Source organism: Pantoea sp. SO10, from assembly GCF_005281435.1.
Lineage (GTDB): Bacteria > Pseudomonadota > Gammaproteobacteria > Enterobacterales > Enterobacteriaceae > Pantoea > Pantoea leporis.
This window is the reverse complement of sequence record NZ_CP040095.1, coordinates 1,494,297-1,551,967: the sequence shown is the minus strand read 5'-3', so window position 1 is coordinate 1,551,967 and position 57,671 is coordinate 1,494,297. Positions and strand designations below refer to the sequence as shown.

Here is a 57,671-nt window from a genome sequence, read left to right as displayed (position 1 = left end):
GATCGGCCGTTTGATAGACGTACTCAACTTTCAGCAGATCTTTGTTGTTCTTCACATCGTGCCAGCGTTCTAATACTACCTGGCCGCCAATCGGCGTTTTCTCATCGTTGCCCGGCAGTTCATAAGGCTTAACCTGCAACGCGCTGAGTAAGGAGGCGATGTTGGAATCATGACCGACCATCAGCGTCACTTTTGGCGCGTTGGCTTTGTCCTGATCGACTAACTGGCTGCGGATGTAATCCACCAGCGGTGCGGCCACTTCGCGCGCCACTTCAGGAGAGGCGAACAGCGCATCCTGATAACCGTTTTTGATCGACGCCAGCTCTTTCCACTGTTCAGGCGTTTTGATCTGGCCCCAGGCAACCTGATCGGCCGGGAAACCTTCGTAATATTGCAGCGTAAACGCATCCACCAGCGAGTTGCCGATTTTCAGCGGACCGCTTACGTTCGGCTCTTTACCGTTATCCGCGCTGAAAGTGTTATCGCCGCTGCTCAAATCACACTGCTTTTTGCCGTTACAGGCCGGGGCAGATTTGTAATCGACGATTTTTTCCAGCTGCTGGAAGGCAGGCTTCAGTGCCAGCTTTTCATTGGCGGCGGTCATAGCAGCCAGGGCTTTCTTGTTGAATTCATCGCTGCCGTCGGTGACGACCGGATTGAAGATCGGATCCATGGTGCCCATCGCATCCTGATGCGTGACCGCGATATCACAGCCAGGGAAGGCGCCAGTGATAAAGTACTGCGCGGTCGCCACGGTGCGCTGCAGGCTGTTGGCGTAAACAAAGATGTTGCTGCTATCCGGGCAAGTCCCGTTCTGGACTAAGCCCTGCTGTGCCAGCCACTGACGGGTATAATTCCCCATGTAGACTTCCAGCACGCCACCTTTGGTGGTGAGCTCACCGCCCGCGACATCCCACTGCGGCCAGCTCTTTTTGGTGGATTGTTCCAGTACGCTGCCGTTGTTGGCGAGCGGCGCACGCAGGTTATGACGGCTTAACATCAGCACCTGCTGGAGTTGCATATCTCCATCCGCAGCATAGGCGGACATGCCCATCGGGAGCGCAGCGATGACTGACAACGCGTAAAGACTCAGTTTCTTGATCATTGTGCCTATTCCATAATTCATCAGTGAAACACTCTGGCTTTCAAACGATTAGCCCGCCAAAGAGCGAATTACCACACAGTGTAACTCAGCTTGCATCGGAAAATCGCCAGATGTTTGCAAAAAACCGTGCATGGAATATAGCAGTTAACGCGCGTGGCGTCGGGGAACGGCAGCAGATGGAAAAGCAACGCGATGTTTTTCGGAATTTATGAACGCAGAAAAGCAAAAAGCCCGCATTTCTGCGGGCTTCTTTAATATGGCGGAGGAACAGAGATTCGAACTCTGGGATGGTTTCCCATCGACGGTTTTCAAGACCGTTGCCTTAAGCCACTCGGCCATCCCTCCGGGGATTTTTTTGTTGCGTCACTCTGCAAGAGTGAATGGCGGAGGAGGAGAGATTCGAACTCTCGGATGGTTTCCCATCGACGGTTTTCAAGACCGTTGCCTTAAGCCACTCGGCCACCCCTCCGCAATGAGGCGCACTATAAACATCCCCCATAACGATGTAAAGCCTGCAATGAATCGTTCGGCTGAAAAACAGCCAAATTCTATTTTTTCGGCGTCAATTTCGCCATTCTGCTCAGCGAAACAGCAATTTATCGCGTAAAGATGGGTAAAACGCCTTTTCTGTCTTTCAGGCGCTGCGTATCCTCGTGCCATATTTGGTGTTTCTCTCTTTAAGGAGCGCATGATGGAAAGAATTTTTAGCTCGTCGCAGCAATCGTTAGTCAGCACCCACAAGGTGCTGCGCAATACTTATCTGTTACTTGGCTTTACGCTGGCCTTCTCGGCCGTCACCGCCACACTCAGCACCGTGTTTGCCTTGCCTTCACCGGGCCTGATTCTGATGCTGGTCGGCTTTTATGGCTTGATGTTTCTGACGCATAAACTGGCTAACAGCCCGGCAGGTATTCTGGCGGCCTTCGCTTTCACCGGCTTCCTCGGTTACTGCCTTGGGCCAATCCTGAGCTCGTTCCTCACTGCAGGCATGGGTGATGTGATCGCTATGGCACTGGGCGGTACCGCGCTGGTGTTCTTCGGTTGCTCGGCCTACGTATTGACCACGCGCCGCGATATGTCATTCCTGAGTGGCATGATGATGGCCGGCTTTGTCGTGCTGCTGGTGGCGGTGGTTGCTAATATCTTCCTGCAACTGCCTGCGCTGCATCTGGCGATTAGCGCCCTGTTCATCCTGTTCTCTGCCGGTGCCATCCTGTGGGAAACCAGCAACATCATCCACGGTGGTGAAACCAACTACATTCGCGCCACCGTAAGCCTGTATGTTTCGCTGTATAACATTTTTGTTAGCCTGTTGAGCCTGCTGGGCTTCGCTAACCGCGATTAAGCTGCCGCAAGAGTTATCAAACCCCGCTTCGGCGGGGTTTTTGCTTTTTATGGCCGCGCGAATTTACAATGTGTCGATTAACGCCATGAGGAATGACTGTGAATTTTGCTGGTAAAGAGATTGCCACCGATGCGGAAGGCTATCTAAAAAATAGCGCTGACTGGAGCGAGCCGCTGGCCGCTGCCATCGCGGAGCAAGAAGCGATCGTGATGAGTGACGCGCACTGGGAAGTGGTGCACTTTGTGCGCAACTTTTACCAGGAATTTAATACGTCGCCGGCGGTGCGCATGCTGGTGAAAGCCATGGCGCAAAAATATGGCGAGGAAAAAGGCAACAGCCGCTATCTGTTCCGCCTGTTCCCGGAAGGCCCGGCGAAGCAGGCGACCAAAATTGCCGGATTGCCAAAACCGGCGAAATGCTTGTAATCAGCCGGTGGTGAATCGGGTCGGCATTTCCCTGGGCTGATGCGGCTCCACCAGAACTTTATCCACCCGCGCGCTGCGCGGCCCACCCGCTTTGAGCCAACTGATCAATGCATCGACCTGCTGCGCCTCACCGGACGCCAGCACTTCAACGCTGCCGTCCGCCAGATTGTGCGCATAACCGTTAAGATTCAATTCTCTGGCCTGCGCTTGGGTGTGGTAGCGAAACCCCACGCCCTGCACGATGCCGTGCACCCAAATTTTACAGCATGTGGTAACCATTGCGTTCTCCCATCACCTTGCGTTGCAATTTGCCGCCATCCGCCGGAAAATGGCGCCTCATTTTTTCAGGTAAGCATAGCAAACTATGACCGTTCGATTGATTCTCACAAAGGGACGTGAAAAATCCCTGCTCCGCCGCCATCCGTGGGTGTTCTCTGGTGCCGTTGCACGTATGGAAGGTAAAGCCCAGTCTGGTGAAACCATTGATATCTGTGACTGCAATGGCAAATGGCTGGCTCGCGCCGCGTATTCTCCGCAATCACAAATTCGCGCACGCGTCTGGAGTTGGCAACAGGATGAGTCAATCGACATCACCTTCTTCGTGCGCCGCTTTGAGCAAGCCCAGCTGTGGCGTGACTGGCTGGCGAAACGTGATGGGCTGGACAGCTATCGCCTGATTGCCGGTGAGTCTGATGGCATGCCGGGCGTAACCATCGATCGCTTCGGCAACTTCCTGGTGATGCAGCTGTTATCTGCGGGTGCTGAGTATCAGCGTCCGGCCATCGTCTCCGCCTTACAGCAGTGTTTCCCGGATTGCGCTATTTACGATCGCTCAGACGTGGCGGTGCGTAAAAAAGAGGGATTGGAGCTGGCGCAAGGGCCGGTTTCGGGTGAACTGCCGCCACCGCTGCTGCCGATTACTGAACACGGCATGAAGCTGCTGGTGGATATTCAGGGCGGTCATAAAACCGGCTATTACCTTGATCAGCGTGACAGCCGTTTTGCCACGCGTGGCTACTCAGATAATGCACGCGTGCTGAACTGCTTCTCTTACACCGGTGGTTTTGCGGTTTCTGCCTTGATGGGCGGCTGTCGTGAAGTGATTAGCGTTGATACTTCGCAAGACGCACTCGACGTGGCGAAACAGAACGTTGAACTCAATGGTCTGGATGTGTCGCGTGCCCAGTTTGTGCGTGACGATGTGTTCAAACTGCTGCGTCGTTATCGCGACAGCGGCGAAAAGTTCGACCTGATCGTCATGGATCCGCCGAAATTCGTTGAAAATAAAAATCAGTTGATGGGCGCGTGTCGCGGCTATAAAGATATCAATATGCTGGCCATTCAGCTGTTGAATCCCGGTGGCGTATTGCTGACCTTCTCCTGTTCTGGCCTGATGCCAACCGATTTGTTTCAGAAAATCATCGCTGATGCCGCCGTTGATGCCGGTCGTGATGTACAATTTATAGAGCAGTTCCGTCAGGCAGCCGACCATCCAGTGATCGCCAGCTATCCTGAAGGGCTTTATCTGAAAGGTTTTGCCTGCCGCGTGCTGTGACTTGAAAACGCTGTCCCTGCCTCCATATTGGTTACAGGGCAGTCTTTTGGGAGGTCACAATGATTACGACTAAATTTGGAATTGGACAGCAGGTCCGACATCGTCTCTCCGGGGTGCTCGGCGTTATCGTGGATGTCGATCCGGAGTTTTCGCTTGATGAGCCAGAAGTTGATGATGTCGCTGCCAGCGAAACGCTGCGCGCCGCGCCCTGGTATCATGTGGTGATGGAAGATGAAGAAGGCGATCAGGTGCATACCTATGTCGCTGAAGTTCAGCTGGCGGGGGAAACCTCCTTCGAACATCCCGAACAGCCTTCAATGGATGAGCTGGCCGCGTCAATTCGGCAACAGCTGCAGGCACCCAGCCTGAGACATTAATCAAACGGCGACTCCGGTCGCCGTTTCTGTTTTAGTGCCTAATCCCCAGCCGAGGAATTTCAATTTTTGGACAGCGATCCATTATCACGGTCATACCCGCGTCTTGCGCCAGCACCGCCGCCTGCTCATTAATCACGCCCAGCTGTAACCACAGCGTATCCGCTCCAATGGCGATCGCTTCCTGCGCAACGCCCCAGGCCGCTTCGACATTGCGAAACACATCCACCATATCCACTTTTCCAGGTACATCCGCCAGCGTGGCATAGGCGGTTTGGCCAAGAAGTTGCTGTCCCGCCAATTTAGGACTCACCGGAATCACCTCGTATCCCTGCTCAAGCAAATATTTCATCACGCCATAGCTCGGGCGATCGGGGCGGTCACTGGCGCCCACTAACGCGATACGTTTAGTTTTAGTCAGCACATCGCGAATCGTTTGATCATTCATCTTTTTTCTCCTGGTTCATTCGCTTAAGTGTAGATGGCATTGCGCATCAGGCTGCAACTGTTGGTCACCAGAACTTTGCGCAGCAGCACGAATAAATATGTAAAAATGTAAATTTACTGCCATAATGTAATACTTTGCTACACATAATCGATTTACCCCCTTCTGCCGGGAGTTGAAATGAAGCTGTCTTTAACTGCTACGGGTTTACTGCTGTTGCTCGTATCAGCCTCATGCCAGGCCATCACTCTCAAGCTCGATCCCGAGATCGAACTGCTGGTGCTGGACGGGCGTAAAATTTCTGGTTCGCTGTTGAAAGGCGCAGGCAGCCTTGAGCTGGATCGTGGGCAGCATCAGTTTCTGTTTCGTGTGGAAAAACCGGGCACTGACGCCGCGCACTTTCAATCCGTGCCGATGATTGTCACTTTCAGCGCCAATGCTCATTCGGTGGCAATTCGCTTGCCTGCGCTCACTAATCGTCGTGAACGTACCACCTTCGACAAAACCCTCAACTTTCAACTGATTGATGAACGCGGCATAGAAATCACCAGCCTGCGCGACCATTTGCCGAAGCCAGGTGATAACGATTTCGAAAAGGCGATGGTGAATTATAATCGTGATGCCCACGCCGCTTCGGTTCCGCGTTTTGCCTTACATTCGCTGAACGCCAGCGAGGCGCAGTTGAATCTGGATTACGCCTGGCAGGATGTTAGCGATCTTCCCTCTTTACATGGCTGGTTCAAGCGTTTTGATGCCGCCACACGTCTGCGTTTTATTAGCTGGATGAAAACCTTACGCGCAAGTTGATAGTGATGAAACGCCAGGGGTAAACTCCTGCATTAACACATAATGCATGAGAAGAAACAGGAAGCCCTATGGAGCAGACCGTTCGTACCCTTCAGGTTCAGAAACATATCGCCCTCGTTGCACACGATCACTGTAAAGCCTCGCTGCTGGAGTGGGTGCAAACCAACCAAAGCACGCTGCAACAGCATGTGTTGTACGCTACCGGCACCACCGGCAATCTGATTAATCGTCATACCGGATTGGATGTTAACGCCATGCTAAGCGGCCCGATGGGCGGCGATCAGCAAGTGGGTGCGTTGATTTCGGAAGGTAAAATTGATGTGCTGATTTTCTTCTGGGATCCGCTGAATGCGGTGCCGCACGATCCAGATGTCAAAGCGCTGCTGCGCCTCGCCACGGTGTGGAATATCCCGGTGGCCAATAACCGCACCACCGCAGATTTTATTATCCAGTCACCGAAGTTTGCCCAACAGATTGAGATTCAGATTCCAGACTATCAGCGTTATCTCGCCGAACGCCTGAAACCCTAATCATCAGGCCTTACGGCTTTGTGGCACACCTAATTCGCGCAGGTGCTCGACAAATACCGAAGGCCGATCTTTATCGAACATCAGCCACACCTGCTGGCGCGCACGCGTCATCGCCACATACGCCAGCCGTCGCTCCTCCGCATCCGGGAAATCTTCCGGCTGCGGCAGCAAACCCTCTTCCATGATGGATTCCCGCGCTTGTGCCGGGAAACCGTCGCGTCCCTGATGCAGCCCCAATACAATAACAAAATCCGCCTGTTGTCCTTTGCTGGCATGGATCGTCATGAAATCCAGCTTTAACTTTGGCCAGCGCGTTTTAGCTTTATCGAGGATTGCTGGCCGCAAATGGTGGTAACGCGCCAGCAGCAGTACGCGCTCTTCGGGTTTGGCATAACCGCTCAGCTTATCGAACAGCGCTTCCAGTTGATCCTGCGGCAGCAAAGTCACCGATTTTTTATTGCCTTTGCTCAAGCTGTTCAGCGGCTTGCGCAGCTGATGCGGGTTCTGTTGTACAAAGCGATTGGCTATCTCACCAATACGATCGTTAAAGCGATAGGAGGTATCCAGCACGCAGCGATCGCCATCGCCGAAATAGTGATGGAACGCGGTGGTCAAACTCATTTCGGCACCGCTAAAGCGATAGATTGCCTGCCAGTCATCGCCCACCGCGTACAGGCTGGTTCGCTTGTTTTGCTGACGCAGCGCCGTCAGCAGTGCGGCTCGCTGCGGTGAGATGTCCTGAAACTCATCGACCAGAATATGCTTCCACGGGCTGATAAAACGCCCTTTCTCCAGAATGGCAATCGCCTGATGAATCAGCCCGGAGAAATCGACCGCGCCCTCCTCTTTCAGCGCGCTTTTCCATGCCTTTAACAGTGGCGCCATCAGTTTGACACGCTTGCTGAAATTATCGCGCTTCGCTTCTGCCACATCCGCGATCATTGCCGCCTGCGCGCCGCCGTGCATGCGCATCAAGCCCAGCCAGCGCTCCATGCGCGATGCGATGCGCTGCGCCAGTTTGTCATCTTGCCAAAAGGGACCTTCGGGAATCTCCCACTCCAGCTCATCCTGCAACCACTGACGCCAGCCGCTGGCCTGCGCTTTTTTGCTGTTGCACTGCTCGCGCCAGGTCTCTATCAGCAACTGTCGCCGCGCCTTGCTGTCGCTTTCCAGCTTGCTAATCACCGGTTGTTTGTTACTGCCTTCGCGGATGATATGCAGCGCCAACGCATGGAAGGTACGCGCCTGAATCGCGCTTTCACCAAGGCGCGTTTGAATACGGTCATTCATCTCTTCTGCCGCCTGACGACCAAACGCCAGCAACAGAATTTGATCCGCTTGCGCCAGCTTGCGTTTCAGTAGCCAACCGGCGCGCGCCACCAGCACCGAGGTTTTGCCACTGCCCGCCCCCGCCAGCACCAGCAGCGCGTCTTCGCCATTCACTACAGCTTCGCATTGCGATGGATTGAGCGGCGTGGTTTCAACCGTGGAAAAGAATTCGTGATAGTCGCTGAGGATCTTACTGGTCCATTGGCGATTGCGTTGGCGGATCGCCGCTTCACCCTGCTCCAGCCATTGCTGGCAGAATTCCCAGCGCTCACGACAGTTATCAAACTCGGCAATACGCGCGAGAGGCAACGGCAAGGCAGAAAACTGGCGTGTAATGCTCTCTTTTACCGCGCTCAGCTCACTGCGTTTCAACCAGCGATCCTGTTGGGTGAAGGCGAGGATTTCCTGCTCCAGCGCGACCAACACCTCCGCGCTCACCTCGCTCATCTCCTGGCTCCACTGCTGCCAGGCGTGCTGCAAGTAGTGGAAAAAGCGCTGCGTTTCCTGCCATTCGGTACCATGCAGGCGCACCACTTTCTCATCTGGCAGCAGAAACTCCAGTTCGCCCCATACCATGCCGCGTTTACAGGCAATGTTGAGCAACTGGTTAAACGGGATCAGATATTCATGGCGATCGCCACTGACTTCCACGCCGGCGGCCAGCAAGCGCACCCGATTATAGGGATGCTGTGCCAGACGTTTACCCATTGATGTTGCTTTCAGTTCCATGTCCGCACCGTCATGTGGAATTCGATATCGCGCAGTTTACCTGTCAGACTCTTGGCGCTCCAGCCTTAAAACAGGCTAAACTTGGCGCCACATATTGCGGATTACAAAAGGAAAAACACGTTTATGCGTACCGTACTTAATATTCTTAATTTCATTCTCGGCGGCTTTTTCACCACCCTCAGCTGGCTGTTTGCCACCCTGATGAGCATCGTGCTGATTTTTACGCTGCCGTTGACGCGCTCCTGCTGGGAAATCACCAAACTGTCTCTGCTGCCCTTTGGCAACGAAGCGGTGCATGTCGATGTGCTGCGCCCCGACAGTAAAAGCCATGTGATGAATACCGGCGGTACCTTCCTTAACATTTTCTGGCTGATACTGTTTGGCTGGTGGCTATGTCTGGCGCATATCTCGGCGGGTATCGTGCAGTGTCTGACCATCATCGGCATTCCTGTTGGCATCGCCAACTTCAAAATTGCCGCGATTGCGCTGTGGCCGGTTGGCCGTCGCGTGGTCTCCGTTGAAGAAGCGCAGGCTGCGCGTGAAGCCAATGCGCGTCGCCGCTACTGAGGCCGTTCAATGATTCATGACGCCTTTCCAGGCTGGCGACGTTATCTGTTTAACAGCAGCCTACGCTATTTGCTGCGCATCTTCTTTGCCTTAACCGGATGCGCGGCGGTACCGTGGTGGCTGCACCAAATCGAGTGGACCATTCCGCTGACGCTGGGCGTGGTCGCCGCGGCGCTGGCGGATCTCGACGATCGCTGGATTGGGCGTGTACGCAATCTTTTGATCACCCTGGTGTGTTTCTGTATTGCTTCGGTGTCGGTGGAACTGCTGTTCCCCCATCCGTGGGCGTTTGCTCTGGGTCTGGCGCTTTCCAGCTGGGGCTTTATTTTGCTCGGTGCGCTGGGACAGCGTTATGCCACCATCGCCTTTGGTGCGCTGCTGATTGCGGTTTATACCATGCTGGGCATCGGCTTGTTCCCGCAGTGGTGGATGCAGCCAGCGCTGCTGTTGATCGGTGCCCTTTGGTACAACTTGCTGACCTTTGTTGGTCATTTGATGTTTCCGGTGCGCCCGGTGCAGGAACAGCTGGCAGGCAGTTTTTCCCAGCTGGCGCGCTATCTTGAAGCCAAAGCAAACCTGTTTGATCCCGATGGCGGCGATCAGGATGACGCTACGCTGGTTGCCACGGCGATGGTCAACAGCCAGTTGGTGGCCCAGCTCAATCTCACTAAAAGCACTATTCAAAGTCGTTTGCGTGGCGACCGCGGTTCACGCAGCACGCGTCGCAGCCTGCACTACTATTTTGTCGCGCAGGATATCCATGAACGCGCCAGCTCCTCGCATCTGCAATATCATTTGCTGCGTGATAACTGGCGTTACAACGAAGTGCTGTTCCGTTTCCAGCGCCTGATGAACATGCAAGCGCGCGCGTGTCGGCAACTGGCGGAGACCATTTTGCTGCGTCAGCCGTGGCATCACGACAGCCATTTTGAACGCACCTTTGAACGGCTGGAAACCGCGCTGCAACGCCTTCAGCAGAACGAGCCGCAGGATCCACACATTCACGCACTGTTCTGGCTGCTGCGTAATCTGCGTGCCATTGATGCGCAACTGGCATCGATTGAGTCAGAGCAGATGCTGGCCGAACCGTCCCCGCAGAGCGATCACCATCTGTCACGGGAAGGGCTCAGCGGCTGGGCGGATATCCGCTTACGCCTGAGTCGCCATCTCAGCCCACAATCGGCCCTGTTCCGCCATGCAGTGCGTATGTCGCTAGTGCTGTGTGTTGGCTACGCCTTTATTCAAATCACCGGCGTCGATCGCGGTTACTGGATCTTGCTGACCAGCCTGTTCGTCTGCCAGCCCAATTACAACGCCACCCGACGACGCCTCGCCTTGCGTATTGGCGGTACCTTAGCCGGCATCGCCATCGGCCTGCCGGTCTTGTGGCTGGTGCCCTCGATTGAAGGTCAGCTGGTGCTGATCGTGCTGAGCGGCGTGCTGTTCTTCGCATTCCGCCAGATTCAATATGCGCAAGCCACGTTGTTTATCACCTTGCTGGTTCTGCTGTGCTTCAATTTGCTCGGCGAAGGCTTTGAAGTGGCGCTACCGCGCGTGGTGGATACCTTGCTTGGCTGTGGCCTGGCATGGCTAGCCGTGGCATTTGTCTGGCCCGACTGGCGTTTTCGCAAAATCACCGCCGTTGCCGATCGAACGTTGGATGCCAACTGCCGCTATCTGGATGCGATTATGGAGCAATACCATCAAGGCAAGGACAATAGCCTGGCTTATCGCGTGGCACGTCGCGATGCGCATAACGCCGATGCTGAGCTAGCGTCAGTGGTGTCAAACATCAGTGGTGAACTTAAGCTACAACAACCGCTACGTGAGAATGCGTTTCGACTGCTGTGTCTGAACCACTCCTTCCTCAGCTATATCTCGGCGCTGGGAGCGCATCGCGAACAGCTGGCAGATAGTACCTTGCTGACCTTACTGGATGACGCGGTCTGCTTCATAGAAGATGTGCTGCAGATCGATCAGGTTACGGATACGCAAGCCACAGAGATGCAGCAGGCGCTAATGCAGCGCATGAGCGAGATGAAAAACAGCCCGGATACACGCGCACCATTAGTGATTCAGCAATTAGGATTGTTGGTCGCGCTGCTGCCCGAAATTGCCCGTCTACGCCGCACCCTCGTCAACGATTAAGGCTGCTGATGCTCCGCCGCCGCATGCTGGCGGAGCATTTTTAAATACCAGGCATAGAGCTCTTGCCGGATGGCGCTGGGTAACGCCGCCTCATGATGTCCTGATATTGCACCTTCCAGCGCCAGCAGCGTTTTCAACCCAATGTGCTTATTCACCGCGCGTAGTTTCAGCCAGCTTTGTCGCGATCCTGTTTCACACAGCAACCGCACCGAACTGATCCCCACCTTATGCAGCATCAGCTCCAGTCGCAGGCTTAAATTCGGCAGATCTTTCAATCGCAGCGAGACAAGTCTGGTAGCCGCTTCCTCCTGTGCGGCGCGCAATGAGCTAGCCGATAACTGCAATAATTGTTCGGGGTTTTGCCATAACTGTGTATCTACTTTGAAGTAGCTTAAGGTCACCGGCACGCCACGCTTGCGGTAAATCAGCGGTTCGAGTGAACGCTGTGCGTTATAGACGTGAAGCGCCTCGCTGGCTCGGAGATAAAGCGCATCTTCATTAATATAAGCAAAAATCACCTTCTCAATAGTCAGCGCATACCCCCCAAATTGCGTACGCGATTCAATTTTACCTAATGCCGCCAACTGCGCTTTCGATTGCTCAACTACCGGGTTATATCTCTTCATAACGCCCCCTTCAATGGATTCCATGCGCGGGAAATTTCCTATAAAAGCTCGCAGATTCATCTGGTTAGAAGATAAAAAAAACGATTTAGCTGTTCAATGAATAAAAGCAGGAGTGCGGGATCTTGTGCAGAAATTGCGAGGCGTTTTCAGAAATTGAGGTTGATCTTTATCCAGGAAGTCATTACTGTACATCCATACAGTTCATTACTGAGTGATTAAATTATGCGTACTCATTTCTCTGGCCCTGCTGATCGTTCACATCGTTTCGCTTCACCTGGCTTAGCGCAACCTTCGCTGGGTGGAATCACTGAACTGCGCTCCAGCGAACAACCTGAAATGATGCAACTTATGCTGCTTCCGGTACTAAAACAGTTGAGCGAGCAATCGCGCTGGCAGCTGTGGCTCACTCCGGCTCATAAGCTAAATCGTAGCTGGATGCAGCAGTCGGGATTGCCGTTAGAAAAGAGTATGCATATCACCGAATCTGAGCGTTTTAACACCGTTGAAAGTATGGTGAAGGCATTACGTACAGGTAACTACAGCGTCGTGCTTGCCTGGATTCCGTACGAATTGAGTGATGAAGAGCGTTTAGAATTGGAACAAGCAGCGGCGGAAGGTGAAGCACTCGGTCTGATTTTGCGTCCACAGGGACGTCAATATGCTCATTCCAGACAACCTAATGCGTCAAAAATTCCCTCAGATTTGTTTCATTAAGTAAATCCAGGAATTTTCTCAGCATTTTTTTTGCAAAAGTTGCATCTAAGCTACTGATTCTTTTCCCGCCAGCTATGACAATGGCTTAGACGCTTTTTTGTTTTCTAATACCGAAGATTTAGCCATATGATTTGTTAAAATGTGTGTATAAATCGCTGTTTTTTTGCTGCCCGGCGTCACATCATACTTGTAAGTTTCCAATCTCGTTGTAGACTTTAGCTCGCCAGGGTGCTCAATAACCTCCGTTTTTTCGGTAGAGTCAAAAGCGAGCGTTTAGACCCGGCGAAGGATTAACACAAAGAGCAACCTTTTTGCTCATTGCCTATTTGGATGATAACGAGGCGCAAAAATGAAAAAGACAGCTATCGCAATTGCAGTGGCACTGGCTGGCTTCGCTACCGTAGCGCAGGCCGCACCTAAAGATAACACCTGGTACACCGGTGCTAAACTGGGCTGGTCTCAGTATCACGATACTGGTTACTACGGTAACGGTTATGAGAACAACAACGGTCCAACTCATGAATCTCAGCTGGGTGCTGGTGCATTCTTGGGTTATCAGGCGAACCCGTACCTGGGCTTCGAGCTGGGCTACGACTGGTTGGGCCGTATGCCTAACAAAGGCACCGTGACCAATGGCGCATTCAAAGCACAAGGCGTTCAGCTGGCTGCTAAACTGAGCTACCCAATCACCGAAGACTTCGATGTCTACACCCGTCTGGGTGGTATGGTATGGCGTGCTGACTCTACTCAGACCAACCCAACTACTGGCCGCATCAGCGACCACGACACCGGCGTTTCTCCGCTGGCTGCTGTTGGTGTTGAATATGCACTGACCAAAAACTGGGCAACTCGCCTGGACTACCAGTGGGTTAACAACATCGGTGACGCAGGTACCGTTGGTGCACGTCCAGACAACAGCATGCTGAGCGTGGGCGTTTCTTACCGTTTCGGTCAGGATGAAGATGCAGCGCCAGTTGTAGCTCCGGCTCCAGCTCCAGCGCCAGTTGTTGAAACCAAGCGTTTCACCCTGAAGTCTGACGTTCTGTTCACCTTCAACAAATCTACTTTGAAGCCAGAAGGTCAGCAGGCTCTTGATCAGCTGTACAGCCAGCTGAGCTCAATGGATCCGAAAGACGGCTCTGTTGTAGTACTGGGCTTCACCGATCGCATCGGTTCAGAGCAGTACAACCAGAAACTGTCTGAGAAGCGCGCGCAATCTGTAGTTGATTACCTGGTATCTAAAGGTATCCCTTCTAACAAGATCTCTGCACGCGGTATGGGCGAATCCAACCCAGTTACTGGCAACACCTGTGACAGCGTGAAAGGCCGCAATGCCCTGATCGACTGCCTGGCGCCAGACCGTCGCGTTGAAATCGACGTGAAAGGTATCAAAGACGTTGTAACTCAGCCACAGGCTTAAGTTATCACGCAGTAAAAAACCCCGCTAAGGCGGGGTTTTTTTATGGCTGAATGTAATGAGAACGAAAAGGATTCTACTCTTTTTCCGAGCCACCATTTCCGAGGATCGCCTGCAGATCTTGCTTCAGCGTAGACATCTGGCTGGCGTACTTCTCTTTGCGTTCAGCATCTTCAATTAACTGAACTATGGTTTCTGACAGCGTATTACTGCGACGCTGCGCCAATCCTGCCAGACGCTGCCACACCAGATATTCCAGATCGATCGATTTCTTACGCGTGTGCTGATGCTCAGCATTAAAGTGACGTTTACGACGTGCACGTATCGTCTGCTTGAGACGATTCTCCAAATCTGGATGAATGTGCTGGGCGATCCACTCGTTAACCTCAACCGGGCTGTTTTCCATCGACAACAACGTATCGACCGCAGCTTGCGCCGCACTAAGCTCAAGATGACGGGTGATCAGTTCACCCTCCCGATGCTTTTTCACCAGGTATTTCCACTTCCATCCACTTTCAAGATTTTCGAGTTGCTGGTATTTCATCGGAATCTCATCGTGATCACGTAACAAACTAAGAATAACAGCTTTTTTCCTGGATGCAGCAAGGAAAAACATGTTGCAGCCGTCACAATCCGGGCCGGAACTCCGCCGTGATTAACCAGGTTGATTCCTGTATAATCGCGCTTTTCCTAAATCAGACTAATGCGAATATTTTGACCAGCACTCAAATTACGTGGCAAGCCCTGCAGCCGGATAGCGACCGCTACCAATCCATTTTCTCGAACGTCTCACTGGAAGATTGCGATAGTCTTGCCGCGGTTCAGCCGCGTCTGCTGAATGCGCTGGCGCATTTGCATCATCAAACCCTGGGTTTTCCGCTGCTGCTGTTACGCAGTCAGGAAAACAGCGATTACCTGGCCTGCATCGCCGATGCGGCGCAACGTTTCCAGCCGGATGAGATTTCTCTTTACGGTGGCGACTATCATGTGATGGGCGATACCGTCAGTCTTCTACCGCCAACCGATATCAATCGCCCCTTCACCAGCCAGGGCGGCGTGCATTTCGCCGACTGGATTGAAGCTGAACAGTTGTTCGGTTGCGTACGTCAATATAAAGACCGTGTGCAGCCTGAACCGGGCTTACTGCATCGCGCCAATGGCGGTACGTTGATTCTTGCGGTCAACACTTTACTGGCACAGCCGCTGCTGTGGCTGCGTTTGCGTAAGTGTATTGAGCAAGGTCGCTTCGATTGGTACTCACAGGATGAGCGTCAACCATTGCCCGTCGCCATTCCCCCGCTACCGTTGCAACTGCGTCTGGTACTGTGTGGCGACCGTGATGCACTGGCCGCCTTCCAGGAAATGGACGTCGAAGTTCATGAGATGGCGCTGTATAGCGAATTCGAAGAGAGCTTACAAATTCTCGACGAAGATGACATGACGTCATGGTGCCAGTGGACGCTAACGCAAGCCGAACAAGCCGGATTAGCGCAGCCTGAAGCCGATTTCTGGCCATTGTTAATCACCGAAGCAGCACGCATGACCGGTGATCAAGACACGTTGCCGCTTTGCCCGCGCTGGCTTCGCCGCCAGCTGCAAGAAGCGGCGCTGCATGGCGACAGCATCAATGGCGAAGCATTGAAAGAAGCGCTGGAAGCGCGCCAATGGCGTGAAGGCTTCCTCGCCGATCGCATGCGTGATGAAATCCTGCTTAATCAGATCATGATTGAAACCGAAGGCGAAGTGGTTGGGCAAATCAACGGCCTTTCGGTGGTTGAGTTCCCAGGCCATCCGCGTCCATGGGGAGAACCTTCGCGCATTACCTGTGTGGTACACCCGGGCGATGGCGAGTTCACCGATGTGGAGCGCAAAGCCGAATTAGGTGGCAACATCCATGCGAAAGGCATGATGATTATGCAAGCCTACCTGATTGCCGAGCTGGAGCTGGAGCAACAGCTGCCCTTCTCCGCTTCACTGGTGTTTGAACAATCCTATTCCGAAGTGGATGGCGACAGCGCCTCGCTGGCCGAACTCTGTGCGTTAATCAGTGCGCTGGCTAATCAGCCGGTTAACCAGCAGATTGCGGTGACCGGCTCAGTTGATCAGTTTGGTAACGTGCAGCCCGTCGGCGGCCTGAACGAAAAAATTGAAGGCTTCTTCCAAATCTGTCATTCACGTGAACTGACCGGCAAGCAAGGTGTCATTTTCCCTGCCAGTAACGCGCGCCATCTTAGTCTGAATCAGGATGTTGTGGAAGCGGTTAAGGCCGGACAATTCCATCTTTGGGCCATTGAGAGCGTAGATGAAGCGTTGCCGCTGCTGACCGGCATTGCCTGGCAGAGTGAAAGCGGCGAATCTCTGCTTAGCACCATTCAGGAACGTATTACCCAGCTGAACCAGCAGGAAGCTCGCCTGCGTCCGTGGCCACTACGTTGGCTCAACTGGTTCAACCACAGCTGATAACATTGCTCAGCGTACAACTGTTCGCTAATATTCGGGCTTCACTAAAAGAAGGCATATTGAGAACATGGTAGATAAACGCGAATCCTATAGTAAAGAAGACCTGATTGCCTCGGGTCGCGGCGAACTGTTTGGCGAAAATGGACCGCCGCTTCCATCCAACAACATGTTGATGATGGACCGCGTGGTCAAAATGACCGAAGACGGCGGTAAATTCGATAAAGGTTTCGTCGAAGCCGAACTGGATATCCGCCCTGACCTGTGGTTCTTTGACTGCCACTTCATTGGCGATCCGGTAATGCCGGGTTGCCTCGGCCTCGATGCGATGTGGCAGCTGGTAGGTTTCTACCTCGGCTGGCTGGGCGCAGAAGGTAAAGGCCGCGCGTTGGGCGTGGGTGAAGTGAAGTTCACTGGACAAGTCCTGCCTACCGCCAAAAAAGTGACCTATAAAATTCACTTCAAACGTGTGATTAACCGTAAACTGGTGATGGGCGTGGCAGATGGCGAAGTCTTCGTTGACGGGAACCTGATTTACTCTGCGACCGATTTGAAAGTGGGTCTGTTCAAAGACACCTCAGCTTTCTAATCCTTCCAAATGAAAACCTCCGCACGCAGCGGAGGTTTCTTCCATAATGTTAGACATCCAGCAGTGCTAGGCCACCGCTGACCTGTCCTCCATGGCTTGACGCCAACCTCCCAACCAGTGAGACCGTGCATCGATCAATTGATAAGGGCATATCTCTTTCGAGCGGCCCGTAATACCGGCTTGGTAGCCTCGTGAATGTGCTCGTTCCAGGCGGTCTCTCTTCTGTCTCTTCATGCCTCGTTTCCCTCATTTCAGGTCTGGTGGAATCTGGGTGGAAAGAAAGAGTGGCGATATAATGTTCAACCACAGTAATGTTCTAACCCGATGCCGAAGAAAGGTCAATGCGCAAAATTCACGCCAATGTCATGTTTTTGACGTTAAAGTGCCATGTAGAATTGTCAGTTGATTGTCTATCTGGCTGATTAGGCAATAAAAAAAGCCCCTGATTTGACTGCGATCACACTACAGTAAATCAAGGACTTAGCATAAGCATCGAACAAATCTTAATTTAGCGAAACCACACTATTTGCGATTTGTTGTGCGGTTTGCTGCCAGCCGAGAGCCAGAGTACGTACCAGCGCATCATAGCCATCTTCGGTTTGCGGCAGCGTCAGATTAAAGCCATGTTTGATTAGGCGTCCTTGATGCTGCAGTAACCATTCGCCACTCACCACCACTTGTCCATCGTAGCGTCCCTGGAAACCGGTAACGTTTACCGACAGCGTATCGTGCGTATCGCCCAGCGGCGCACCGGCAACCAGGCGGCCAGGTAGCGCTTTACTGAGATTACTGATCAACGTTTGCTGCAGCTGTTGATCGAGCGGACTGGCCCACAGGTTATTGGCTGCAATCACGTACTTCACATCGCTGGTCTGATAGACCAGGCCGTTGCCCGCCATGTAATCCGGTACCGTCACTTGCTCAACCCAAATCATCGGTTGGCCAGTGCCCGCGGCACTTTCAACGCGCGCCACATTGCTGCCCGCAGGCAGCTGATAATAGGTATTTTCAATGGTGCTGCTGCAGCCTGCCAGCAGCAAAAGCGCCCCGATAATTAGCCCTTTTTTCACTGTTTCGCCCTCTTTGGCTGTGGATCCTGGCCCGGCTTGGCCTCAAACACCAGCGCGTTACTTTTGCTATTCAGCGTTTTCAGCACCGGCTGCAGTTCTCGCAATACCTGATCAAGCCGCTGCATATCGCCCACCAGCTTGCTGTAAGCCGGTGAACCTGGCTGCAGCCCTTTCATGCTGCGGTTCAGTTCGCGCAGGGTTTGCTGCATGTCTGAAGGCAGGGTTTTCATCGCCGGATTCGCCGTGACCTGATTAAGGTTATCCAGCGTTTTCTGCAACCGCTGCAGGGTGCGCTGGCTCTCTTTCAAGGTACCTGTGGCTTCATTCAGTACTGGATTAAGTGGCAAGCCGTTGATCTTATCCAGCGCCGCCATCAGTTTCTGCTGAATCTGCGCCAGGCCGCCGCTGACGGTTGGAATCACTTCCAGGCCAGCCACCTGATTCGGGCCTTGATACGCCGGTGCGTTATCGTAGAAATCGAGGTCGATAAATAGCGCGCCAGACAGCAGGTTGCCGGTTTTCAGCGTCGCACGCAGACCGCGTTTTTTGCCATCCTGCAGATGCTGCTCAAGATTGAAATCTCCGCCCAGGCGATTAACAAACCGATCCGGCTCAATGCGAATCAGCACCGGCACACGATAATCAGTATTCAGCGCCTGATTCACGCCCGGAATCATATAAGGCACTTGTGACACCGTACCCAAACGAATGCCGCGGAACTCAACCGGTGCGCCAACCTGCAAGCCGCGAATCGAATCGGTGAAGAACAGCAGGAAATCGGTATGAGCACTGTAGAGCGAATCCTGGATGCTGCGCTGATCGTCGTACAGATGGTATTCCGCCTTGTTCTCCGCCGCCCGGCCCAGCTCAGCGCCGTCCGGCACATCAAAGCTGACGCCGCCGCTGAATAGCGTAGTGAGCGATCCCATCTCTACGCGCATGCCTGATGCAGACATATCGACGGCAATACCGCTGTCTTTCCAGAAACGCACGTTGGTGGTGATCAGGCGATCGTAAGGCGCCGAGATAAACAGCTGATAAGTCATCATGCGTTTATCGGTATCAAAGTTGCTGGTTTCCACTGAACCTACGCGATAACCGCGGAACAGTACCGGATCGCCCGCATTAAGCTGACCGGCTTTTTTGCTGTCGAGCGTTATGCGAATGCCTTTGGCATCCGGCGGCGCCAGCGGCGGTGCATCCAGCAGTTGATAACGTTCCGGCTTATCACCCTTCGCGCCCGGCTGCAGCTCGATATAGGCACCGGAAAGCAGTGTGCCCAATCCGGTAATGCCTTCGCGACCAATTTGCGGTTTCACCACCCAAAATGCGCTGTCGCCCTGTAGCAACTTTTCCATGCCGGCATTAAGACGCGCTTTAATTTCTACATGGTGCAAATCGTCGGTCAGAACCGCGCTTTCCACCACACCGACGTTGACGCTGCGGCTCTTAATGGTGGTTTTACCGGCTTCGATGCCTTCCGCATTTTCGGTAATCAGCGTCACTTCCGGGCCCTGATGGCTGAAGTGATAAAAAAGAATCCATCCGCCGATTAACAGCGTGACAATAGGTACAATCCAGACCGGCGACCAGCGTTTAATCTGGTCGACCTTAGCAGTCCCGTGATGGTTGTCCGTCAAGACGCGGCTCCTTACGTTCAGTTTCTCGTTGTCGATCCCACAGCAGGCGCGGATCAAAGGTCATTGCGGCAAACATGGTGAGGATGACCACCATGGCAAACAGCAGCGCGCCTGGCGCAGGATACACGCTCATCAGCCGACCCATCCGCACCAGCGCAGAGAGAACGGCGATTACAAACACATCAATCATTGACCAACGGCCAACGAATTCAACCACCTCATAAACCACGTGCATCTTTTCATCATCGCGCCCACCGCGTCCGCTGCCGTGCCAGCACAGCCAGGCAATCGCCAGCATTTTCAGCGAAGGCACCATGATACTGGCGATGAAGATCACCAGCGCCACCGGCCACGAACCGTCGCTCCATAGCAAAATTACTCCGGCCATAATGTTCGAAGGATATTGCGAACCGAGCGTTTCGGTCACCATGATCGGCATGATATTTGAGGGAATGTAGAGCATCACCGAGGTGATCAGCAGCGCCAGCGTCCATTGCAAACTGTGCTTGCGGCGCGCATGCGCCTTCACACCACAACGCGGGCACGCCAGTTGGTCAGCGGGCAGAATCGCGGTACAACACGGACAGCTACGCAAACCTTGCTTCAGGCCGCTAACACCGGCCAGCGGCGTTTTCGGCAGCGGCGGTAACGGATTGATGCGGTGCCACACCCAACGGCGATCAACACATTGAAAAGCGCGCAATTGCAACACGCAGAACAGACACCACGGCCAAAAACTGCTGCCGAGGCCAATCTCACCATACGCCATCAGCTTAACGAAACTGACCAGCACGCCGGCCATAAAAATTTCCGCCATGCCCCAGCTACGCAGCTGAAACAGCACGCGCGCCAACCCAAGCCGCAGGTTGTGCGGCATGCGGACGTTATTGACCAGCAGAATAATGGTGATCATGCAGAAGGCAGGAATGCCCTGCACAAACAGCAGAAACAGCGTTGCCAGGCTGCGGTAATCTTCGCGATCCATCACCAGGGGGATTTCGAGCAGCGATATCTGGCTGCTCAATCCCGCAACGTGCATATTGATGAAAGGAAACAGATTGGCCAGCACCAGCATGAACAGGGCCGAAAAGGCGTAGCCGGTCGGACGTCGACGCGGCTCCTGCCAGTTGGCTTGCAGCGTGGTATGACAACGCGGGCAACGCGCACGGCTGCCAACCGGTACAGCGGGCAGCTTTACTGTTAAATCACACTGTGGACAAAGACTCCACTGATGCGCTTGATCCGCTGCACACATGCTGACTCCTTCCGATTACGCGCCGTTTTTCAGTGCTTCCAGCTCTTCCCAGCGTTCGAACGCCACTTCCAGCTCCTGCTCGGTTTGCGCTAACGCATCCAGAACCGGCTGGGTTTTATCGTGTGGCTGGCTGAAGAAATCTGGATGACTCATTTTAGCCTGCAACTCACCGATGCGGGTTTCCAGCTGCTCCAGTTTTTGTGGCAGCTGTTCCAGCTCACGTGCCAGGTTATAGCTTAGCTTGTTGGCCGGACGTTTGGCGGCGTCACTTTTCTCAGCGGTTTTCACCGGTGTAGCCGGTTTAGCCTGCGAGGCTTTGCCCTGCTTATAGGCTGCGCGCTGCTGCTGAGCATCGTGATAGCCACCGACAAAGGTGCCGATTTCGCCGTTGCCTTCAAAGATCCAGCACTCGGTCACGGTGTTGTCGACGAATTGACGGTCGTGGCTCACCAACATCACGGTGCCCTGATAACCATCCACCAGCTCTTCCAGCAATTCCAGCGTTTCGACGTCGAGGTCGTTGGTCGGTTCATCGAGAATCAGCAGGTTGCTTGGCTTGAGGAACAGACGCGCCAGCAGCAGGCGGTTACGCTCACCGCCGGACAAGGCGCGCACCGGCGTCATGGCGCGTTTCGGATGGAACAGGAAGTCCTGCAGGTAACCGAGCACGTGGCGCGGTTTGCCGTTAACCATCACTTCCTGCTTACCTTCAGCGAGGTTATCCATCACGGTACGATCCGGATCCAGCTCAGCGCGGTGCTGATCGAAGTAAGCGATTTCCAGCTTGGTACCGCAATGCACGCGGCCGCTGTCGGCTTTCAGCTGATCCAGCATCAAACGCAGCAAGGTGGTTTTACCGCAACCGTTCGGGCCAATCAGGGCGATTTTGTCGCCACGCTGCACCTGAGTAGAGAAGTCTTTCACCAGGGTTTTGCCACCCACGCTGTAATTGACATCTTCCATCTCAAACACGATTTTGCCTGAACGTGCCGCTTCGCCGACTTGCATATTGGCTTTGCCCATCACTTCACGACGTGCAGAGCGCTCGTTACGCAGCGCTTTCAGGGCACGTACACGACCTTCGTTACGCGTGCGGCGCGCTTTGATGCCCTGACGGATCCATACTTCTTCCTGCGCCAGCTTGCGGTCAAACTCGGCGTTCTGCATCTCTTCGACACGCAGCGCTTCTTCTTTGCCGGTCAGGAACAGATCGTAGTTGCCCGGCCAGGAAACCAGCTTGCCGCGATCAAGATCGACAATGCGCGTCGCCATGTTGCGAATAAACGAACGGTCATGCGAAATGAAGATGATGCTGCCGGTGAATGTCTTGAGGAACGTTTCCAGCCAATCAATGGTTTCGATATCAAGGTGGTTGGTCGGTTCGTCGAGCATCAGTACGCGCGGGTTGCTCACCAGCGCGCGGCCCAACGCCGCTTTACGCAGCCAGCCGCCAGACAGCGAAGACAACTCGGTATCCGCATCCAGACCAATCTGCTGTAGCACGTCGTTGATGCGGCTATCCAGCTGCCACAGATTCTGATGGTCAAGGATGGTTTGCAAACGACCCATCTCGTTCAGGTTCTTCTCGCTCGGATCTTCCATCACCAGATGGGAAATCGCGTGATAAGCCTTGAGATGCTCCGCCTGCTCGGCCACGCCTTCGGCAACGAAGTCATAAACAGAACCGGTAATGTTGCGTGGCGGATCCTGTTGCAGACGCGCCACCACCAAATCCTGCTCATAAATGATGCGGCCGTCATCCAGCGGCTGTTCGCCGTTGATGATTTTCATCAGCGTCGATTTACCGGCGCCGTTACGGCCAACCAGACAGACGCGTTCGCCTTCTTCGATATGCAGTTCGGTGTTATCCAACAGCGGCGCATCGCTGAACGAGAGGTAAGCGCCATGGATACTGATCAGTGACATAAAACTTATTCCTTACCGGCGTGGCTAACCAGCCAGCAGTTGTGAATTTGACGGTTGCGCGCGAAATCCTGCGACAGCGTTTTTTGGGTAATTTCCTGCGCCTGCAGACCCAGACGTTCTAGGCCGTCGAGATCCATTTTGAAGCCGCGCTTGTTGTTGGAAAACATAATGGTGCCACCGCGACGCAGCAAACGTTTCAGGTTCTGCATCAGCATCATGTGATCGCGCTGCACGTCGAAATCGTCTTCCATGCGCTTAGAGTTAGAAAACGTCGGCGGATCGATAAAGATCAAATCGAACTGTTCGTCACTCTCACGCAACCAGCTCAGGCAATCGGCGTGCATCAGGCGATGATTACGGCCGGTTAAACCGTTAAGGCGCAGGTTGCGCTCGGCCCACTCCAGATAAGTACGCGACATATCCACGGTGGTGGTGGTTTTCGCGCCACCCAAACCGGCGTGTACGCTGGCGGTGCCGGTATACGCAAACAGATTGAGGAAATCTTTACCTGCGCTCATTTTGCCCAGCATCTGGCGCGCAATACGGTGATCGAGGAACAAACCAGTATCCAGATAATCGGTAAGATTCACCAGCAGGCGCGCATCAAATTCCTGCACTTCGAAGAAATCACCCTTCTCGCCCAGCTTTTGATACTGGCTTTTGCCTTTTTGGCGCTCGCGGGTCTTCATTACCAGATGATTGGCCGGGATCTCCAGCACGCTCAGCGTAGCGCTGATCACATCGAACAGACGCTGACGCGCTTTGTTAGCGTCCACGGTTTTCGGCGGCGCATACTCCTGAATCACCACCCAATCAGCGTAACGATCGACCGCTACGTTGTACTCAGGCAGATCGGCGTCATACAGACGATAGCAATCGATATTCGACTGACGCGCCCATTTATCCAGCTTCTTCAGGTTCTTGCGCAGACGGTTAGCAAAATCTTCGGCGATCTGCGCGCCGCCTTCTGCGCTGGTCGCAGCCAGCTGATAGTTTTTCTGCACGCACTCCAGCGGGCCATTTTTGGCTTTGAACTGGCGATCGGCACGCAGTTGCAAGCAGCTCAGCAGCTCTGGCGAGGCGCTGAACAGCGACAGATTCCAGCCGCCAAAGTTCTGCTTCATGATGCGGCCCAGTTGGCTGTGCAGCGCAATCAGCGCCGGTTCGCTTTCCAGACGCTCACCGTACGGCGGATTGCTCAATACCGTGCCGGTAATCTCTTTGCCCGCCAGCGGATTCTTCAGCTTAATCACATCCTGCTGGCCAAAAGTGAACAGCTCGAACACGCCTGCACGACGGGCGTTGGAGCGCGCCGATTCCAGCACGCGGCTGTCATTATCGTAGCCAAAGAAACGGGCGGTCGCAGCGGCGGTACCCACGCGCGCGCGCTCTTTCGCGACAGCATGAACTTCCTGCCACGCTGCCTGATTATGTTTCTTCCAGCGATTGAAGCCCCAATGGGTACGCAGCAGGCCAGGCGCGCGATCGCAGGCGATCAACGCCGCTTCCAGCAGCAGCGTACCGGAACCACACATCGGATCGACCAGCGGCGTGCTGCTCTGCCAACCGGAACGCATCACGATGGCTGCCGCTAAGGTTTCTTTTAGCGGCGCTGCGCCGGTTTGCTGGCGATAGCCACGCTGATGCAGTGAATCACCGCTTAGATCCAGCGCGATGCTGACGCGATCTTTGTTGAGCCACGCATTGATGCGGATGCCCGGTTGTTCACGATCAACGTTCGGGCGCTCCAGATTCTGGCGGGTAAAACTATCGACGATGGCATCTTTAATGCGCAGCGCACCGAACTGGCTGTTGCGGATCACCTCGTTGGTGCCGCTAAAATGGATGGCAAAACTGGTGTTGCTGTCGAACATCTCGGTCCACGGGATACTTTGCGCACCCACGTAAAGATCGAGATCGCTCCAGACGCCAAATTCTCCCAGCGGCAGCAAAATGCGCGAAGCCAGACGGCTCCACAGCAGGCTTTGGTACATTACATGGTCGTCGGCCTGGAAGTGGACGCCGCCCTGCACCACCTGCAAATCCTGCGCACCCAGCGCGTCTAGCTCACTTTTCAAAAGCTCTTCGAGCCCACGCGCCGTACTGGCAAACAGAGAATTCATATCGTCACTTTTTACTCTTGCTTAAATTGCTGCGCATTATAGCGAATCAGCGTGCTATGTCATAAAGTTAGCTTCTTTAAAACTTATGACCCCTTTTTTGGAGTGGTGATGATTACGCTTTCACGCCTTTACATCCATCCCGTTAAATCTATGCGCGGTCTGCAACTGTCACATGCGCAGGTGCTGGAAAGCGGTCTGGGCTTTGATCGCATCTTTATGGTGACCGAACGGGACGGCACGTTCGTGACCGCCCGCCAGTTTCCGGAAATGGTGCGCTTTACCCCGGCGCTGCTGCCGGACGGGCTGTTTCTGCAGGCACCGGATGGTTCGCAGGCGCTGATCCGCTTCGCTGATTTCACCGCTGAGCAGTCACCTACCGAAGTCTGGGGCAACCATTTCACCGCGCGCGTTGCGCCTGACGCGATCAACAGCTGGTTAAGCACCTTCTTCCCGCGTCCGGTGCAGCTGCGCTGGACCGGCGTGCAACCGACGCGCCGCGTGAAGCGTTTTGATCATGTGCCACTAAGTTTCGCCGACGGTTTTCCTTACCTGCTGGTGAATATGGCCTCGTTGCAGGATCTGCAACAGCGCTGTCCGGCCAGCGTGCGCGTTGAGCAGTTCCGTCCCAATCTGGTGGTGAGCGGCGCGGCCGCCTGGGAAGAAGATAGCTGGAAACGCCTGCAAATTGGCGAGATCACCTTTGAGATGCCGAAACCGTGCAGCCGCTGCGTGTTTACCACCGTCGGTACCGAAAGCGGACGTAAACATCCTGATGGCGAACCGCTCTCGACCTTGCAGGGTTTTCGCAGCGCGCAGGATGGCAGCGGCGATATCGATTTCGGCCTGAATTTGATCGCCCTTAATAGCGGCATTATTCGCGTCGGCGATGCGGTGACCATTATTGAGAAGCAAACCCCACGCGCTTACGGTGCGGGCACCGTGGTCGAAACGCTGGCGCCAGCCGCCAGCAGCCACAGCGCGGTGATCATCGATTATCAGGGTTCGAGCTTTAGCGGCGACAATCAGCAAGTGCTGCTGGAACAGTTGGAAATGCAGGGTTTCCGCATTCCCTACTCGTGCCGCGCCGGGATTTGTGGCAGCTGCAAAGTGACGTTGGTCGCGGGTGAAGTGAAGGCACTGAAGAAAAGCGCGGTGCGCGCGGATGGTACCATCTTAAGCTGCAGCTGTATTCCGGCAGGCGATATCGAACTGACTTAAGCCGATTACACCGCCCGCGCAAAGTGGGCGGTTTGTTCCTGCTGCTGCGGACGCAGACGATCGTTCATGATCTTAATCGCATCACCCAACTGCATACCTTTACCCGCCACGGTTAACGCGTTTTGCGCTAATAAGCACAGCGCGGCATTCTCACCGCTTTCAACCACAAACAGTTGTGCCTGTTCGCCGCTATCAGCCAGCGTCACCGCCACCATATCGCCCGCAGCGGGCTGCCAGCTGTGCGCGTGATTGGTGAAGTGCCAGCTTTTTGGCATCAGAGGTTTGAGAAAACGACTGGCTACCAGCGCGTTTAACACTAACTCCGCACGCTGATCGCCTTTTAATCCACTCTGACGGCAACGTTCTTCAAAGCTAAAATAGAGCGCGGCGTCATCAACGCAAAAACCGCTGACATTAAAGGCATCAGGCGTCAGCATTTTGCGCGAGAAGCGCGAGCGAAATAACATGCCGTCGGCTAAATCCAGCATCATGCGGTCATGATCAGCGTCGAAATACCAACGCCAGTTGTCATCAGGTTTGATTTTCATGATCTGCCCTGTGGTTTATCGCTGCGCTAAACGGCGCTTAATTAAAAAAATAAATCTGAGAAAAAGCTGAAAAAGGCATCAGCAGGACAAAATATAAACGAGCCGAAGGGATAAATAAACCCCTCGGCGCAGTAAAGTGGGAAATGTCTTAGAGGTGGGTCACGATATCTTTAATTAAGCTTGGGCCTTTATAAATAAATCCAGAGTATATCTGCACTAATGTTGCACCCGCGGTAATTTTCTCACGCGCAGAAACCAGCGAATCAATACCACCGACGCCGATAATAGGTAAGCGGCCCTGCAGCTCTTGCGCCAGGCGGCGAATCACTTCGGTGCTGCGTGACTGCACCGGACGACCACTTAATCCGCCCATTTCTTCGGCGTATTTAAGGCCGGTCACCAGCGAACGATCAAGCGTGGTATTGGTGGCAATCACACCATCAATATTGTGGCGCACCAAACTGTCGGCAACCTGGATCAATTCTTCTTCAGTCAGATCCGGCGCGATCTTTACCGCCACCGGCACATATTTAAGGTGCCTTGCCTGAAGTTCTTGCTGTTTTAATTTGATGGCAGAAAGAAGATCGTCCAGCGCTTCGCCATATTGCAGCGTGCGTAATCCTGGCGTGTTGGGTGACGAAATATTGATGGCGATATAACCGGCGTGGGCATATACCTTTTCCATGCAGATCAGATAATCGTCTTTGCCTTTCTCGACCGGCGTATCTTTATTTTTGCCAATATTGATGCCGAGAATGCCCTTAAAGCGCGACTTTTTAACGTTGGCAATCAGATGATCAACGCCGAGATTATTAAACCCCATGCGGTTAATAATCCCTTCGGCAGGCACTAAGCGGAACATACGCGGTTTATCATTTCCCGGTTGCGCCAGCGGCGTTACCGTTCCAACTTCGACAAAACCAAAGCCCATCGCGCCGAAGGCATCAATGCACTCGGCATTCTTATCGAGACCGGCCGCTAAGCCGAGCGCGTTCGGGAAGGTTAATCCCATGCAGGTTACCGGACGTGATGGCAGCGACTGGCGAATCAGCCCTTCCAGCGGGGTGCCGCTAATAAAACGCAGTTGTTGAAAGGTGAGTTCGTGCGCACGCTCAGGATCAAGCTTAAACAGCGCTGGCCGGACGATAGGATATAACATGCACTCTCCTCAATGACGGAAACCAGGGAAGTCGGGGTGCACGGGAAAATGTGCGCCAGAATGGTAAGGTGCGCTGGCGCAAAAGTAAATTGTTCTACTGCATCACAATTTGATCGTTATCAGCGTCGTGCAGAATAGCGGCCAAGCTGTTCGCGACACGCCTGCAAGCCACTGTAAATCGTCGGGCAATACCACATCAGCTTCAGACGCGCGCTATGTTGCAATACATTGCGCACCAGCTGATTCACCTGCGGTTGCCAATCCGTTGGGATCACCATGTGATTTTTGCGCATCTGCGCCAGGCAGCTGTGCATCACCGTTTGGTAGTAGCTATCCAGCAACGCCGCATCCACCGGCAGTTGCCGTTCGCGCAGGAACTGTTCGCTGCTTTCACGCGCAATAAAGTAATTTTTCACATAGGAAAAATCGCGCGTGCTTTGCGACAGCGACGTCAGCATAAAGCGTTTGTAGTAGTAACTTTGGCTGGTGCAATAAATGTTACGCGCCTGCAGATAGAGCGCAAACATGTAAGGCGCATCTTCATGGTTTTGAATCGGCAGAAACTGCAGCGCCAGTTGATCAATCAAGCGACGCGAAATGATGCTGCTCCACACGACGCGATGCGCCGACTGATGCTGCATCAGCGTACGTAAACTGGTGCTGCCACCGGGCAGCAATCCACTGACATGACGCTGGTGAATGGTTTGATAGTGGCGCTGCGCGGCAGGCACATCAAAAAACATTTTCGCGCCAAAGCAGAACAGATCGATATCTTCATGGCGCGCCTGCACGCGACGGAAGTCGGCGAACAAATCGGTGGAGACAAAATCATCGGCATCCATGAAGTAAACAAAATCACCGGTTGCGACAGAGAGCCCTTTCATACGCGCGGCGCTGACGCCGCCGCGCTCACCGCTCAGCAGGATCACCTGCGGATGCTGAGCCGCAAACGCCGTGAGCCAGGCTACGCTGCTGTCACTGGAACCATCGTCGATAACAATGATCTGTTCCGGCGGCGATGACTGACGCAGTAATGAACCCATCGCTTCTGGCAGCCAGGGCGCGCAATTCCAGTTCGGTATGATGACCGAAACCGTAGGGATACGGTGAGATGACATCATGCTCATCCTCTTTCCTCAACGTTAAACAACGGAATTCTGAGACGCTTCAACACCACGCTGTGCAGCAGACAGCAGACGCCGAGATTGAACGCGCCAATCAAGCCAAGCCACAGCAGGTTGAGCCAGCGATTTTGGTTCCACTCGATCGGCAGCAAGGTGCTCAGCCAGGCGACAGCCGCAGAAACCGCCCAAATCAGCATCACGTCGCGGGTTAACCAGGTGAAATGGATGCCCGGCGCAAAGCGGCGATGCACCAGCCACGCCCAGCCCACCAGATAGAAGATGTTCTGGCCCAGCCACAGCCAACCGGTGCCGAGTGCGCCGTAGTGAATGGCACACCAGATGTTGAGCGGCACCAGCAGCACGGCAAAGCAGGTGAAGCCTTTCATGTGCAGCTTGAGGTTGCCGTTGATGTATTGCAGGTGATAGAGCAAACCGCAGATAGCCTGAATGCCGCTGCCTAATGCGTACAGGCTAAGGACAAACGACATCTCATCAACAATCTGACTTTTCTGCGTCCACGCCCACAGCAGTGGGCCGGCGTAACAGGCGATGGTGATACTGAGCGGCGCCATAAAGATCGCCACCGCCTGCGTGGTGTAGCGGTAAAGTTTCAAGGACTCCGCATCACCCTCTTTGCGGGTTTTCATGCCGGTCATGCGTGGCACGATGGCCTGCATGATCGGGCTACTCAGCAGTAGAATGCCGGTCGCGGCGGTCGCCACCACGGTAAACGAACCGTATTCACTTAGCGGCAGCGTCTTGGAGAGCACCAGTCGGTCGATTTGCGAAATAAAGGTCCACACCGCACTGGAAAATGCCGCGCTGAGCGCAAAACGAATAAAGGGTTTCAGCACCTCTTTCAGATCGCCGCGCTTCTCTTTGCGCGCCGCTTTGGGGATCAGCTGACAGGATTTGTAGATACAGCAGGCCGCTTCGGCAATCGACACCAGCAACTGCCAGACAAAGAACGCCAATACCGCATTAGAGAAGAATTGAATCACCAGCACCGCGCCAAAGGTGCGCAAGGTGGTGATAATCAGGTTGACGCCGTTCAGCCACACCTGATGTTCGAAGCCCACAATCACGCTGCGATACGGACTGGTGCGCCAGCGTATCGCCGCAGTGATCACCATAATCGCCACGGCAATCACCACATCGCCCGCCGGAAGATGACGCGCATCCAGCCAGTGCGTGGCAATCCATGGCGTCGCCAACCAACCCAACACCACCAGCACAATCGTGGAGAACAAGAAGAATTTGGTCAGCGTGGCAAACAGCGCCGGGAACCAGACAAATTCCGCCTGATTAGCACGATAGCGCGCCGCTTCCCGCATCAAGGTGGTCGAAACACCGGCATCGAGTAATTGCAGCCAGGTTAATAAAATCGAAAAGAAGCCCACTAAACCGTAGGCTTCCATACCTAAGTGTTGAATATAAAGTGGTACAACCAAAATACCTGACAGCGTCAGATAGATTTGACCAACATAGTTGGCAATCGCGTTACGTTTTATAGACATAGGTGTTTTGGCATCTGGGGATTATCTCAGTGGCCTTAAGCGTGACATAAAAGTATTCACGCGCACACCGGAGTTATTCTTAAAATTAACGTTGGTGCTAAGCGCCCAGCTTTTTTCTCATTTTCATCATGGCGAAATAGATGTCAGGTTGTTTCAACATGAGTTTTTCCATTGCACCTTTGGCCGGGAAGTTTTCCGCAAAGTAGGTTAATGCATGGCGGGTATTATCTGAGAATTTATCGGCACCACTCAACTCGTGCTGGACTAATTGTAATAAGCCGCTGCGTAAATAACTTTCCCGATAGCGGTTTCGCTCCGGAATATAGTGTGACAATCGTGTGAGTTTTTCATAATCGGTAATAAATTGCTGATAGGTTAAGCGCGGCGAGGCTTCTACCTGAGTGGTCAGCGACGCTTCACTGGCGTAATCGAGCACCCACGCCGTTTGCGTATGCAGTAATCCGGCCAGCATCACATCCTGAATACGCGTCAGCGGCCCACCCGCGCGGGCCAGCCCAGCACGCAAGATCACCACAAAGCCGCCCTGCTGCCACCAGCGCTGCGCATGCAGTTGCTGGAACAGCTGAAGAGAAGAGTGTAAACCGTTCGCCAGCTCGCGCTTCGCCAGTGAGACCACAAAACAGTTTAGCTCGGGACGCTGGTCACTGAGCTTTGCCACGTCCTGCAGCAGGTTGGCCGGCAAGGCGCTGCGCTCCGCGCTGAACAGCAGGAAATCATCTTCAGCCGGCGTGCTGTGCGGAAAGGTCGGCAGCAATGACGAGGTGAGATGCGATCCCGCAGCATCGGGTTGCAGCCAGTAACATACCAGCTCTTCTGCAGCGTTAGGTGAGGGTGAGATGCGATTGAAGGTGGCAGGCGCGACCCGCTGCTCAGTTAAATCCTGAGCAAATGAAGAACTACCCATATATATCTCCCTAAAAATAAATTGGTTTGCCGCAACGGCAGTTCACGCCACAAAACGCGGGCGTAAATAAATAAGTGAAATATCGTTATCGTGTTCTAGCGGAAATTAGCTCAACCAATTATAAACAGGCCGGGAATTGTAATTCCAACCACGATGAGTATTGACACGTAACTGACGAAATTAATTGTTCAGCGCGGCTGCATGAAGTGTGATGGTGATCGGCGAAAATTTGCATGACTTGTAACAAGCGGGTTGAATAGTGCGTATTTTATTAACCTTTATTCGCGTTTAGACATAAATTTCGTGAAATAAAAACCACGGTAAATTAGGAAATAAACAACTGTTGCTCAGTTTTATCTGATTCATGGAGGAGGGAATAGTGGAGAATTGCTTCTCTTTTTCCATAACTTTCAATATCAAGCACTGCATGCAATCGGTAACTGTGCGGTCTGTATAAATATATTTCTCTGGTTACTACTCTGTTTTACCCATGCATCACGCCCTTTAATCATTAACGTCATTCACTGAGGCCGCAGGATTTATATAACCGCAACCTTGCAGCCTCGCTTTTCAGATTATACCTAAGCGCCTGAAACCTGCGTTTTCATCCCCTCTTTATATGTCACTGGCTATCCCATTTTGCGACTTAGGATTACCAGATAAATCATTTAAGCCTCGCTGCCTGCTCTGACAGTATTGAACACATCAGTTCTGAATATCAGATAATCAATAACTTTCAGTTATAAGGAGTGACCATGCGGGTTATTACGCTGGCGGGCAGCCCTCGCTTCCCTTCACGCTCTACTGCGCTGCTGAGCCTGTGCCAGCACGCGCTGGAAGCACGCGGTGTCGAAGTGATTCCATGGAATATTCACAATTTCCAGCCTGAAGATTTGCTCTATGCACGCTTCGATTCTCCCGCATTGGCCGCGTTGAAAGCCGATTTGGCGCTGGCGGATGGCGTAATTGTCGCCACGCCTATATATAAGGCTTCGTTCTCCGGCGCACTGAAAACCCTGCTCGATCTACTGCCCGAGCGCGCGCTGGAACACAAAGTGGTGTTGCCACTGGCCAGCGGCGGCAGCGCTTCACATCTGATGGCGGTGGACTACGCGCTGAAGCCGGTACTCAACGCGCTAAAGGCACAGGAAGTGTTGCACGGCGTGTTCGCCACTGACGGCCAGATTACCGATTACGACCGCCAGCCGCTGCTCGATCCGCTGCTGTCGCAACGCATTGATGAAGCGCTGGATACCTTCTGGCACGCGCTGCATCGTCGCCACCCACCTTACGCACAAGCGGTATAAAGGAAGAGAGATGAAAAGGATATTGACGGGTTTACTCATGCCAGCCGTCGCGGCGCTGCTCACCTTGAGCGTGAGCGCGCAGGCCGCCGACGCACCAGAACAGTTGCGCATCGGTTATCAGAAAGGTTCGGTGAGCATGGTATTGGCGAAAACCCACAAGCTGCTGGAGCAGCGCTTCCCGCACACCAACATAAAGTGGGTGGAATTCCCGGCGGGCCCGCAGATGCTCGAGGCGCTTAACGTCGATAGCATCGATTTGGGCAGCACCGGCGACATCCCGCCGCTGTTTGCGCAGGCCGCAGGTGCCGATCTGCTGTATGTCGGCTCGGAGCCACCCAAGCCGCAAGCCGAAGTGATTTTAGTGCCGAAAGACAGCCCGATTCACAGCGTGGCCGAACTGAAAGGGCATAAAGTGGCGTTCCAGAAAGGCTCCAGCTCGCACAACCTGCTGCTGCGTGCGCTGGAACAGGCCGGGCTGAGTTTTAAAGACATTCAGCCAACCTATCTGACGCCCGCCGATGCGCGCGCCGCGTTCCAGCAAGGTGACGTTGATGCCTGGGCAATTTGGGATCCTTACTACTCTGCCGCGCTGCTGCAAGGCAACGTGCGCGTGCTGGCCGACGGCAGCAAACTCAATCAAACTGGCTCCTTCTATTTAGCCACGCGCAAATACACCGAGGCGAACGGCGCCTTTGTGCAGCAGGTCCTGAATACCTTCAGCGAAGCCGATGCGTTAACGCGCAGCCAGCGCGACCAGAGTATCGATCTGCTGGCGAATGCAATGGGCTTACCGAAACCGGTAATTGCCAGCTATCTCGACCATCGTCCACCGACCACCATTACGCCGGTCAGCGCCCATACCGCGCAGGCCCAACAGCAAACGGCCGATCTGTTTTATGCCAATCATCTGATGCCGGTAAAAGTGAATATTGCTGACCGCATCTGGCATCCACAATCCGCCCAGCCTAAAGGAAATTAATCATGAGCGTATCCGTATTTTGGTTTCTCCCGACGCACGGCGATGGCCACTATCTTGGCACCGCGGAAGGTTCGCGCCCGGTTGATCATGGTTATCTGCAACAGATTGCGCAGGCAGCGGATCGCCTTGGCTTCGGCGGCGTGCTGATCCCTACCGGCCGCTCCTGTGAAGATGCCTGGCTGGTGGCGGCGTCATTGATTCCGGTTACGCAGCGTCTGCGTTTCCTCGTCGCACTGCGTCCGGGCGTGATTTCACCGACGCAGGCGGCGCGTCAGGCCGCCACGCTGGATCGTCTGTCGAATGGTCGCGCGCTGTTTAATCTGGTCACCGGCGGCGATCCGGAAGAGTTAGCCGGCGATGGCGTGTTCCTCGATCACCGTGAACGCTATGAAGAGTCCGCTGAGTTTACCCGCGTCTGGCGGCGGGTAAGCGAAGGCGAAACCGTCGATTACGAAGGCAAGCATGTGAAGGTGCGCGGTGCGCGTCTGATGTTTAAAGCAGTGCAGGAACCGCGTCCGCCGCTGTGGTTTGGCGGATCATCAGATGCCGCGCAGGATCTGGCCGCTGAACAGGTCGATGTCTATCTCACCTGGGGCGAACCGCCGGCGTTAGTTAAAGAGAAGATTGAGCAAGTGCGCGCCAAAGCGGCGGCACAAGGCCGCACCGTGCGCTTCGGGATTCGTCTGCACGTGATTGTGCGCGAAACCAATGAAGAAGCGTGGCAAGCGGCGGATCGCCTGATTGCCCATCTCGACGATGCCACCATTGCCAAAGCGCAGGCCGCGTTTGCGCGCACCGATTCGGTAGGCCAGCAGCGCATGGCCGCACTGCACGGTGGACGTCGCGACAAGCTGGAGATCAGCCCGAATCTGTGGGCCGGCGTCGGCCTGGTGCGCGGCGGCGCAGGTACCGCGTTAGTGGGCGATGGCCCAACCGTGGCGGCGCGCATGCAGGAGTATCAGGATCTCGGCATCGAGACATTTATTCTCTCCGGCTATCCGCATCTGGAAGAGGCTTATCGCGTGGGTGAGTTGCTGTTCCCGCACCTCAATTTGGCGATTCCGGAAGTGCCGAAGCCGCGCGTGGTGCAAGCGCACGGTGAAGCGGTGGCCAACGATTTCACGCCGCAAAAAGTGTCGCAGAGCTAAAGGAGCAGATGATGGCGAACGTTAAAACCAGGCTGACCAATGCTGTATTGCCGTGGGTGTTGCCGGTGGTGCTGATTGCACTGTGGCAACTGGCATCGCAAGTGGGTTGGCTGTCGACGCGCATTTTGCCGTCGCCGGAAAACATCCTCATCACCTTCTGGAAGCTGACGGTGAGCGGAGAACTGTGGCAAAACCTGGCGATCAGCAGCTGGCGTGCCGCCATCGGTTTCTCTATTGGTGGCTCGATTGGTTTGATTCTGGGTTTGATTACCGGCACCTCGCGCGTCGGCGAACGCTTGCTGGATACCTCGGTGCAGATGCTGCGTAACGTGCCGCATCTGGCGCTGATTCCGCTGGTGATTTTGTGGTTCGGCATCGACGAATCCGCCAAGATTTTCCTCGTGGCGCTGGGCACGCTGTTCCCGATTTACCTGAATACTTATCACGGCATTCGTAATATTGATCGGGGTTTGGTCGAGATGGCGCGCAGCTACGGCTTGTCTGGCTGGAGCCTGTTCATTCAGGTGATTCTGCCGGGTGCGCTGCCTTCAATTATGGTTGGCGTACGTTTTGCCCTTGGCCTGATGTGGCTGACGCTGATTGTCGCCGAAACCATTTCCGCTAACTCTGGCATTGGTTATCTGGCGATGAACGCCCGTGAATTCCTGCAAACCGACGTGGTGGTGGTGGCCATCATTCTCTATGCCCTGCTCGGCAAACTCGCCGACGTCGCGGCACAACTGCTGGAGCGCGTCTGGCTGCGCTGGCATCCGGCTTACCAAGTGAAGGAGAACGCATGAGCAACGCAACCCTAAATCCGGCGCGCTTAAATCGCGGTACACCGGTTGGCGTGAATGGCGTCAGCAAGCAATATGGCGATCGTACCATCCTGAATAATATCGACCTGCACATCCCCTCCGGGCAGTTCGTCGCCGTCGTCGGCCGCAGTGGGTGCGGGAAAAGTACCTTGCTGCGCCTGCTGGCGGGTCTGGAATCCACCACGCGCGGGGCGTTGCTGGCGGGTAATGCGCCATTATCCGAGGCACGCGAAGATACGCGTTTGATGTTCCAGGATTCACGCTTACTGCCGTGGAAAAAGGTGATTGATAACGTTGGGCTGGGACTGAAAGGCCGCGAATGGCGCGCCGCCGCGCTGGAAGCACTCGAAGCCGTGGGATTGGCGGATCGTGCCAACGAGTGGCCTGCCGCGTTGTCTGGCGGGCAGAAACAGCGCGTGGCGCTGGCGCGTGCGCTGATTCACCGCCCAGGTTTGCTGCTGCTCGATGAGCCGCTCGGGGCGCTGGATGCGTTGACGCGTATCGAAATGCAGGGATTGATTGAGTCGCTGTGGCAGCAGCATAACTTCACCGTGCTGCTGGTGACGCACGATGTCAGCGAAGCGGTGGCTATTGCCGATCGCGTATTGTTGATTGAGGAAGGCCAGATTGGCCTGGATTTGATCGTCGATCTGCCGCGCCCACGCCGTCGCGGATCGGCGCGTTTGGCAGAGCTGGAAGCGGAAGTACTGGATCGGGTGATGAAGCGCGGCTCGTCAGAACAGCCGTTGAAGTTTGCGCAGCAGAGTTAATTGAAGACGCGCGATAAATCGCGCCGCTACGAATGCATACATTTATTGGTAGCGGCGCAATTTATTGCGCAAGGTTTTCTTACGCGTTTAACGCCTTGGTGATTTTCTCGTACAGATCGCCCGACAGCTTATCCAGCCCTTGCAACGTTTCCAGCGCTTTACGCATCAGCGCCTGACGATCAGCATCGTAGCGTTTCAGGCGAATCAGCGGCTCGATCATGCGTGCAGCCACTTGCGGGTTGCGCGTGTTGAGATCGGTCAACATCTCCACCAGGAACTGATAACCGCTGCCATCTTTAGCGTGGAACGCCGCGGGATTACCAGACGCAAACGCACCAATCAGTGAACGGATGCGGTTCGGGTTGCCCATGGTGAACGAACGGTGATTCAGCAGCTCACGCACATTGCTCAGCACGTCCGCCGCTGGGCTGGTGGCTTGCAGCACAAACCATTTATCCATCACCAGACCATCCTGATGCCAGCGCTCATCGTAGGCCGCCAGCAGCGTATCGCGGCACGGCAGGTTCGCCGCCACCGCTGCAGACAGCGCCGCTAACGCATCGGTCATGTTGTTTGCCTGCTGATATTGCGCCTGCACCAGCTTGTCCGCCTGTGCCGCATCGGCGAAGGCCAGGTAACCGAGGCAGACATTTTTCAGCGTGCGCTTGCCAATCTCCGCGTGCTCAATTTTGTATTCGCTGCTTTGGTTGGCCAGATAGAGCGCAAAGAATTCGTCACTCAGCTCTTTAGCCAGCGTACGCACCAGCGCATCGCGTACCGCTGAGATCGCCAGCGGATCGATGACATCAAACAGTTCGGCGATTTCATTCTCAGACGGCAGCGAAAGAATCAACGCTTTCAGCGCCGGATCGCCCTGCTCATCCAGCAGCACAGCGCGGAACGCATCAGCCACATGCAGCGGCAGCGATAGCGGCTGGCCCTGCTGATGACGTGCGACGTTGAGGCGAATGTAGGTTGCCAGCAGGCTTTGCGCCGCATCCCAGCGCGCGAAGTCGTTACGCGCGTGGCGCATCAGGAAGGTGAGTTGCGCATCGCTCCATTTGTAGTCGAGCTTCACGGGCGCAGAGAATTCACGCAGCAGCGATGGCACCGGCTGGAAGTAAACGTTATCGAAAATAAAGGTCTGGAACTCTTCGGTGACGTTCAGCACGTGATGCACCGCATGACCGTTATGCTGCAGCGGGATCACCTTGCCTTCGTTATCGTACAGTTCGATATCCAGCGGAATATGCAGCGGCAGCTTCTCTTTCTGCTCGGCGGTGGCCGGCGTGCGCTGGGTGACGTGCAGCGTGTACTGTTCCAGCTCTGGATTGTAGTCATCGCGCACCGTCAGAACTGGCGTGCCCGCCTGGCTGTACCAGCGGCGGAACTGCGATAGATCGACGTTCGAGGCATCTTCCATCGCCTGCACGAAATCATCGCAGGTGGCGGCGCTGCCATCGTGACGCTCGAAATAGAGTTGCATGCCTTTCTGGAAATTCTCTTCGCCCAGCAAGGTGTGCATCATGCGGATCACTTCTGACCCTTTCTCATACACCGTTAAGGTGTAGAAGTTGTTCATTTCGATCACCTGATCCGGACGGATCGGGTGCGCCATTGGGCTGGCGTCTTCCGCGAACTGCGCACCGCGCATCACGCGTACGTTATCAATACGGTTCACCGCGCGCGAACCGAGATCGGAGCTGAACTCCTGATCGCGGAATACTGTCAGCCCCTCTTTCAGGCTGAGCTGGAACCAGTCGCGGCAGGTCACGCGGTTGCCGGTCCAGTTGTGGAAATATTCGTGACCGATCACCGCTTCAATGCCGAGGTAATCTTTGTCAGTGGCGGTTTCGGCTTTCGCCAGCACATATTTGGAGTTGAAGACGTTAAGGCCTTTGTTCTCCATCGCCCCCATATTGAAGAAATCCACCGCGACGATCATAAAGATGTCGAGGTCGTACTCAAGGTTAAAGCGCTCTTCATCCCACTTCATGCTGGCTTTCAGCGAGGTCATCGCCCAATCAGCACGATCAAGGTTGCCGCGATCGACAAAGATCTCCAGCGCCACATCGCGGCCTGAACGCGTAGTAAAACTATCACGTAATACGTCGAAATCACCCGCCACCAGCGCAAACAGGTAGCACGGTTTCGGGAACGGATCTTGCCACTTCACCCAATGGCGGCCATCTTCATGGCGACCGCTCTCCAGCTTGTTGCCGTTGGAGAGTAAATAAGGATAACGCGCGGCATCGGCAATAATGGTGGTGGTGAAGCGCGCCAGCACGTCTGGGCGATCGAGATACCACGTAATATGGCGGAAACCTTCGGCTTCACATTGGGTACAAAGCGCATCGCCGGATTGGTATAACCCTTCCAGCGCGGTGTTTTTATCCGGATGAATGTCATTAATGATGGTCAGAGTGAAGTTGTCCGGTAGCTGGCTAATGAACAACGCGCCCTCTTCTTCGCGGTAATGCGGCCACGGATTGCCATCCACCGCCAGCGATACCAGCGTGAGATCTTCGCCATCCAGACGCAGTTCCGCGTCGGTAGCGCCCAAACGCTTCACCTGACTGACCGCTGTAACACGCGTCGAAGCCGCATCCAGAACAAAAGTCAGGTCGATATCGGTAATGGTGTAATCCGGCGCACGGTAATCGTGGCGATATTTAATTTGCGGCTGTTGCGTCATGAGTCCTTCTCGCATCGTTAAATCGTTAATATGTTGACCCGTCAAAGTCTAAGCGGGTTGTGCCTCTGTTGCCACGGTCAATGCGTGCGTTCGTTGAAAAGGCTACAATTCATTAACAATGGCACAAATGACCCTCGACCTGCCACCCGCAATTATGGTGTGATCGCGGTCATTACTGTTTTATACTCCTGCGTCTTTATGACTTTGTTGAACACCGGGCTCTGCTCCGCGGAAGAGGATGCTGAAACGCACCATGACTGGACATGCTTCCCCGATTTTGACCACGCTGCTTGATACCGATGCGTATAAGCTTCACATGCAGCAGGCCGTCTATCATCGCTATTATGATGTCCCGGTTACGGCGGAATTTCGCTGCCGTGGCGACGAACTGCTCGGTATTTATGCGGACGAGATCCGCGCACAAATTGAAACCCTGCAAACGCTCGCCCTGAGCGACGATGAGTATCACTACCTCAGCGGGCTGCCTTTCTTCCAACGCGATTACCTTGACTGGCTGCGCCAGTTCCGCCTCGATCCCTCACAAGTCAACGTGCGTAACAACAACGGCCATCTGACCATTCAGATCAGTGGGCCGTGGCGTGAAGTGATTTTATGGGAAGTGCCGTTGCTGGCGCTGATCAGTGAAGTGGTGCATCGCCATCGCACGCCGCAGATGGGTGTGGATCAGGCGGTTGCGCACTTGCAGCATAAGCTTACGAATTTCCGTCAGCAGGTCGGCGATTGGGATATGTCGCGCTTCCAGCTAATGGATTTCGGCACCCGTCGCCGCTACTCCAAAGCGGTACAGGAAGCGATCGTCGCTACGCTTAAAGCGGAGTTTCCGTGGCTGGTGGGCACCAGCAACTACGATTTGGCGCGTCGCCTGCAGCTTAATCCGGTGGGTACACAAGCGCATGAATGGTTCCAGGCGCACCAGCAAATCAGCCCGGTATTGGCGAACAGCCAACGTGCGGCGCTGCAATCCTGGCTGGACGAGTATGACAATCAGTTAGGTATTGCTTTAACCGACTGCATTACCATGGATGCTTTCCTGCGCGACTTTGGCCCGGGCTTTGCGCATCGTTATCAAGGCCTGCGCCATGACTCCGGCGATCCGCTGGAATGGGGTGAGAAAGCCATTGCGCACTATCAGCGGCTGGATATCGATCCCAAAAGCAAAACGCTGGTGTTTTCGGATAACCTCAATCTGGACAAAGCGCTAGCGCTCTATCGCCACTTTGGCCAACGTGCCAACGTGGTGTTCGGTATCGGAACACGCCTGTCCTGCGATATTCCGGACGTGACGCCGCTGAATATCGTGATCAAACTGGTGAGCTGCAATGGCAAACCGGTGGCAAAACTTTCCGACAGTCCCGGCAAAACCATTTGCCAGGATAAAGCCTTCGTGCGCGCCTTGCGCAAAGCCTTCGATCTGCCGCTGGTCAAAAGAGCCAGCTGATTCTTATATCAGGGCGCTTGCGCCCTGCTCTCACGCAACAAATCTCCTGTTTACCCGGCAATTTTGCTTGTTTCCTGTGGGCTCGCAAGTAACATAGCAAAACCCTGAATAAGGGCTTTTATCCACCTTCTTTTATATATAGAGAGAACTTTATGAGCGTTGTGCCTGTAGCGGATGTACTGCACGGCCGTGTCGCGGTTGACAGTGAAGTCACCGTACGTGGTTGGGTGCGTACCCGAAGAGATTCCAAAGCTGGTCTTTCCTTTATCGCCGTTTACGACGGTTCCTGCTTTAATCCCGTTCAGGCCGTCGTCAATAACTCTCTGAATAATTATCAGGATGAAGTGCTGCGTCTGACCACCGGCTGCTCGGTAATCATTACCGGTAAAGTGGTCGAATCGCCGGGCGAAGGCCAGGCTTTCGAGCTGCAGGCGACTAACGTTGAAGTTACCGGCTGGGTTGACGATCCGGATACCTATCCGATGGCGGCGAAACGTCACAGCATCGAATACCTGCGTGAAGTGGCGCATCTGCGTCCGCGTACCAACCTTGTAGGCGCCGTGGCGCGTGTGCGTCATACGCTGGCGCAAGCGCTGCATCGCTTCTTCCACGAAAACGGCTATTTCTGGGTTTCGACTCCGCTGATCACCGCTTCGGATACCGAAGGTGCCGGTGAGATGTTCCGCGTTTCGACGCTGGACCTGGAAAACCTGCCGCGCGATCCGCAGGGCAAAATCGATTTCGATAAAGACTTCTTCGGTAAAGAAGCCTTCCTGACCGTATCGGGCCAGCTCAACGCCGAAACTTACGCCTGTGCGCTGTCTAAGGTGTATACCTTTGGTCCCACTTTCCGCGCCGAAAACTCCAACACCAGCCGTCACCTGGCGGAATTCTGGATGCTGGAGCCGGAAGTGGCGTTCGCGACGCTGGATGATGCGGCCGCTTTGGCAGAATCTATGCTGAAATACGTGTTCCAGGCCGTTCTCAACGAGCGTGCTGATGACATGGCCTTCTTTGCTGAGCGCGTGGATAAAGATGCGATTGCGCGTCTCGAGCGTTTCGTGACTACCGACTTTGCTCAGGTGGATTACACCGATGCGGTTGATATTCTGCTGAAAAGCGGGCAGAGCTTCGAGAACCCGGTTTCCTGGGGCGTGGATCTCTCATCCGAACACGAGCGTTATCTCGCAGAGCAGCACTTCAAAGCGCCGGTGGTAGTGAAAAACTACCCGAAAGACATCAAAGCCTTCTATATGCGCATGAACGAAGATGGCAAAACCGTAGCGGCGATGGATGTTCTCGCGCCGGGCATCGGCGAAATCATCGGGGGTTCACAGCGTGAAGAGCGTCTGGATGTGCTGGATGCGCGTCTGGCAGAAATGGGCCTCAATAAAGAAGATTATTGGTGGTATCGTGACCTGCGCCGTTACGGCACCGTGCCACATGCCGGCTTTGGTTTAGGTTTCGAGCGATTAATCGCCTATGTCACCGGCGTACAAAATGTAAGGGATGTTATCCCCTTCCCGCGTACCCCACGCAACGCGAATTTCTAAATTTAGCGATTAATTATAAGTAATTCATATATATAAAGAGGTCGGCCTAGCCGGCCTTTTTTTATTTTTGTAAATTTAGAGTTCTCTCACAAAGTTCCCGAATTTTTACAAATTGTCATACAATTTTTCCTTTTGATACTTAATTGCGAGATTTGAATCATCTTCGGGCTAGAATTAGCAACCCTGTGATGGAAAGATGCGTGCAGACACAGGAGACATCAAACTTCTTTCAAGGTTCTGTAAAGATTTCTTGGCAGCAGTGGCAGATGTCCAAATAACTCCAATGAGGGTAATAAAAAATGATGAAGCGCAACATTCTTGCAGTGGTTATCCCTGCTCTGTTAGCTGCCGGCGCAGCAAACGCAGCAGAAATCTATAATAAAGACGGCAACAAGCTGGACCTGTACGGTAAAGTCGATGCACGTCACTCTTTCTCTGATAACGCTAGCGATGATGGCGACAAAACTTATGTTCGCTTCGGTTTCAAAGGTGAAACTCAGATCACTGACCAACTGACCGGTTACGGCCAGTGGGAATACAACATTCAGGCTAACAACACCGAAGGCGGCGACGCTCAGGATGGCAACAAAACCCGTCTGGGCTTTGCAGGTCTGAAATTTGGTGATGCAGGTTCATTCGACTACGGTCGTAACTACGGCGTTATTTATGACGCAATGTCCTACACTGACCAATTGCCAGTATTCGGTGACGATACTCTGTATCAAGACAACGACAACTTCATGATTGGTCGTTCAAGCGGTCTGGCGACTTACCGTAACAGCAACTTCTTCGGTCTGGTCCAAGGTCTGAGCTTCGCAGCACAGTACCAGGGCAAAAACGAAGGTTCTCGTGATCCACTGGCTCAGAACGGTGACGGCTGGGGTACTTCTGTAGCGTATGACACCGGTATGGGTGTTAGCGCAGTAGGTTCTTACTTCTCTTCTGACCGTACTAACGCTCAGATTGCAGATGGTAACGGCGACAAAGCTGACGCATACGGTTTCGGTCTGAAATATGACGCGAACAACGTATACCTGGCAGCATTCTACGGTGAATCACGTAACACCACTGCTTACGGTAGCACCGCTCGTCAGGTTGCTAACAAAACTCAGAACTTCGAAGTGGTTGCACAGTACCAGTTCGACTTCGGTCTGCGTCCATCCATCGCTTACCTGCAGTCTAAAGGCAAGCAGCTGAATGGTAACACCGCTAACGGTGCAACCTTCGCGGGTGGCGATGCTGACCTGGTTAAATACATCGAAGTGGGTACCTACTACTACTTCAACAAAAACATGTCTACCTATGTTGACTACAAAATCAACCTGCTGGATGACAACGATTACACCCGCGCTCAGGGCGTGAGCACCGACGACGTAGTTGGCGTTGGCCTGGTTTACCAGTTCTAATCACCCGATTAGCATTGCGTAATACCTAAAAACGGAGCCCTTGGGCTCCGTTTTGCATTTCAGTGATCGGCTTCGCAATTAGCTTTTCTACTTTATCTCACCGACATATTTCTTTTTTATATCAGCGGTTGGCAAGCGTGCCGACTGACGTTAACCTGATAGCTCATTTCGCTAAAGTTCACCTAAACGGAACTGACTCATGTTTGAATCGATCTCTGCCGCACCCGCCGATCCTATTCTGGGACTGGCTGACCTTTTTCGTGCCGATGACCGGCCGAATAAAATCAATCTTGGCATTGGTGTTTATAAAGATGAAACCGGTAAAACGCCGGTCCTCACCAGTGTTAAAAAAGCTGAGCAGTATTTGCTGGAAAATGAAACCACCAAGAACTACCTGAGCATTGATGGTCTGGCGGATTTCGCACGATGCACGCAGGAGTTGCTGTTCGGCAAAGAGAGCGCGCTGATTACTGCGGGTCGCGCATGCACCGCACAAACGCCAGGCGGCACCGGCGCCCTGCGCGTAGCGGCAGATTTTCTGGCAAACCAGACCAGCGTCAAGCGCGTTTGGGTGAGCAACCCAAGCTGGCCGAACCATAACAATGTCTTCAACGCTGCTGGCCTTGAAGTGTGTGATTACGATTATTACGATGCCGCAAGCCACAGCCTGGATTTCGACGCCATGGTGGCATCGCTGCAGGAAGCCAAAGCAGGCGATGTAGTGCTGTTCCACGGCTGCTGCCACAACCCAACTGGCGTTGATCCGTCTGCAGAGCAATGGCAACAGCTGGCGCAACTGTCGCTAGAGAAAGGATGGTTGCCGCTGTTTGATTTCGCCTATCAGGGCTTTGCTCGCGGTCTGGATGAAGATGCGCAAGGGCTGCGTATTTTTGCCGCTTCACATCAGGAACTGATTGTTGCCAGCTCTTACTCGAAGAACTTCGGTTTGTATAATGAGCGTGTAGGTGCATTAACGCTGGTTGCAGCGAGCAGCGACGTGGCCAAAACTGCGTTTAGCCAGGTGAAATACACCATTCGCGCCAACTACTCTAACCCGCCGTCACACGGCGCGGCGGTCGTCGCCACCATCCTCAGCAATGACGCGCTGCGCACCATCTGGATTCAGGAGCTGGCCGATATGCGTCAGCGCATCCAGCGCATGCGTCAGCTGTTTGTGAACACACTGGCGGAGAAAGGCGCCAATCAGGACTTTAGCTTTATTATCAAGCAGAACGGCATGTTCTCATTCAGCGGCCTGACCAAAGATCAGGTAGTGCGTCTGCGTGAGGAGTTTGGCGTTTATGCGGTGAACTCGGGTCGTGTTAACGTGGCAGGCATGACGCCAGACAATATGTCGGCGCTGTGTGAGGCGATTGTCGCAGTTTTATAAATCAGGCGGCAAATAACGACAAATGGGCCAAAAGGGCCCATTTTTTTATTCTTGCAGGAACGGATTGCTGATGCGTTCGCGGCCTAGCGTTGAGATAGGCCCGTGACCCGGTACGAAAGTCACATCATCGCCTAGCGGCAACAGCTTGGTTCTAATCGCATCGATCAGGTCGCTGTGGCTGCCCTGCGGGAAATCGGTGCGTCCAACGCCACCGTTGAAAATCACATCTCCTGAAATCAGAAGACGTCCTACACGATCAAAGAACACAATATGTCCCGGCGTATGGCCCGGACAAAGCAGCACTTCCAGCGTGACATTGCCAACCTGTACAGTTTCACCCTCTTCCAGCCAGCGATCGGGCGTGAGCGGCGCGCACTCAGGCAAACCGAACATGCGGCTTTGTGTGGGCAGATTATCTAACCAGAAAGCATCGAGCGGATGCGGACCGACAATGGGCACCTGATAATGTGCCGCTAGCTCGGCAGCGGCACCAGCATGATCAAGATGTCCATGCGTGAGCAGGATCTGCGACGGCGTTAAACCACGTTCTGCCAGCACGGCTTTGATGGTTTCCGCATCGCCGCCGGGATCGACCAGTGCGGATTGTTGGGTTTCGTCATCCCATATAACTGAACAGTTTTGGGAAAAAGCCGTAACCGGAATAATTTGGTAGTTCATAGCGCTCCATGACCGACACACGCAGCGCTGCCGGTATCAGGACCAGTGCCTTGCGGGCCCGGTATCTATGTGTACGAAGTTGCTGCGCGGGTAATATCCTACACCACCGGCGCGCATAGATAACGCCGCTTTGCGAACATTGCTCAACGAAATTCCCTCAATGTGGAAATCCATCGCTTGTCCTTTAGTGTGATAGCTTTTTTTCGCCACGCCCGGGCCCGATTCACGCAGCATGGTGTTGGTGGCTAAGGTGCGGTAACCCGAGATCAACTGCACCGGCTTACGCGTATCCAGCAATGTTTGCAGGCGGTAAAGCTGGTCAAAAAGATGGGGATCGATGGTCTTCACCTGATTGGCGCGGTAATCACGGAAGAAGTGATTTAAGCGGGCTAACTCATCCTTGTCATAACGCTTACCGTTAAAAAACTCCGTTTTAAGGGTTTCACCGGTGTGAAGGTTACTAAGCGTCAATACTCGTGGGCGGGCGGTGGAAAGCGAAGCCAGAGCGGAGCCAGGAAGCAGTGATAATCCTGCTGCTGCGCCTCCAATCAAGAGTAATCGACGACGTTGAGAATCAATATTAGCCATGAAGCGAGGTTACCTAATCTAAAGCGGATAAAATATGTGCGAAAAGTACACAAGGCCGAACATTAACGTCCGCCTAAGACTCAGTCAACCCAGAATATGTTGCAGAAGACCAAAACCAGCTCAAAATCAAATTTTCAAGACTGGTCTTGGTTAAATTCATGTGAAGAGAAAACAGCCAAATCAATTACTAGAGTAACAACTGACCGGCTTTATGCAGTACCTGACTACCGGAACGGGCGGGATTATCATAATTGTAAATATCTGTACGATATTGCGGCTGGCCGTCATCGGCGACCCATGCGGTTAAATAGTAAAGGTTCACAGGAATACGATGGCGAATCGGCACGTAACGGGTATTTCCCTCTTTCAAGGTGTCTGAGATACGACCGTCGTTCCAGCCCACATCCTGCAACAGCAGATCGGCCAGTTCTGAGGCTTTATTCACGCGCACACAGCCCGAACTTAGCGCACGAATATCGCGCTGGAACAGGTTATGGTTCGGCGTATCGTGCAGATAAATCGCATCCGAACTCGGCATGTTGAATTTGTAGCGACCCAGTGAGTTGGTTGCGCCCGGCGCCTGTCGAATGCGATACGGGAAGCTCGCGGCCGACACCATACGCCAGTCAATCATCGAAGGATCGATCACTTCCGCATCCGCACTCCAGCCCGACAACAGCGTATAACCGTGCTTATACAGATAAGTCGGATCCTGTTTCACCTTCGGCACAATATCCTGGCGCACCAGCGTGGTTGGCACGTTCCACGGTGGATTGAGCACCACATTATTCAGCGCGCTACGCATCAGCGGCGTTTTGCGGTCAGGACGACCCACAATCACGCGTGATGACAAAATGGTGGCGCCGTTGTTGTAGTAAGTAAGCGAATAGTTTGGGATGTTCACCATGATGCCGTTATGCATATCATCCGGTAGCAGACGCAGGCGCTGTATGTTGAGCGCCAGCAGCGAAGCACGCATCTGCGGCGGCACATTCAGCCATTCACGGGTACGTGGACCAATCGCGCCGTCATCGGCCAATCCCTGCCAGTGCTGGAAGCGTTTAACGCCCTCCACCAGCGTAGCGTCATACACGTTGGGTCCGGTTGCTGTAGGATTGGCAGCCACATTATTGGACACTTCAGGCGTCGCAGCGAGTGCCGGAGCCGCATCAATATCATCAAAGTTTGCCGCAGACGGGCTCACCGCCACCGGCTGATTGCTTTGGCTCACCGGAACCGGCGCAGTTGGCACCGCGTCTTCCGCCGGCGTTGGCGTAGTACTATGGCTGGCGGTCAACATGCCGGTGCGTTGCAGAATCTCACGCAGCGCAGGCACATCATTACTGATCTGCCCTGGGCGTAGCGTAACGGTATCACGCAGCTGTGGCCACGGGCGATCGTCGGTGAGTAGCGTTTTCAGCGCATTATGCATCGGCGCATATTGCGGATGCTGCGGTTGCAACGAGACCACAAAAGTCCGGCTGCCGCCGCCGTTCACCGCATTTTGCCATTGATTGATGGCCGCCAGAGATGGCATGGTCAGCTTGTAAGGCACATTGCTGTAGAGCCAGGTTTCGCCCTGTGTCGGCACATTGGCAACAAACTGCAGATAGCCAAGCATCGCATCACTGAGCACGATGTCGCGCGCCAGGCCTTTGATGTTCGGATTGGTCAGACGCTCAACCCAGCGGGTGAATTGCGGCTGCACGCCAGAGAGCGCCACTTCCGCCAATTGCTGCTGGAAAGCCTGCACCGCTTGCGGGTCTTGCCATAGCGGAGCCATATCGCGCGACGCATAAATACCGGCTAAACCGGGCAAATAGAAAGGTTGTTCAGTGGCGCTGAACGCCTGCTGAATCTGCTGCTGGCTGGCAGCAACCGACATTGAACTGTGGTGCGTTGAATTGGGTAGCGTGGAGGTGATGGCCGCATGGCTCACAGCCAGCGGCGATAGTACCAGTGACAAACCGAGTGCTACTGCAGCACGACTCATTTTGCTCTTATTGTTTAGCAACATCCCTGCCCCCTTCTCACCAATGACATAGCGCCCTGTGATCGCCATGTACAGCCATACTCATAATGTTGAGTATACGAATAAAAAACGGCATCTGCCTCTCAGTGCAGATGCCGCATACAGATTAAACGTAGTGCTGTTTTTTAACCAGATTAAGCGCTATGAATTCTCATATTCAAGACCGACCTTAGGACTTTGATCCTTGCTCGGTGCAGGATCTGCCGAGAAGCCGCGCAGCCCAACCACATGCACATGTTCGGTGTTATTGAACATTTTACGCACCAGTTTGTAGGTGGTGCCTTTTTCCGGGCTGATGTTCTCTGGCGCCGCGATGATCAGCTGCATCTCCAGACGTTCGCACAGCTCAAACAGTGTGGCGATCGAACGCGCATCAAGACGTGCCGCTTCATCGAGGAACAGCAGACGACACGGCGAAATATCTTTGCCACGCAGACGACGTGATTCCTCTTCCCAGCTCTGTACCACCATCACCAGAATCGACATCCCGGTACCGATCGCTTCACCGGTAGAGAGCGCGCCACTTTCTGCACGCAGCCAGCCGTCAGTACCACGGTTCACTTCCACTTCCATCTCAAGATAGTTGCGGTAGTCGAGCAGCTCTTCACCGATGGTTTGCGGCGTGCGCTGGCCCATATCGATCTGCGGATTCAGGCGCTGATAGAGTTTCGCCAGCGCTTCCGAGAAGGTTAAGCGGTTGCTGGTAAACAGATCCTGATGCTGTTCATGCTCTTCCGACAGCGTATCCAGCAGCGTTGAGTGCGCTTCACGCACGTTCACGTTAAGGCGCACGCTGCGCACCTGACCAAAGCTTACCGCCTGCAACCCCTGGTTCAGCTGGCGAATACGATTTTGCTCGCGCTGGATGGTTTTACGAATGATGTTCGCCGCACTGCGTGAGCTGATTGCCAGCGTCTGTTCACGCGCCGTCAGCTCTTCGGTCAGACGATTCAGCTCAATCTCCATCTGCTCGATGGCTTCAACCGGATCGTCGGTACGAATGATGTCCTGGCGAATACGTTCGCGCAGATGCTGATACACCGCGATAAAGAACTGAATCTTACGTTCCGGACGTTTCGGATCTTCAGACATACGCAGCACATCGCGCAGGTGTTCGTTATCCGCCACCGCCAGACGCAGCGCACCCAGCGCCTTATCCGACATCGAACGCAGCTCATCGCCGCTGAGATAGGCCAGCTCGCGACGATGTAGACGACGCTCAACGCCGTTCTCTTTCACCAGACGCAACACCGTGCACCAGCCCGCTTTCGCGCTGACCACCTGCTCACGAATCTGATGATAATCGCGTTCCAGCTTGCGCAGTTTTTTCTGCAGGCTGTCCATTTCGGCTTCACAGAAGGTGATCTGTTTTTCCAGCTGGTTGCGACGCGCACGGTTGTGGCTTAGCGCGCTATACAGCTCATCACGACGAATGCGCGCGCGCTCTTCTGCACTGGCATCGGCATGCACGCCGATATCCTGCATCTCTTGCTGCAACTCTTTCAGCATGTCGCGTTTGGCATCGTATGAACTTTTTAGCGATGCCAGCACCTGCGAATACTGCGTCAGCTGGGCCTGATGTCCACGCAGACGTTCGCGTGCGCGGCTGCGCTCGCCTTCCGCCTGCTCCAGACGCTGACGCAACTGTTCGTTGAGATCGCTGTTGCCACCCAACATGCCAGCCGAACTTTCATAGCTGAAGTGCGCGCGGCGCTGCACCACTTCGGTCAGCGCAAAGGCTTGCTGACGCGCATCACGCTGCTGCTGCTGTGCCTGCTGATAGTCGCGCTGCAGCTGATCGTGCTGCTGCGGATCGCTTTGCAGTACCGCAATCAGCGGCTCCAGCTTGCTGAGTTTGCTGCCGTGCTGATGCAGGAAACGTGCGGCCTCTTGCGCTTCTTCGACGCGCTCGCGGATCTCTTCACAGCGATCGCCAAGCGTGTCGTCGAGCAGCAGATTAACGCGTGGCAACAGGCGGTTCAGCTGGCTGACGCCCTCTTTTGCCTGCTCAAACTGCGCGCGCTGCTGCTGATTGTCATTTTCATGCTGCGCCAGCGCCCGCTCCAGCTCGCCACGACGGCTATTAAGCTGACGAATCTGCGCTTCTGGATCTTCATCAAACGCCACCGCTAAATGGCTACCGATGAAGCGGCTGAAGGATTGATGCAGACGCTGAGTTTTCTGTACATCAAACGACAACGTGGCATAACGCTCAGCCAGCTGTTCACGTTCGTTGTTCAGCAATTCAAGCTGGTTTTCACGCGCCGCGCGACCAAACAGCGGCACTTTCGGGAAGCGGGAGTAGCGCCACTGACGCTCAGCCACTTTCACCACCACCGCTTTTTCCAGCTCTTCGACGCTAAATACGCTGTCGTCAAAGGCTTGCGGATCGCCTTCAATCAGATAGAGATCTTCCGGGCACTCGTCTAAACCGTCGAGCAGGTCGCGCACCAGCGACAGATCTGGCACCACGATGGCGTGGCGCGATGGACCGTATAGCGCCGAGAAGTACGGTGCGTCATCCAGCGTAACGTCATCATAAATTTCCGACAGCAGCACGCCGCCAAAACGTTCCGCCAGCTGCGTCAGGCGCGCATCTTCTGCGCCGCCCGGTTGGCTCAGACGTTCAATCTGCTGTTCAACTTCGCGCTTACGCGCGGCCAGCTCGTCGCGCTCAACCGTGGTTTCACGCTCGCGCTCCAGCAGTTGCTGCATAAATTCGGTGATTTGCTGGCTGCTGGTCAGCTCCTGACCGGTTTGCTCGCTCAGCTGCGTCAGGATTTCCTGCGCCGCCAGCCAGTGTGGCGCACGCGCGGTCAGCGCAGTGATGCGTTCACGCAGCTGCTCCAGCTCCTGACGCATCAACATGCGGCGTTCACCGGCATCGGCAACGCTGCTATTCAGTTGCTCAATCTGCGCTTCGAGTTCACGCTGCAAGCCGTCCAGCGCATCCGCATCGTATTGCTGGCCCTGACGTTTGCAGAAATCCGCCAGCAAACGCTCAGCATCATGCTGCTCACGCAAACGGGTTTCTAATTCATTGAGGCGCAGACGCAGCGAGGAAAGCTGTTCGGCCTGGTGGCGCTGATTGCCAGCGTCGCGCAGTAATTCGCGCCCCACTTGCCACGCATCCTGACGACTGACGTCACCGGCGATGCTGGTAACTAACGCTAACGCTTGCTCAAACTGGCTGTGTGCCGCTTCGGCGACGCTCAGTTTCTGTTCAAGACGCAGCAGGCGCTCGGTGGCTTCTTCTTCACGCGCCTGGAAGGTTTCCTGCCATTCGGCCGCGTTATCGATAGTTAAATCAGGCAGCTGACACTGCGTACGCGCCTTTTCCAACGCCTGCAAGGCTTGCTGATACTGGATTGCCCGCGTCTGTTGCACGTCGAGCGCCTGCTGGAAATCGGCGAGTTGGCTTTTCAGCTCATCGACTTCCACCTCAGCTGCTTCGGCACGTGCTTCATTCTCTTCCTGCACTTCGCGCGCTTCGGCAACCACTTCGTTCTGCTCTTCGAGGCGATAGGTCAGCTCTTCCAGATCGGCATCATAACGCTCGATTTTTTCCTGCTGGCGCATGGCGGTTTGCACCAGATTCAGATGGTCGCTGGCGCCCTGATAATCGCTTTCCAGATCGCTCTCAGCACCGCTGTGCTCGGCCAACTCGCGCGCCATTTCAATGTGGCGATACTGCTCGGAAATCAGTTGGTTGCGGCTGGTAAACAGCTCATTACGCAGCTGCAGCGCGCCGTCGAGGTGAATACGACGCTCGTTGGCGTGGCGCATGTAGTCGGCGGAAACGTAGTTGGTGGCTTCCGAGATCAGATGCTTAAACAGGTCGCGATCGGATTGGGTGACGCGAATCGCTTCCAGCGTCATGCGGTTTTCCCGCAGTGCGGCTTCCATATCCTGGAAGGCTTTACGCACGCCGCCATTTTCTGGCAGCAGGTAATCGCGCAGTGAACGGGTGATAGCGCTGGAGATACCGCCGTACAGCGAAGCTTCAATCAGGCGATAGAACTTACTGCGATCGCTGGCGTTACGCAGACGACGCGGCACCACACCGAGCTCGAACAGCACCGCATGGTAATCGGTGACCGAGTTGTACTGTTTGAACTGCACGCCTTCCTGTGCTTCCACGCGCTCCTTTACTTCCGTCAGCGGCAACACGCGCGCCTGGCGGTTATTAAGGATTTCGGTCAGCATATCGGTCGCCTGTGAATCGCTCGGCAAGCCGTGAATACTGAATGGTTTGATATCGACCTTTTTATCGCGTCCCGCTACCTGCTGCAGACGTACGCCAACAATCACGCGTTGATGGCGTGAGTTGACCACATCCAGCACCGAATAGCAGACACCAGCGCGCAGCTTACCGTGCAGGCCTTTATCGCGCGAACCCGATGTCGCACCGGCTTCGGTGGTGTTACGGAAGTGCAGCAAGGTTAAGTCAGGGATCATCGCCGTCACGAAGGCGGCCATGGTGGTGGATTTACCCGCACCGTTACCGCCCGAAAGCGTGGTGACCAGTTCATCAAGATCAAAAGTACGGGCAAAGAAACCGTTCCAGTTGATCAGCGTTAGCGAACGAAATTTACCGCGTTCAATCATGCTTGTTCATCCTCCGCGTTATCACTCGCGTCGCTTTCAGCGTCAATATCGTTATCTGCTTCATCGTTCTCAGTCGCAGCCGGCGCACTTTCCAGCGTCATCGCTTCACCGTCACGTATCAGGCGCAGCTGCGCTTCACGCGCATCGTCACCGCTGCGCACATCGGCGCCAAAGCGGAACACTGATTCGGTGATGCGAAATTTGCTGCTGTCGTTGCCCATAAACCACACCATGCCGAGACGGCGCAGGCGACTCAGCGACGCGCGCATTTTTTCCTGCAGCTTGGCGCGGTCAAGATCGGAACCGGTGGAACGCTGATTGACCAGCTTGAGCAGTTTGCTCTCATCGGCCAGCGACAGCAGTTCGTCGTACAGCTCTTGCTGGGTAAAAATCCCCTCATTCGCCAGACGTTCCGGGCTGAGATAGAGATAGCAAAGAATTTTGCCCACCATCATATCCAGCTCGGACAACACCGAGCGTGGAATCAAAGTGGTTGAACGCGGACGCAGATAGAAGAAGCCTTCCGGCGCGCGGATCAGCTCAACGTTGTAGCGCGCGTAAAACTCTTCGAGATATTCCTGGTAATCCATCAGGAAGGCGTGATTATCCAGCTCTTCAATGCCAATGTGGCGACCCGCGCGTAACTGGCTATCGAGCGCCGGGAAAATCGGGTTTGCCAGAGCCAATGCCAGTTTGACTGGCATCACTTGTTCAATATTTGTCGATGACATGTGCCTGCACCTTGGCTCCGTAATCATTAATGGCCTGCCATTGCGCAGGCAGACCGGCTAAATCAGCTTCGGCCACGCCGAGTCGCACCGCTTGATCGATGACGATACGCGCCAGATCAAAGTGGCGCGCGCGCGGATACTGCGACAGATAGTCGCGCATTACCGTGGCCAGATGGAGCGGCTTCTGCTCCTGCTTATAAATCTGCAGCGCCTCTTCGATCATCGCGGCCAGCTGCTCGCGAATCTCATTAAACTCTTCGTATTCCATTTCCGGCGGCAGCTCGCCCATCACCTCGTCATTACGCAGCGTCATCTCTTCATCGCGCATATCGTAAAGACGATCGGCATTGGCGTAGGTCAGCGCCCACGGCTGATCGAAATAGTTTTGCACCGACAGGCGTAAACGCTGCGCAAACACGCGGTTCTTATCCATGTCGATAGCGGTACGAATAAACTTGTGTACATGGCGGTCGTAGCCGATCCACAGATCGATAGCCTGCTGGCCCCAGCTGATGATGCGATCGAGCTTGTTTTGCAGGTCAAACACCAGCTTATCGACAAAGCCCAGATCCGGGCTGCTCAGTGTCGCATCCTGGATGCGCAGCAGGTTGGCCTGCAGCTTATCGCCGGCCGCCTCCAGCGTATCCTGCAGTTCACGCAGCGTACCGGACGTTTCCGACAGCAACATTTCACAGCTGGAGATCGCCGCGCGCCAATCTTTGTTAAGCAGATCGGCAATATCGGTTTTCACCGCTTGCTGCTGCTCATCCATCAGACGCTGCGTCATGTCGATGCTATCGAAGATTTCCGCCACCGAATATTTCAGCGGCGCAAACACGTTACGATGCCAGTGGAATTCATCACCGTCTTCTTCGGCGGCATCTGCGGCACGTTTCAACTCCTGCGCCACAATCGACAGCTGCATCGACAGGCGCAGCGTGGAGAACTCGCGCTGGCGGATGTAATAGTCGGTAATGCCGATGGCGAGTGGCGTCAGGCGATAGATGGCATGCCCTTCCGTCAGCTCGCTGGTAAAGCGGTTTAGCAAGCGCTGACGCACCATGTCATTGATGGCGTTATTGGCACGGACCTGCACGGTTTCGTGGGTTTGTTCGAATGCTTTGCTAACGTGACGAAACGCGTCAATCAGCTCGCCTTCACTCATCTCGCCGTCCATGCGCTCACCGTTTAAGGTGGCGATGGCCAGCAAAAAGGCCAGACGTTCTACCGGCAGCGCAAGCGAAAAATCGTTCTTGCGCGCCCATGCCACCAATTCGGGGACCGTCTGGGAAAATTCGCTCATAGTTGATCCTTCTGGCTGGGTTTGCGCGCAGTCACGTGGATATAGCGCCCTAAGCTTAAAAAGGGCTCCTGGCGACAGAAACGCCGTTCCATCTCAATGATTTCCTCAACGCTCTTCCCTGCGCCGGGTTGCGGCTTCATGTAATCACAGAAGACGCGAATGCCCGCACGCCGTTCAATTTCAAATCCGCAGTTTGTCAGCCAGCGCGTCACATCATCCGGATCGCGCGGGAAATCGGGCGACAGCGTGCGCTTTTTACGTTTGCTCATATTGGCGCGCATATAGCCGAAGTTGCCAAGCGTCAGGGTGCGGAATGTTAAGCCGTGCGCGTTGTAAAACATCAACGACAGCACGCCACCCGGCTTGAGCGTGTGCCACAGCGCTTGCAGCACCTCTTCCGGATGCGCGACCCATTCCAACACCGCGTGAAACAATACCAGATCAACCTGCGTATCCAAATGTTCGCCCACCTGCTGGGCGCTAATTTGTTTGAATTGCATGTTGTGGCTCACACCCGCGGCAAGCGCATGGGCTTCCGCCAGCTTCAGCATCTCAGCAGAGAGATCGCACAGCACAACCTGATGACCGCGCGCCGCCAGGCCGCTTGAGACTTGTCCCACGCCGCCGCCAGCATCCAGCACCTTCAAGGATCCGGCAGGCAATGTCGGTAACAGAGCTTCCAGTTCGTCCCAGACAATCGCCTGGCGCACTTGCCCTTTGCGCGTGCCATAAATGTTCTGTGAGAATTTGTCCGCCAGATCGTCAAAGTTACGATCCTGCATGATGATGGCTCCGCTTTGCTGCATTCAACTTGTGCTATTTTGTCACAGGCTCAACAAGAATGAACCTTTCATGCCGCAGTAACCGTCTGGCAGCTGTTTTTTTGGACAAAAGAGGCCATATTCGATGTTTTTCGCATTTAAAAAAGTCATTGGCGGGATGTTGCTTCCCTTGCCGCTGCTGTTATTACTGATGGCGGCAGGACTTTTGCTGCTCTGGTTCAGCCGCTGGCAAAAAAGCGGCAAAATCCTCATCTCTTGCAGCTGGCTGCTGCTGCTGATTTTGAGCCTGCAGCCGGTTGCCGATCGCCTGCTGTCACCGCTGGAAAATCATTATCCAACCTGGAACGGTAACGAGCCGGTCGATTATATCGTGGTGCTCGGCGGCGGCTATACCTTCAATCCGAATTGGGCACCGAGTTCCAACTTGATTAATAACAGTCTGCCGCGCGTGGCCGAAGGCGTGCGTCAGTGGCGGCGCTATCCGCAGGCCAAAATGATCTTTACAGGCGCAGCAGCCGGCGAAAACCCACGCAGCAGCGCCAGCGTGGCGGCCGAAGTGGCGGAAAGTTTGGGCGTGCCATCAGCAGCGATTATTCAGTTGGATCAACCCAGGGATACGATTGGCGAAGCTCGCGCGGTGAAACAGACGATTGGTGAACACCCGTTCTTACTGGTGACTTCCGCCAACCATCTGCCGCGTGCCATGCATTTCTTTCAAAGTGCCGGCATGAATCCGCTGGCCGCACCGGCAAATCAGTTGGCGGTGACCTCGCCGCTAAACTGGTGGGAACGCGTTATTCCGTCACCGCTGTGGCTGGCACACAGTGAGCGTGCGATCTATGAAACGCTGGGACAAACCTGGCAGAAGCTGCGCGGTGACGATCTCACCTCAACCCAGCCAGGGGAGTAATTGCGCGCGGGCGTGATCGAAGCGCGGACGGTCAAACTGTCCGCTGCTGACCAACGTGTCGACGCAATCCCACAGCTGATACAACCAGCGCCGCCAGAGGAAACCTTCCGCCACGGGCGCGCGCTGCAGATAGTGCTGCAGCAGTGACGCTTCTGCGCCGCTATCCGCCAGGCGCATCAGATCGTATTCGCGCGGTGCCCAGAGAATGTTGCCTGGCTGCATCATGGCAATAAGCTGATCGCTGTGCGCATCTTTTAACATACTGGCTAAGCGCAGGTTGCCGTGCATCAATACGCAGGGATCGTCAAAACCGTTGAACAGACGCGGTAATAGCTGACGGCTGCGAAACAGAATCTGACGATCTTCCAGTGTAAAAAACGGCGGTGACAAATAACCCAGCGTTGACCACAACACATCCACTCGCTGGCGATACCATGCGGGCCAGTTATTTTCCTGCACGCTGTCCACGCTGCCGACTAAGCCATGGCTGTCAATACGATGCCACGCCAGCACGCCTTCGACGATCTGTTCGCACAGCTGTTCCCAGCGTGCTGCGCTGCGGGCCGGAGCTTCCGCAGAAACACCGTTAAAGCGTGCCATCAGCAACATTTCATGTACCGGCTTTTGCTGGCTAAGCACCAGACCAAACACGGCAGGCACGGCGATCAAGCCATCATGGCCGAGCATGGTCAGTTTTTTAGCTTCCAGCGCAGCGCGTCCCTGATGACGAAAATACTTTGCCACCAGCGGCATCGGTTTACCGGCGTTATCGTAAAGCGCATACAGCCGCGTGTGCGCCTGCTCGCTAATGGTTTCGAGACGACTGATGCTTTCACCAAGCACCAAC

At 54.4% G+C, this 57,671-nt stretch carries 49 protein-coding genes and 2 tRNA genes (2 of these 51 cut by a window edge); 23 read left to right on the top strand and 28 right to left on the bottom strand.

The window, feature by feature from the left end; all coding sequences use genetic code 11:
- The 3 genes from agp to FCN45_RS07130 all read right to left on the bottom strand — a co-directional run.
- On the bottom strand, positions 1 to 1,105 hold the 5' portion of the coding sequence (gene agp, locus FCN45_RS07140; protein WP_210421274.1) for a bifunctional glucose-1-phosphatase/inositol phosphatase. Its footprint begins 512 nt before the window's first position; only the first 1,105 of its 1,617 coding nucleotides appear in the window; the start codon lies at positions 1,103 to 1,105; the stop codon falls past the left edge of the window.
- A gap of 257 nt (positions 1,106 to 1,362) precedes the next feature.
- Positions 1,363 to 1,450: transfer RNA gene (locus tag FCN45_RS07135), tRNA-Ser, on the bottom strand.
- A gap of 36 nt (positions 1,451 to 1,486) precedes the next feature.
- Positions 1,487 to 1,574, bottom strand: a tRNA-Ser gene (locus tag FCN45_RS07130).
- Between the two features lie 222 nt (positions 1,575 to 1,796).
- Here FCN45_RS07130 and yccA point away from each other — a divergent pair.
- The gene (yccA, locus tag FCN45_RS07120) at positions 1,797 to 2,450 is read left to right on the top strand and encodes an FtsH protease modulator YccA (protein ID WP_007887332.1); all 654 of its coding nucleotides are present in this window, start codon (positions 1,797 to 1,799) and stop codon (positions 2,448 to 2,450) included.
- A 98-nt stretch (positions 2,451 to 2,548) separates the two neighbouring features.
- Complete coding sequence (tusE, locus tag FCN45_RS07115; RefSeq protein WP_101761038.1) at positions 2,549 to 2,875, top strand: sulfurtransferase TusE; 327 nt, start codon at positions 2,549 to 2,551, stop codon at positions 2,873 to 2,875.
- On the opposite strand, the gene yccX is transcribed toward tusE, so the two are convergent.
- Positions 2,876 to 3,154: an acylphosphatase gene (gene yccX / locus FCN45_RS07110; protein ID WP_137385522.1), complete on the bottom strand. Its 279-nt coding sequence runs from the start codon at positions 3,152 to 3,154 to the stop codon at positions 2,876 to 2,878.
- An 85-nt stretch (positions 3,155 to 3,239) separates the two neighbouring features.
- Between yccX and rlmI the strand changes: the two genes are divergently transcribed.
- Entirely contained in the window at positions 3,240 to 4,430 is a 1,191-nt protein-coding gene (rlmI, locus tag FCN45_RS07105) for a 23S rRNA (cytosine(1962)-C(5))-methyltransferase RlmI (RefSeq protein ID WP_110865872.1), read from the top strand.
- A gap of 59 nt (positions 4,431 to 4,489) precedes the next feature.
- The gene (gene hspQ, locus FCN45_RS07100; protein WP_008101422.1) at positions 4,490 to 4,807 is read left to right on the top strand and encodes a heat shock protein HspQ; all 318 of its coding nucleotides are present in this window, start codon (positions 4,490 to 4,492) and stop codon (positions 4,805 to 4,807) included.
- Positions 4,808 to 4,838: 31 nt separating this feature from the next.
- Here the strand turns inward: hspQ and FCN45_RS07095 are convergent, their stop codons facing one another.
- Positions 4,839 to 5,252: a CoA-binding protein gene (locus FCN45_RS07095; protein ID WP_137385521.1), complete on the bottom strand. Its 414-nt coding sequence runs from the start codon at positions 5,250 to 5,252 to the stop codon at positions 4,839 to 4,841.
- 177 nt (positions 5,253 to 5,429) lie between these two features.
- Here FCN45_RS07095 and FCN45_RS07090 point away from each other — a divergent pair, with 177 nt between their 5' ends.
- Entirely contained in the window at positions 5,430 to 6,056 is a 627-nt protein-coding gene (locus FCN45_RS07090; RefSeq protein WP_137385520.1) for a DUF2057 family protein, read from the top strand.
- A gap of 68 nt (positions 6,057 to 6,124) precedes the next feature.
- Positions 6,125 to 6,586 (top strand): methylglyoxal synthase, encoded by a 462-nt coding sequence (locus FCN45_RS07085; RefSeq protein ID WP_101760917.1) that lies wholly within the window; start codon positions 6,125 to 6,127, stop codon positions 6,584 to 6,586.
- A 3-nt stretch (positions 6,587 to 6,589) separates the two neighbouring features.
- Here the strand turns inward: FCN45_RS07085 and helD are convergent, their stop codons facing one another.
- On the bottom strand, positions 6,590 to 8,644 hold the full coding sequence (helD, locus tag FCN45_RS07080) for a DNA helicase IV (protein WP_137385519.1): 2,055 nt from the start codon (positions 8,642 to 8,644) through the stop codon (positions 6,590 to 6,592).
- Positions 8,645 to 8,767: 123 nt separating this feature from the next.
- Between helD and FCN45_RS07075 the strand changes: the two genes are divergently transcribed.
- Positions 8,768 to 9,211, top strand: a complete 444-nt coding sequence (locus FCN45_RS07075; protein WP_137385518.1) for a YccF domain-containing protein — start codon at positions 8,768 to 8,770, stop codon at positions 9,209 to 9,211.
- A gap of 9 nt (positions 9,212 to 9,220) precedes the next feature.
- Positions 9,221 to 11,359 carry a YccS family putative transporter gene (yccS, locus tag FCN45_RS07070; protein ID WP_137385517.1) on the top strand — a complete coding sequence of 713 codons (2,139 nt, stop codon included), beginning with the start codon at positions 9,221 to 9,223 and terminating at the stop codon, positions 11,357 to 11,359.
- Here yccS and FCN45_RS07065 read toward each other — a convergent pair.
- A complete protein-coding gene (locus FCN45_RS07065) occupies positions 11,356 to 11,985 on the bottom strand; it encodes a TfoX/Sxy family DNA transformation protein (protein ID WP_101760920.1) in 630 nt (209 codons plus the stop codon). The genes yccS and FCN45_RS07065 overlap by 4 nt on opposite strands.
- A gap of 222 nt (positions 11,986 to 12,207) precedes the next feature.
- Here FCN45_RS07065 and sulA point away from each other — a divergent pair, with 222 nt between their 5' ends.
- Both sulA and ompA read left to right on the top strand, forming a co-directional pair.
- Positions 12,208 to 12,699 carry an SOS-induced cell division inhibitor SulA gene (gene sulA / locus FCN45_RS07060; RefSeq protein ID WP_101760921.1) on the top strand — a complete coding sequence of 164 codons (492 nt, stop codon included), beginning with the start codon at positions 12,208 to 12,210 and terminating at the stop codon, positions 12,697 to 12,699.
- Between the two features lie 349 nt (positions 12,700 to 13,048).
- The gene (gene ompA, locus FCN45_RS07055) at positions 13,049 to 14,119 is read left to right on the top strand and encodes a porin OmpA (RefSeq protein ID WP_101760922.1); all 1,071 of its coding nucleotides are present in this window, start codon (positions 13,049 to 13,051) and stop codon (positions 14,117 to 14,119) included.
- Positions 14,120 to 14,192: 73 nt separating this feature from the next.
- Here ompA and matP read toward each other — a convergent pair whose 3' ends face one another.
- Positions 14,193 to 14,660 (bottom strand): macrodomain Ter protein MatP, encoded by a 468-nt coding sequence (matP, locus tag FCN45_RS07050; protein ID WP_008101445.1) that lies wholly within the window; start codon positions 14,658 to 14,660, stop codon positions 14,193 to 14,195.
- Positions 14,661 to 14,713: 53 nt separating this feature from the next.
- On the opposite strand from matP, the gene FCN45_RS07045 reads away from it, so the two are divergent.
- Positions 14,714 to 16,576, top strand: coding sequence for a Lon protease family protein (locus FCN45_RS07045; protein ID WP_137385516.1), 1,863 nt, complete (start codon positions 14,714 to 14,716; stop codon positions 16,574 to 16,576).
- Positions 16,577 to 16,643: 67 nt separating this feature from the next.
- Positions 16,644 to 17,162, top strand: a complete 519-nt coding sequence (gene fabA, locus FCN45_RS07040; RefSeq protein WP_101760924.1) for a bifunctional 3-hydroxydecanoyl-ACP dehydratase/trans-2-decenoyl-ACP isomerase — start codon at positions 16,644 to 16,646, stop codon at positions 17,160 to 17,162.
- Positions 17,163 to 17,228: 66 nt separating this feature from the next.
- Here fabA and rmf read toward each other — a convergent pair whose 3' ends face one another.
- From rmf to rlmKL, 6 genes are all read right to left on the bottom strand, one after another.
- On the bottom strand, positions 17,229 to 17,396 hold the full coding sequence (gene rmf / locus FCN45_RS07035) for a ribosome modulation factor (RefSeq protein WP_071531634.1): 168 nt from the start codon (positions 17,394 to 17,396) through the stop codon (positions 17,229 to 17,231).
- 269 nt (positions 17,397 to 17,665) lie between these two features.
- The gene (gene pqiC / locus FCN45_RS07030; RefSeq protein ID WP_101760925.1) at positions 17,666 to 18,232 is read right to left on the bottom strand and encodes a membrane integrity-associated transporter subunit PqiC; all 567 of its coding nucleotides are present in this window, start codon (positions 18,230 to 18,232) and stop codon (positions 17,666 to 17,668) included.
- On the bottom strand, positions 18,229 to 19,872 hold the full coding sequence (gene pqiB, locus FCN45_RS07025) for an intermembrane transport protein PqiB (RefSeq protein ID WP_137385515.1): 1,644 nt from the start codon (positions 19,870 to 19,872) through the stop codon (positions 18,229 to 18,231). The genes pqiC and pqiB overlap by 4 nt, the downstream gene beginning before the upstream one ends.
- Entirely contained in the window at positions 19,844 to 21,127 is a 1,284-nt protein-coding gene (gene pqiA / locus FCN45_RS07020; protein WP_137385514.1) for a membrane integrity-associated transporter subunit PqiA, read from the bottom strand. Before pqiA ends, pqiB begins: the two co-directional genes overlap by 29 nt.
- A 15-nt stretch (positions 21,128 to 21,142) precedes the next feature.
- Positions 21,143 to 23,053, bottom strand: a complete 1,911-nt coding sequence (locus FCN45_RS07015) for an ABC transporter ATP-binding protein (RefSeq protein WP_137385513.1) — start codon at positions 23,051 to 23,053, stop codon at positions 21,143 to 21,145.
- Positions 23,054 to 23,058: 5 nt separating this feature from the next.
- Positions 23,059 to 25,176 (bottom strand): bifunctional 23S rRNA (guanine(2069)-N(7))-methyltransferase RlmK/23S rRNA (guanine(2445)-N(2))-methyltransferase RlmL, encoded by a 2,118-nt coding sequence (gene rlmKL, locus FCN45_RS07010; protein WP_137385512.1) that lies wholly within the window; start codon positions 25,174 to 25,176, stop codon positions 23,059 to 23,061.
- 108 nt (positions 25,177 to 25,284) lie between these two features.
- On the opposite strand from rlmKL, the gene FCN45_RS07005 reads away from it, so the two are divergent.
- Complete coding sequence (locus FCN45_RS07005) at positions 25,285 to 26,394, top strand: YcbX family protein (protein WP_137385511.1); 1,110 nt, start codon at positions 25,285 to 25,287, stop codon at positions 26,392 to 26,394.
- Positions 26,395 to 26,399: 5 nt separating this feature from the next.
- Here FCN45_RS07005 and FCN45_RS07000 read toward each other — a convergent pair whose 3' ends face one another.
- From FCN45_RS07000 to FCN45_RS06980, 5 genes are all read right to left on the bottom strand, one after another.
- Entirely contained in the window at positions 26,400 to 26,942 is a 543-nt protein-coding gene (locus FCN45_RS07000; RefSeq protein ID WP_101760931.1) for a cell division protein ZapC, read from the bottom strand.
- A gap of 148 nt (positions 26,943 to 27,090) precedes the next feature.
- Positions 27,091 to 28,101 (bottom strand): quinone-dependent dihydroorotate dehydrogenase, encoded by a 1,011-nt coding sequence (pyrD, locus tag FCN45_RS06995; protein WP_137385510.1) that lies wholly within the window; start codon positions 28,099 to 28,101, stop codon positions 27,091 to 27,093.
- 119 nt (positions 28,102 to 28,220) lie between these two features.
- The gene (locus FCN45_RS06990) at positions 28,221 to 29,222 is read right to left on the bottom strand and encodes a glycosyltransferase (RefSeq protein ID WP_246862554.1); all 1,002 of its coding nucleotides are present in this window, start codon (positions 29,220 to 29,222) and stop codon (positions 28,221 to 28,223) included.
- 2 nt (positions 29,223 to 29,224) lie between these two features.
- The gene (locus FCN45_RS06985) at positions 29,225 to 30,742 is read right to left on the bottom strand and encodes a lipopolysaccharide biosynthesis protein (RefSeq protein WP_137385508.1); all 1,518 of its coding nucleotides are present in this window, start codon (positions 30,740 to 30,742) and stop codon (positions 29,225 to 29,227) included.
- 97 nt (positions 30,743 to 30,839) lie between these two features.
- Positions 30,840 to 31,667, bottom strand: a complete 828-nt coding sequence (locus FCN45_RS06980; protein WP_137385507.1) for a hypothetical protein — start codon at positions 31,665 to 31,667, stop codon at positions 30,840 to 30,842.
- A gap of 755 nt (positions 31,668 to 32,422) precedes the next feature.
- Here FCN45_RS06980 and ssuE point away from each other — a divergent pair.
- From ssuE to ssuB, 5 genes are read left to right on the top strand one after another with little or no spacing between them, the layout of a single operon-like run.
- Positions 32,423 to 32,974, top strand: coding sequence for an NADPH-dependent FMN reductase (ssuE, locus tag FCN45_RS06975; protein WP_137385506.1), 552 nt, complete (start codon positions 32,423 to 32,425; stop codon positions 32,972 to 32,974).
- A gap of 10 nt (positions 32,975 to 32,984) precedes the next feature.
- A complete protein-coding gene (locus FCN45_RS06970; protein WP_137385505.1) occupies positions 32,985 to 33,953 on the top strand; it encodes a sulfonate ABC transporter substrate-binding protein in 969 nt (322 codons plus the stop codon).
- 2 nt (positions 33,954 to 33,955) lie between these two features.
- Positions 33,956 to 35,101 carry an FMNH2-dependent alkanesulfonate monooxygenase gene (ssuD, locus tag FCN45_RS06965; protein ID WP_137385504.1) on the top strand — a complete coding sequence of 382 codons (1,146 nt, stop codon included), beginning with the start codon at positions 33,956 to 33,958 and terminating at the stop codon, positions 35,099 to 35,101.
- A gap of 11 nt (positions 35,102 to 35,112) precedes the next feature.
- Positions 35,113 to 35,901: an aliphatic sulfonate ABC transporter permease SsuC gene (gene ssuC, locus FCN45_RS06960; protein WP_101760938.1), complete on the top strand. Its 789-nt coding sequence runs from the start codon at positions 35,113 to 35,115 to the stop codon at positions 35,899 to 35,901.
- Complete coding sequence (gene ssuB / locus FCN45_RS06955) at positions 35,898 to 36,689, top strand: aliphatic sulfonates ABC transporter ATP-binding protein (RefSeq protein WP_101760939.1); 792 nt, start codon at positions 35,898 to 35,900, stop codon at positions 36,687 to 36,689. Before ssuC ends, ssuB begins: the two co-directional genes overlap by 4 nt.
- Positions 36,690 to 36,768: 79 nt before the next feature.
- Here ssuB and pepN read toward each other — a convergent pair whose 3' ends face one another.
- On the bottom strand, positions 36,769 to 39,384 hold the full coding sequence (pepN, locus tag FCN45_RS06950) for an aminopeptidase N (protein ID WP_137385503.1): 2,616 nt from the start codon (positions 39,382 to 39,384) through the stop codon (positions 36,769 to 36,771).
- A gap of 253 nt (positions 39,385 to 39,637) precedes the next feature.
- Between pepN and pncB the strand changes: the two genes are divergently transcribed.
- From pncB to FCN45_RS06930, 4 genes are all read left to right on the top strand, one after another.
- Complete coding sequence (pncB, locus tag FCN45_RS06945) at positions 39,638 to 40,843, top strand: nicotinate phosphoribosyltransferase (protein WP_168197451.1); 1,206 nt, start codon at positions 39,638 to 39,640, stop codon at positions 40,841 to 40,843.
- A 152-nt stretch (positions 40,844 to 40,995) separates the two neighbouring features.
- Complete coding sequence (asnS, locus tag FCN45_RS06940; protein ID WP_137385501.1) at positions 40,996 to 42,396, top strand: asparagine--tRNA ligase; 1,401 nt, start codon at positions 40,996 to 40,998, stop codon at positions 42,394 to 42,396.
- A gap of 299 nt (positions 42,397 to 42,695) precedes the next feature.
- On the top strand, positions 42,696 to 43,802 hold the full coding sequence (gene ompC / locus FCN45_RS06935; protein WP_110865853.1) for a porin OmpC: 1,107 nt from the start codon (positions 42,696 to 42,698) through the stop codon (positions 43,800 to 43,802).
- 199 nt (positions 43,803 to 44,001) lie between these two features.
- Positions 44,002 to 45,192 carry an amino acid aminotransferase gene (locus FCN45_RS06930; protein ID WP_137385500.1) on the top strand — a complete coding sequence of 397 codons (1,191 nt, stop codon included), beginning with the start codon at positions 44,002 to 44,004 and terminating at the stop codon, positions 45,190 to 45,192.
- 45 nt (positions 45,193 to 45,237) lie between these two features.
- Here FCN45_RS06930 and FCN45_RS06925 read toward each other — a convergent pair whose 3' ends face one another.
- From FCN45_RS06925 to cmoM, 7 genes are all read right to left on the bottom strand, one after another.
- The gene (locus FCN45_RS06925) at positions 45,238 to 45,870 is read right to left on the bottom strand and encodes an MBL fold metallo-hydrolase (protein ID WP_137385499.1); all 633 of its coding nucleotides are present in this window, start codon (positions 45,868 to 45,870) and stop codon (positions 45,238 to 45,240) included.
- 36 nt (positions 45,871 to 45,906) lie between these two features.
- Positions 45,907 to 46,458, bottom strand: coding sequence for a YcbK family protein (locus tag FCN45_RS06920; RefSeq protein ID WP_101760946.1), 552 nt, complete (start codon positions 46,456 to 46,458; stop codon positions 45,907 to 45,909).
- 187 nt (positions 46,459 to 46,645) lie between these two features.
- Positions 46,646 to 48,475, bottom strand: a complete 1,830-nt coding sequence (ldtD, locus tag FCN45_RS06915) for a L,D-transpeptidase (protein ID WP_137385498.1) — start codon at positions 48,473 to 48,475, stop codon at positions 46,646 to 46,648.
- Between the two features lie 156 nt (positions 48,476 to 48,631).
- On the bottom strand, positions 48,632 to 53,098 hold the full coding sequence (gene mukB / locus FCN45_RS06910) for a chromosome partition protein MukB (RefSeq protein WP_137385497.1): 4,467 nt from the start codon (positions 53,096 to 53,098) through the stop codon (positions 48,632 to 48,634).
- Positions 53,095 to 53,829, bottom strand: coding sequence for a chromosome partition protein MukE (gene mukE / locus FCN45_RS06905; RefSeq protein WP_101760949.1), 735 nt, complete (start codon positions 53,827 to 53,829; stop codon positions 53,095 to 53,097). Before mukE ends, mukB begins: the two co-directional genes overlap by 4 nt.
- On the bottom strand, positions 53,810 to 55,132 hold the full coding sequence (gene mukF / locus FCN45_RS06900; RefSeq protein WP_007887410.1) for a chromosome partition protein MukF: 1,323 nt from the start codon (positions 55,130 to 55,132) through the stop codon (positions 53,810 to 53,812). Before mukF ends, mukE begins: the two co-directional genes overlap by 20 nt.
- Entirely contained in the window at positions 55,129 to 55,914 is a 786-nt protein-coding gene (gene cmoM, locus FCN45_RS06895) for a tRNA uridine 5-oxyacetic acid(34) methyltransferase CmoM (protein WP_101760950.1), read from the bottom strand. Before cmoM ends, mukF begins: the two co-directional genes overlap by 4 nt.
- A gap of 124 nt (positions 55,915 to 56,038) precedes the next feature.
- On the opposite strand from cmoM, the gene elyC reads away from it, so the two are divergent.
- Entirely contained in the window at positions 56,039 to 56,824 is a 786-nt protein-coding gene (gene elyC / locus FCN45_RS06890) for an envelope biogenesis factor ElyC (RefSeq protein ID WP_137385496.1), read from the top strand.
- Here elyC and FCN45_RS06885 read toward each other — a convergent pair.
- On the bottom strand, positions 56,804 to 57,671 hold the 3' portion of the coding sequence (locus tag FCN45_RS06885) for a YcbJ family phosphotransferase (protein ID WP_101760952.1). 26 nt of this gene lie beyond the right edge of the window; only the last 868 of its 894 coding nucleotides appear in the window; its start codon lies beyond the right edge, outside the window; the stop codon is at positions 56,804 to 56,806. The genes elyC and FCN45_RS06885 overlap by 21 nt on opposite strands.

Excerpts from the sequence above, each read along its gene's own strand:
- yccA (WP_007887332.1), top strand. The coding sequence starts at position 1,797 with ATGGAAAGAATTTTTAGCTCGTCGCAGCAATCGTTAGTCAGCACCCAC.
- yccX (WP_137385522.1), bottom strand. The coding sequence starts at position 3,154 with ATGGTTACCACATGCTGTAAAATTTGGGTGCACGGCATCGTGCAGGGC.
- rlmI (WP_110865872.1), top strand. The coding sequence starts at position 3,240 with ATGACCGTTCGATTGATTCTCACAAAGGGACGTGAAAAATCCCTGCTC.
- hspQ (WP_008101422.1), top strand. The coding sequence starts at position 4,490 with ATGATTACGACTAAATTTGGAATTGGACAGCAGGTCCGACATCGTCTC.
- FCN45_RS07095 (WP_137385521.1), bottom strand. The coding sequence starts at position 5,252 with ATGAATGATCAAACGATTCGCGATGTGCTGACTAAAACTAAACGTATC.
- FCN45_RS07090 (WP_137385520.1), top strand. The coding sequence starts at position 5,430 with ATGAAGCTGTCTTTAACTGCTACGGGTTTACTGCTGTTGCTCGTATCA.
- FCN45_RS07085 (WP_101760917.1), top strand. The coding sequence starts at position 6,125 with ATGGAGCAGACCGTTCGTACCCTTCAGGTTCAGAAACATATCGCCCTC.
- helD (WP_137385519.1), bottom strand. The coding sequence starts at position 8,644 with ATGGAACTGAAAGCAACATCAATGGGTAAACGTCTGGCACAGCATCCC.
- FCN45_RS07075 (WP_137385518.1), top strand. The coding sequence starts at position 8,768 with ATGCGTACCGTACTTAATATTCTTAATTTCATTCTCGGCGGCTTTTTC.
- yccS (WP_137385517.1), top strand. The coding sequence starts at position 9,221 with ATGATTCATGACGCCTTTCCAGGCTGGCGACGTTATCTGTTTAACAGC.
- FCN45_RS07065 (WP_101760920.1), bottom strand. The coding sequence starts at position 11,985 with ATGAAGAGATATAACCCGGTAGTTGAGCAATCGAAAGCGCAGTTGGCG.
- sulA (WP_101760921.1), top strand. The coding sequence starts at position 12,208 with ATGCGTACTCATTTCTCTGGCCCTGCTGATCGTTCACATCGTTTCGCT.
- ompA (WP_101760922.1), top strand. The coding sequence starts at position 13,049 with ATGAAAAAGACAGCTATCGCAATTGCAGTGGCACTGGCTGGCTTCGCT.
- matP (WP_008101445.1), bottom strand. The coding sequence starts at position 14,660 with ATGAAATACCAGCAACTCGAAAATCTTGAAAGTGGATGGAAGTGGAAA.
- FCN45_RS07045 (WP_137385516.1), top strand. The coding sequence starts at position 14,714 with ATGCAGCAAGGAAAAACATGTTGCAGCCGTCACAATCCGGGCCGGAAC.
- fabA (WP_101760924.1), top strand. The coding sequence starts at position 16,644 with ATGGTAGATAAACGCGAATCCTATAGTAAAGAAGACCTGATTGCCTCG.
- rmf (WP_071531634.1), bottom strand. The coding sequence starts at position 17,396 with ATGAAGAGACAGAAGAGAGACCGCCTGGAACGAGCACATTCACGAGGC.
- pqiA (WP_137385514.1), bottom strand. The coding sequence starts at position 21,127 with ATGTGTGCAGCGGATCAAGCGCATCAGTGGAGTCTTTGTCCACAGTGT.
- FCN45_RS07015 (WP_137385513.1), bottom strand. The coding sequence starts at position 23,053 with ATGTCACTGATCAGTATCCATGGCGCTTACCTCTCGTTCAGCGATGCG.
- rlmKL (WP_137385512.1), bottom strand. The coding sequence starts at position 25,176 with ATGAATTCTCTGTTTGCCAGTACGGCGCGTGGGCTCGAAGAGCTTTTG.
- FCN45_RS07005 (WP_137385511.1), top strand. The coding sequence starts at position 25,285 with ATGATTACGCTTTCACGCCTTTACATCCATCCCGTTAAATCTATGCGC.
- FCN45_RS07000 (WP_101760931.1), bottom strand. The coding sequence starts at position 26,942 with ATGAAAATCAAACCTGATGACAACTGGCGTTGGTATTTCGACGCTGAT.
- pyrD (WP_137385510.1), bottom strand. The coding sequence starts at position 28,101 with ATGTTATATCCTATCGTCCGGCCAGCGCTGTTTAAGCTTGATCCTGAG.
- FCN45_RS06990 (WP_246862554.1), bottom strand. The coding sequence starts at position 29,222 with ATGATGTCATCTCACCGTATCCCTACGGTTTCGGTCATCATACCGAAC.
- FCN45_RS06985 (WP_137385508.1), bottom strand. The coding sequence starts at position 30,742 with ATGTCTATAAAACGTAACGCGATTGCCAACTATGTTGGTCAAATCTAT.
- FCN45_RS06980 (WP_137385507.1), bottom strand. The coding sequence starts at position 31,667 with ATGGGTAGTTCTTCATTTGCTCAGGATTTAACTGAGCAGCGGGTCGCG.
- ssuE (WP_137385506.1), top strand. The coding sequence starts at position 32,423 with ATGCGGGTTATTACGCTGGCGGGCAGCCCTCGCTTCCCTTCACGCTCT.
- FCN45_RS06970 (WP_137385505.1), top strand. The coding sequence starts at position 32,985 with ATGAAAAGGATATTGACGGGTTTACTCATGCCAGCCGTCGCGGCGCTG.
- ssuD (WP_137385504.1), top strand. The coding sequence starts at position 33,956 with ATGAGCGTATCCGTATTTTGGTTTCTCCCGACGCACGGCGATGGCCAC.
- ssuC (WP_101760938.1), top strand. The coding sequence starts at position 35,113 with ATGGCGAACGTTAAAACCAGGCTGACCAATGCTGTATTGCCGTGGGTG.
- ssuB (WP_101760939.1), top strand. The coding sequence starts at position 35,898 with ATGAGCAACGCAACCCTAAATCCGGCGCGCTTAAATCGCGGTACACCG.
- pepN (WP_137385503.1), bottom strand. The coding sequence starts at position 39,384 with ATGACGCAACAGCCGCAAATTAAATATCGCCACGATTACCGTGCGCCG.
- pncB (WP_168197451.1), top strand. The coding sequence starts at position 39,638 with ATGACTGGACATGCTTCCCCGATTTTGACCACGCTGCTTGATACCGAT.
- asnS (WP_137385501.1), top strand. The coding sequence starts at position 40,996 with ATGAGCGTTGTGCCTGTAGCGGATGTACTGCACGGCCGTGTCGCGGTT.
- ompC (WP_110865853.1), top strand. The coding sequence starts at position 42,696 with ATGATGAAGCGCAACATTCTTGCAGTGGTTATCCCTGCTCTGTTAGCT.
- FCN45_RS06930 (WP_137385500.1), top strand. The coding sequence starts at position 44,002 with ATGTTTGAATCGATCTCTGCCGCACCCGCCGATCCTATTCTGGGACTG.
- FCN45_RS06925 (WP_137385499.1), bottom strand. The coding sequence starts at position 45,870 with ATGAACTACCAAATTATTCCGGTTACGGCTTTTTCCCAAAACTGTTCA.
- FCN45_RS06920 (WP_101760946.1), bottom strand. The coding sequence starts at position 46,458 with ATGGCTAATATTGATTCTCAACGTCGTCGATTACTCTTGATTGGAGGC.
- ldtD (WP_137385498.1), bottom strand. The coding sequence starts at position 48,475 with ATGTTGCTAAACAATAAGAGCAAAATGAGTCGTGCTGCAGTAGCACTC.
- mukB (WP_137385497.1), bottom strand. The coding sequence starts at position 53,098 with ATGATTGAACGCGGTAAATTTCGTTCGCTAACGCTGATCAACTGGAAC.
- mukE (WP_101760949.1), bottom strand. The coding sequence starts at position 53,829 with ATGTCATCGACAAATATTGAACAAGTGATGCCAGTCAAACTGGCATTG.
- mukF (WP_007887410.1), bottom strand. The coding sequence starts at position 55,132 with ATGAGCGAATTTTCCCAGACGGTCCCCGAATTGGTGGCATGGGCGCGC.
- cmoM (WP_101760950.1), bottom strand. The coding sequence starts at position 55,914 with ATGCAGGATCGTAACTTTGACGATCTGGCGGACAAATTCTCACAGAAC.
- elyC (WP_137385496.1), top strand. The coding sequence starts at position 56,039 with ATGTTTTTCGCATTTAAAAAAGTCATTGGCGGGATGTTGCTTCCCTTG.